Origin of the sequence: Staphylococcus canis (genome assembly GCF_016238445.1) — a bacterium.
Taxonomy (GTDB): domain Bacteria; phylum Bacillota; class Bacilli; order Staphylococcales; family Staphylococcaceae; genus Staphylococcus; species Staphylococcus canis.
In genome coordinates this window covers 1-51603 of sequence record NZ_JABANU010000018.1, presented here as the reverse complement: position 1 = coordinate 51603, position 51603 = coordinate 1, and the positions used below count along the sequence as shown (strand labels likewise).

General features: G+C 35.2%; 55 protein-coding genes, 2 tRNA genes, 1 rRNA gene, 1 pseudogene and 1 riboswitch. Of the genes and pseudogenes, 55 read left to right on the top strand and 4 right to left on the bottom strand.

The genetic code is table 11. The features are described from left to right. Positions 1-354 precede the first annotated feature (354 nt). The 26 genes from murA (HHH54_RS07935) (at position 355) to fabZ (ending at position 23416) form a co-directional block, all read left to right on the top strand. Entirely contained in the window at positions 355-1620 is a 1266-nt protein-coding gene (gene murA, locus HHH54_RS07935) for a UDP-N-acetylglucosamine 1-carboxyvinyltransferase (RefSeq protein ID WP_198618312.1), read from the top strand. A gap of 47 nt (positions 1621-1667) precedes the next feature. Beyond that, positions 1668-2003 carry a winged helix-turn-helix transcriptional regulator gene (locus HHH54_RS07930; RefSeq protein WP_198618311.1) on the top strand — a complete coding sequence of 112 codons (336 nt, stop codon included), beginning with the start codon at positions 1668-1670 and terminating at the stop codon, positions 2001-2003. A 235-nt stretch (positions 2004-2238) separates the two neighbouring features. Next, the gene (locus HHH54_RS07925) at positions 2239-3666 is read left to right on the top strand and encodes an aldehyde dehydrogenase family protein (protein ID WP_198618310.1); all 1428 of its coding nucleotides are present in this window, start codon (positions 2239-2241) and stop codon (positions 3664-3666) included. A 260-nt stretch (positions 3667-3926) separates the two neighbouring features. After that, positions 3927-5243, top strand: a complete 1317-nt coding sequence (rho, locus tag HHH54_RS07920; protein WP_198618309.1) for a transcription termination factor Rho — start codon at positions 3927-3929, stop codon at positions 5241-5243. A gap of 122 nt (positions 5244-5365) precedes the next feature. After that, on the top strand, positions 5366-5620 hold the full coding sequence (locus HHH54_RS07915; protein ID WP_198618308.1) for a type B 50S ribosomal protein L31: 255 nt from the start codon (positions 5366-5368) through the stop codon (positions 5618-5620). 158 nt (positions 5621-5778) lie between these two features. After that, positions 5779-6381: a thymidine kinase gene (locus tag HHH54_RS07910; protein ID WP_198618307.1), complete on the top strand. Its 603-nt coding sequence runs from the start codon at positions 5779-5781 to the stop codon at positions 6379-6381. Continuing rightward, complete coding sequence (gene prfA / locus HHH54_RS07905) at positions 6381-7457, top strand: peptide chain release factor 1 (protein WP_198618306.1); 1077 nt, start codon at positions 6381-6383, stop codon at positions 7455-7457. The genes HHH54_RS07910 and prfA overlap by 1 nt, the downstream gene beginning before the upstream one ends. Further along, complete coding sequence (gene prmC, locus HHH54_RS07900) at positions 7447-8289, top strand: peptide chain release factor N(5)-glutamine methyltransferase (RefSeq protein WP_198618305.1); 843 nt, start codon at positions 7447-7449, stop codon at positions 8287-8289. The genes prfA and prmC overlap by 11 nt, the downstream gene beginning before the upstream one ends. Positions 8290-8361: 72 nt before the next feature. Beyond that, on the top strand, positions 8362-9411 hold the full coding sequence (locus HHH54_RS07895) for an L-threonylcarbamoyladenylate synthase (RefSeq protein ID WP_198618304.1): 1050 nt from the start codon (positions 8362-8364) through the stop codon (positions 9409-9411). After that, positions 9411-9836, top strand: coding sequence for a low molecular weight protein arginine phosphatase (locus tag HHH54_RS07890; RefSeq protein WP_198618303.1), 426 nt, complete (start codon positions 9411-9413; stop codon positions 9834-9836). The genes HHH54_RS07895 and HHH54_RS07890 overlap by 1 nt, the downstream gene beginning before the upstream one ends. Before the next feature lie 262 nt (positions 9837-10098). Then, on the top strand, positions 10099-10626 hold the full coding sequence (locus HHH54_RS07885; RefSeq protein WP_198618302.1) for a TIGR01440 family protein: 528 nt from the start codon (positions 10099-10101) through the stop codon (positions 10624-10626). Between the two features lie 17 nt (positions 10627-10643). Then, a complete protein-coding gene (glyA, locus tag HHH54_RS07880; RefSeq protein ID WP_198618301.1) occupies positions 10644-11882 on the top strand; it encodes a serine hydroxymethyltransferase in 1239 nt (412 codons plus the stop codon). A gap of 22 nt (positions 11883-11904) precedes the next feature. Next, complete coding sequence (gene upp, locus HHH54_RS07875; protein WP_198618300.1) at positions 11905-12534, top strand: uracil phosphoribosyltransferase; 630 nt, start codon at positions 11905-11907, stop codon at positions 12532-12534. Positions 12535-12559: 25 nt separating this feature from the next. Next, positions 12560-13693, top strand: coding sequence for a non-hydrolyzing UDP-N-acetylglucosamine 2-epimerase (gene wecB, locus HHH54_RS07870; protein WP_198618299.1), 1134 nt, complete (start codon positions 12560-12562; stop codon positions 13691-13693). Positions 13694-13855: 162 nt separating this feature from the next. After that, complete coding sequence (locus HHH54_RS07865; RefSeq protein WP_198618298.1) at positions 13856-14206, top strand: ATP synthase subunit I; 351 nt, start codon at positions 13856-13858, stop codon at positions 14204-14206. Positions 14207-14255: 49 nt separating this feature from the next. After that, positions 14256-14972 carry a F0F1 ATP synthase subunit A gene (gene atpB / locus HHH54_RS07860; RefSeq protein ID WP_198618297.1) on the top strand — a complete coding sequence of 239 codons (717 nt, stop codon included), beginning with the start codon at positions 14256-14258 and terminating at the stop codon, positions 14970-14972. Positions 14973-15011: 39 nt separating this feature from the next. Next, on the top strand, positions 15012-15224 hold the full coding sequence (atpE, locus tag HHH54_RS07855) for a F0F1 ATP synthase subunit C (RefSeq protein ID WP_103207316.1): 213 nt from the start codon (positions 15012-15014) through the stop codon (positions 15222-15224). A 291-nt stretch (positions 15225-15515) separates the two neighbouring features. After that, positions 15516-16031 carry a F0F1 ATP synthase subunit B gene (locus HHH54_RS07850; protein ID WP_198618296.1) on the top strand — a complete coding sequence of 172 codons (516 nt, stop codon included), beginning with the start codon at positions 15516-15518 and terminating at the stop codon, positions 16029-16031. Then, complete coding sequence (locus HHH54_RS07845) at positions 16031-16570, top strand: F0F1 ATP synthase subunit delta (RefSeq protein ID WP_198618295.1); 540 nt, start codon at positions 16031-16033, stop codon at positions 16568-16570. Before HHH54_RS07850 ends, HHH54_RS07845 begins: the two co-directional genes overlap by 1 nt. A gap of 26 nt (positions 16571-16596) precedes the next feature. Next, a complete protein-coding gene (gene atpA, locus HHH54_RS07840; protein ID WP_198618294.1) occupies positions 16597-18105 on the top strand; it encodes a F0F1 ATP synthase subunit alpha in 1509 nt (502 codons plus the stop codon). A 32-nt stretch (positions 18106-18137) separates the two neighbouring features. Beyond that, positions 18138-19004: an ATP synthase F1 subunit gamma gene (atpG, locus tag HHH54_RS07835; protein WP_198618293.1), complete on the top strand. Its 867-nt coding sequence runs from the start codon at positions 18138-18140 to the stop codon at positions 19002-19004. A gap of 23 nt (positions 19005-19027) precedes the next feature. Next, positions 19028-20440, top strand: a complete 1413-nt coding sequence (gene atpD, locus HHH54_RS07830; RefSeq protein WP_198618292.1) for a F0F1 ATP synthase subunit beta — start codon at positions 19028-19030, stop codon at positions 20438-20440. 22 nt (positions 20441-20462) lie between these two features. Further along, complete coding sequence (locus HHH54_RS07825; RefSeq protein WP_198618291.1) at positions 20463-20867, top strand: F0F1 ATP synthase subunit epsilon; 405 nt, start codon at positions 20463-20465, stop codon at positions 20865-20867. 233 nt (positions 20868-21100) lie between these two features. After that, entirely contained in the window at positions 21101-21334 is a 234-nt protein-coding gene (locus HHH54_RS07820) for a DUF1146 family protein (protein WP_198618290.1), read from the top strand. Between the two features lie 182 nt (positions 21335-21516). After that, on the top strand, positions 21517-22800 hold the full coding sequence (murA, locus tag HHH54_RS07815; RefSeq protein ID WP_198618289.1) for a UDP-N-acetylglucosamine 1-carboxyvinyltransferase: 1284 nt from the start codon (positions 21517-21519) through the stop codon (positions 22798-22800). A 172-nt stretch (positions 22801-22972) separates the two neighbouring features. Beyond that, on the top strand, positions 22973-23416 hold the full coding sequence (fabZ, locus tag HHH54_RS07810) for a 3-hydroxyacyl-ACP dehydratase FabZ (RefSeq protein ID WP_198618288.1): 444 nt from the start codon (positions 22973-22975) through the stop codon (positions 23414-23416). A 94-nt stretch (positions 23417-23510) separates the two neighbouring features. Here fabZ and HHH54_RS07805 read toward each other — a convergent pair whose 3' ends face one another. Next, positions 23511-23966: a YwpF-like family protein gene (locus tag HHH54_RS07805; RefSeq protein WP_198618287.1), complete on the bottom strand. Its 456-nt coding sequence runs from the start codon at positions 23964-23966 to the stop codon at positions 23511-23513. An 839-nt stretch (positions 23967-24805) separates the two neighbouring features. Next, a riboswitch (TPP riboswitch) is annotated at positions 24806-24909 on the top strand. A gap of 71 nt (positions 24910-24980) precedes the next feature. Here HHH54_RS07805 and tenA point away from each other — a divergent pair. From tenA to yidC, 5 genes are all read left to right on the top strand, one after another. After that, positions 24981-25670: a thiaminase II gene (gene tenA, locus HHH54_RS07800; RefSeq protein WP_198618286.1), complete on the top strand. Its 690-nt coding sequence runs from the start codon at positions 24981-24983 to the stop codon at positions 25668-25670. Next, positions 25663-26469, top strand: coding sequence for a bifunctional hydroxymethylpyrimidine kinase/phosphomethylpyrimidine kinase (gene thiD, locus HHH54_RS07795; RefSeq protein WP_198618285.1), 807 nt, complete (start codon positions 25663-25665; stop codon positions 26467-26469). Before tenA ends, thiD begins: the two co-directional genes overlap by 8 nt. 1 nt (position 26470) lies before the next feature. Next, on the top strand, positions 26471-27262 hold the full coding sequence (thiM, locus tag HHH54_RS07790; RefSeq protein WP_198618284.1) for a hydroxyethylthiazole kinase: 792 nt from the start codon (positions 26471-26473) through the stop codon (positions 27260-27262). 2 nt (positions 27263-27264) lie between these two features. Continuing rightward, entirely contained in the window at positions 27265-27915 is a 651-nt protein-coding gene (gene thiE / locus HHH54_RS07785; protein WP_198618283.1) for a thiamine phosphate synthase, read from the top strand. A gap of 74 nt (positions 27916-27989) precedes the next feature. Continuing rightward, the gene (yidC, locus tag HHH54_RS07780) at positions 27990-28850 is read left to right on the top strand and encodes a membrane protein insertase YidC (RefSeq protein ID WP_198618282.1); all 861 of its coding nucleotides are present in this window, start codon (positions 27990-27992) and stop codon (positions 28848-28850) included. Between the two features lie 96 nt (positions 28851-28946). Here yidC and HHH54_RS07775 read toward each other — a convergent pair whose 3' ends face one another. Further along, positions 28947-29585 (bottom strand): HD domain-containing protein, encoded by a 639-nt coding sequence (locus HHH54_RS07775; RefSeq protein WP_198618281.1) that lies wholly within the window; start codon positions 29583-29585, stop codon positions 28947-28949. A 16-nt stretch (positions 29586-29601) separates the two neighbouring features. Beyond that, on the bottom strand, positions 29602-31092 hold the full coding sequence (gene cls / locus HHH54_RS07770) for a cardiolipin synthase (protein ID WP_198618280.1): 1491 nt from the start codon (positions 31090-31092) through the stop codon (positions 29602-29604). A gap of 137 nt (positions 31093-31229) precedes the next feature. On the opposite strand from cls, the gene csoR reads away from it, so the two are divergent. From csoR to HHH54_RS07745, 5 genes are all read left to right on the top strand, one after another. Then, positions 31230-31514, top strand: a complete 285-nt coding sequence (csoR, locus tag HHH54_RS07765) for a copper-sensing transcriptional repressor CsoR (RefSeq protein ID WP_198618279.1) — start codon at positions 31230-31232, stop codon at positions 31512-31514. 16 nt (positions 31515-31530) lie between these two features. After that, the gene (gene csoZ / locus HHH54_RS07760) at positions 31531-31755 is read left to right on the top strand and encodes a putative copper chaperone CsoZ (RefSeq protein WP_198618278.1); all 225 of its coding nucleotides are present in this window, start codon (positions 31531-31533) and stop codon (positions 31753-31755) included. 1 nt (position 31756) lies between these two features. Next, on the top strand, positions 31757-31963 hold the full coding sequence (locus tag HHH54_RS07755; RefSeq protein ID WP_198618277.1) for a cation transporter: 207 nt from the start codon (positions 31757-31759) through the stop codon (positions 31961-31963). Between the two features lie 103 nt (positions 31964-32066). Next, on the top strand, positions 32067-34250 hold the full coding sequence (locus tag HHH54_RS07750; protein WP_198618276.1) for a heavy metal translocating P-type ATPase: 2184 nt from the start codon (positions 32067-32069) through the stop codon (positions 34248-34250). Between the two features lie 87 nt (positions 34251-34337). Further along, positions 34338-34478, top strand: coding sequence for an Lmo0850 family protein (locus HHH54_RS07745; RefSeq protein ID WP_198618275.1), 141 nt, complete (start codon positions 34338-34340; stop codon positions 34476-34478). Positions 34479-34696: 218 nt separating this feature from the next. Here HHH54_RS07745 and HHH54_RS07740 read toward each other — a convergent pair whose 3' ends face one another. Further along, a complete protein-coding gene (locus HHH54_RS07740) occupies positions 34697-35890 on the bottom strand; it encodes an FtsW/RodA/SpoVE family cell cycle protein (RefSeq protein WP_198618274.1) in 1194 nt (397 codons plus the stop codon). Positions 35891-36042: 152 nt separating this feature from the next. On the opposite strand from HHH54_RS07740, the gene HHH54_RS07735 reads away from it, so the two are divergent. The 19 genes and pseudogenes from HHH54_RS07735 to HHH54_RS07645 form a co-directional block, all read left to right on the top strand. Then, on the top strand, positions 36043-37113 hold the full coding sequence (locus HHH54_RS07735) for a D-alanine--D-alanine ligase (RefSeq protein ID WP_198618273.1): 1071 nt from the start codon (positions 36043-36045) through the stop codon (positions 37111-37113). Positions 37114-37133: 20 nt separating this feature from the next. Next, complete coding sequence (locus HHH54_RS07730) at positions 37134-38495, top strand: UDP-N-acetylmuramoyl-tripeptide--D-alanyl-D-alanine ligase (RefSeq protein ID WP_198618272.1); 1362 nt, start codon at positions 37134-37136, stop codon at positions 38493-38495. A 283-nt stretch (positions 38496-38778) separates the two neighbouring features. Further along, entirely contained in the window at positions 38779-40263 is a 1485-nt protein-coding gene (cshA, locus tag HHH54_RS07725) for a degradosome RNA helicase CshA (protein ID WP_198618271.1), read from the top strand. Between the two features lie 182 nt (positions 40264-40445). Next, a complete protein-coding gene (locus HHH54_RS11320; RefSeq protein ID WP_198618270.1) occupies positions 40446-40922 on the top strand; it encodes a PH domain-containing protein in 477 nt (158 codons plus the stop codon). Next, entirely contained in the window at positions 40915-42420 is a 1506-nt protein-coding gene (locus tag HHH54_RS07715; RefSeq protein WP_198618269.1) for a PH domain-containing protein, read from the top strand. Before HHH54_RS11320 ends, HHH54_RS07715 begins: the two co-directional genes overlap by 8 nt. After that, entirely contained in the window at positions 42413-42922 is a 510-nt protein-coding gene (locus HHH54_RS07710) for a PH domain-containing protein (protein WP_198618268.1), read from the top strand. The genes HHH54_RS07715 and HHH54_RS07710 overlap by 8 nt, the downstream gene beginning before the upstream one ends. A gap of 24 nt (positions 42923-42946) precedes the next feature. After that, a complete protein-coding gene (acpS, locus tag HHH54_RS07705; protein WP_198618267.1) occupies positions 42947-43306 on the top strand; it encodes a holo-ACP synthase in 360 nt (119 codons plus the stop codon). 4 nt (positions 43307-43310) lie between these two features. Then, positions 43311-44459: an alanine racemase gene (gene alr, locus HHH54_RS07700; RefSeq protein WP_198618266.1), complete on the top strand. Its 1149-nt coding sequence runs from the start codon at positions 43311-43313 to the stop codon at positions 44457-44459. 81 nt (positions 44460-44540) lie between these two features. Continuing rightward, positions 44541-44708: a type II toxin-antitoxin system antitoxin MazE gene (mazE, locus tag HHH54_RS07695; protein ID WP_198618265.1), complete on the top strand. Its 168-nt coding sequence runs from the start codon at positions 44541-44543 to the stop codon at positions 44706-44708. Beyond that, on the top strand, positions 44709-45068 hold the full coding sequence (locus HHH54_RS07690; RefSeq protein WP_198618264.1) for a type II toxin-antitoxin system PemK/MazF family toxin: 360 nt from the start codon (positions 44709-44711) through the stop codon (positions 45066-45068). A 602-nt stretch (positions 45069-45670) separates the two neighbouring features. Next, positions 45671-46438: pseudogene (locus tag HHH54_RS07685) on the top strand (PP2C family protein-serine/threonine phosphatase); the annotation flags it as partial. 76 nt (positions 46439-46514) lie between these two features. Further along, complete coding sequence (locus tag HHH54_RS07680; protein ID WP_198618262.1) at positions 46515-46841, top strand: anti-sigma factor antagonist; 327 nt, start codon at positions 46515-46517, stop codon at positions 46839-46841. A gap of 2 nt (positions 46842-46843) precedes the next feature. Further along, positions 46844-47323, top strand: a complete 480-nt coding sequence (gene rsbW, locus HHH54_RS07675; protein ID WP_198618261.1) for an anti-sigma B factor RsbW — start codon at positions 46844-46846, stop codon at positions 47321-47323. Beyond that, positions 47298-48068, top strand: a complete 771-nt coding sequence (gene sigB / locus HHH54_RS07670) for an RNA polymerase sigma factor SigB (protein ID WP_198618260.1) — start codon at positions 47298-47300, stop codon at positions 48066-48068. The genes rsbW and sigB overlap by 26 nt, the downstream gene beginning before the upstream one ends. 125 nt (positions 48069-48193) lie before the next feature. Continuing rightward, positions 48194-50344, top strand: a complete 2151-nt coding sequence (locus HHH54_RS07665; protein ID WP_198618259.1) for a Tex family protein — start codon at positions 48194-48196, stop codon at positions 50342-50344. Further along, positions 50337-50780, top strand: coding sequence for a SprT family protein (locus HHH54_RS07660; protein ID WP_198618258.1), 444 nt, complete (start codon positions 50337-50339; stop codon positions 50778-50780). Before HHH54_RS07665 ends, HHH54_RS07660 begins: the two co-directional genes overlap by 8 nt. A gap of 311 nt (positions 50781-51091) precedes the next feature. Further along, positions 51092-51174, top strand: a tRNA-Leu gene (locus HHH54_RS07655). Positions 51175-51201: 27 nt separating this feature from the next. Continuing rightward, positions 51202-51275: transfer RNA gene (locus HHH54_RS07650), tRNA-Gly, on the top strand. A 126-nt stretch (positions 51276-51401) separates the two neighbouring features. Further along, positions 51402-51603 (top strand): 16S ribosomal RNA (locus HHH54_RS07645); the annotation flags it as partial.

The window sequence follows — 51603 nt, the reverse complement described above, 5'->3', positions numbered from 1 at the left end:
AGCGTGTGTCTTACGGTTATAGAAACTTTTATAATTTCAGAAATAGAATATTAGTTATTTCTAGGATGTTTGTAAGTGAACATAAAAAACGTACCAAGTCACTAAAAATAGCAACTTAGTACGTTTTATCTTCACCAACCGACGTTGACAAAGAGCCTCTGTTTTTCATTTATTTTGATTAAACTGATTAAACCATTTTATTTTACGTTGATCGTACTTCAATATTTATTTATATTCCTCTTTATATGTACAGTAGTTTAAGACTGTAGCTTTGCAATTTTCCAATTTTTACTTTATAATGCCTTTAATATAGTACTTTAATGAGATACTCAAGTGGAAAAGGAGTTCAAGCACATGATGCAAGAAGTGATCAAAATAAAAGGCGGCCGCACTTTAAAAGGCGAGGTTGAAATAAGCGGTGCTAAAAATAGCTCAGTGGCAATTATTCCGGCTTCATTAATGGCAACGGATACTGTTAAATTAGAAGGATTACCTAAAATATCCGATGTGGAAACGCTAGTGAGTTTACTTGAAGATTTAAATATTTCAACGCAATTAGAAGATACACACCTTACAGTAGACCCATCTCAAATTAAAAATGCGGTATTACCGAATCATAAGGTTGAGTCTTTACGTGCATCTTATTATATGATGGGGGCATTACTTGGTCGCTTTAAAAAGTGTGTGATTGGACTACCAGGAGGTTGCCCACTCGGACCTAGACCTATCGATCAACATATTAAAGGATTTAAAGCTTTAGGTGCAGAAGTAGATGAATCTGATGGCCGTACAATGAAACTTGAAGCTAAACAATTAAAGGGCGCAAACATTTACTTAGATATCGTCAGTGTTGGAGCTACGATTAATATTATGTTGGCGGCAAGTTTAGCTAAAGGTCAAACTGTAATTGAAAATGCAGCTAAAGAACCTGAAGTTGTTGATGTTGCAAACTTTTTAAATAGTATGGGTGCTAAAATTACGGGTGCCGGTACGAGTACTATAAAAATTAATGGTGTAGAAAGCTTACACGGAACAACACATACAATTATTCCAGATCGTATCGAAGCGGGCACATACATGTGTATTGCTGCAGCAAGTGGTGAACGTATAAAGATACACAACATCATTCCAAAACATGTTGAACCGCTAACGGTAAAATTAAAAGAACTGGGTGTTGATATAGAGCTTGGCGATGACTTCATGATTGTAAGTGCGCGTGATAATTATCATAGTGTAGACATTAAAACATTAGTGTATCCAGGATTTGCGACAGATTTACAGCAACCTGTCACGCCATTATTGTTTTTAGCAGATGGACCAAGTTTTGTAACTGATACAATTTATCCAGAACGATTTAGACATGTTAAGGAGTTACAAAACATGAATGGTGCAATTGATTCAGATAGGGGAACAGCAACGATTAAGCCTTCAAAATTACAGGGTGCAGATGTTTATGCAAGTGATTTAAGAGCGGGAGCTTGTTTAATTGTAGCTGGGTTAATTGCAAAAGATGTGACAACAATATTTAATGTGAGACATATCTATAGAGGGTATACAGATATTGTCCAAACATTAAAACGATTAGGCGCAGACATCTGGACTGAGAAAGTAGAAGTCTAATCAAATCAATTGTTATCACATTAAATCATAATTGAGAGGTGATAACTATGGAAGTATGCCCATATTTAGAAGAAACTTTTAAAATCTTAGGGCGAAGTTGGAATGGGTTAATTATGCATTACCTATCCACTTGTCCAGAACATAAAGCACATTTTTCTGAAATGAAAAGAGATTTAAAACCGATTACAAACCGTGCGCTTTCACTTAAAGTGGCAGAACTTGCTGAAGCAGGATTATTAACAAAAGAAGTGATTTCTCAAAATCCACCTTCAGTATGTTATCATTTAACAAATAAAGGTAAAGATTTAGCACTTGCTTTAAAGCCACTTGAAGATTGGGCACATGAACACGTTGAACTAAGTGAAACACCAAAATCAAGCTAAATTGAGATAAACTGATTTCATAAGATAACAAATGAACAAACCTTCTTAACATGTCAGTCATGTTGAAGGTTTGTTTTTGTTTTTAGATGACTTTTTAATTTGGTATGAGTTAAACTGTTTTAAAATTATTAAAATATATAAGTTCAATGAATTGAGTTTATTGGCTATAAGGTTTATTCTATTTTCCTAGCGGTTATTAAGAGTATAGAGATTATTATACGAGGAGTGTTAGTTCATGAGAGATCAGATCAAACAATATATTAATGGCGAATGGGTTGATAGTGCTAGTGGAGAAACATTAGACGTTATTAATCCGGCAACAGAAGAAGTGATTGGTCGTATTGCAAAAGGTAACGAAGCAGATGTAGATAAAGCTGTAAAAGCAGCCAAAGATGTTTATTTAGAATTTCGCCATACGCCAGTTAAAGAACGTCAAGCCCTTTTAGGACGTATCGTTGAAGAATATAAAAATCGTAAAGAAGATTTGATTGAAGTCATGACTTTAGAACTTGGAGCACCTGTACAAAAATCTGAAGATGTTCATTATCAAATGGGATTGAATCATTTTCAAGCGGCTTATGAAGCATTAAATGATTTTCAATTTGAAGAACGTCGTGGCGATAATTTAATTGTGAAAGAAGCAATTGGTGTTGCAGGTTTAATCACACCTTGGAACTTCCCAACGAACCAAACATCATTAAAATTAGCTGCGGCATTTGCGGCGGGTAGCCCGGTTGTTTTAAAACCTTCTGAAATGACACCGTACGCTGCGATTATCTTAGCTGAAATCTTCGATAAAGCAGGTGTGCCTAAAGGTGCATTTAACCTGGTAAATGGTGATGGAGAAGGTGTAGGTAATCCACTTACAGCGCATCCAGATGTACGCATGGTATCATTTACGGGATCTGGTGGTACTGGTTCAAAAATTATGGAAAAAGCAAGTAAAGATTTCAAAAAAGTATCTCTTGAATTAGGTGGAAAATCACCATATATTATTTTAGATGATGCGGATGTAAAAGAAGCAGCGAAAGCAGCTGTGGGTAAAGTTGTTAATAATACTGGACAAGTTTGCTCAGCAGGAACACGTACAATTATTCCTGAATCAATGAAAGACGCATTTTTAGATGAAGTAAAACATGTCTTACAAGATGTTAAAGTAGGAGATCCTCAGAAGAAAGATACTGAAATGGGTCCTATTGTAAGCGAAAAACAATATAATCAAGTTCAAGATTATATTCAAAAAGGTATCGATGAAGGTGCTGAATTATATTATGGTGGTTTAGGCAAACCTGAAGGCCTTGAAAAAGGTTACTTTGCTAAACCAACAGTATTTACAAACGTGGATAACAAAATGACAATCGCCCAAGAAGAAATCTTCGGACCTGTAATGTCTGTTATTACGTATAAAGATTTAGATGAAGCAATTGAAATTGCAAATGAAACAAAATACGGTCTTGCAGGTTATGTATTCGGTAAAGATCGTGACAAATTAGCAAAAGTCGCACGTTCAATCGAGGCAGGTACTATTGAAATTAATGAAGCAGGTAGAACGCCTAATCTACCATTCGGAGGTTATAAACAATCTGGATTGGGTAGAGAATGGGGCGACTATGGAATTGAAGAGTTTTTAGAAGTCAAATCAATTGCAGGTTATTTTAAATAAAATGAAACCTTTAAGAGTGAGACGATATTACAAGGTCTCACTCTTTTCTTCAGTTAAATGTCATCATCTACATCAAATTTACAATCGAAATTCATTTTTAATATATTGTAATACAAAAGTAACTGGTTAATGATTGAGATTTAATATGAAAATTACTGTTCACACTTTGTCAATAACAGTAAATTTTGCTATAGTATTCTTATTATCGTATAGCTAAGAGCTTTATGATGTAGAAAATAATACGAAAAGAGTGTTTAACAATGGCTACACGAGAAAGAACTTCTCCTCAATATGAGTCTTTCCATGAATTGTACAAAAACTATACAACAAAAGCGTTAACTCAAAAAGCTAAAGATTTAAAAGTTGTCAATTATAGTAAATTGAACAAAAAAGAACTTGTACTTGCCATTATGGAAGCGCAAATGGAAAAAGATGGCAATTATTATATGGAAGGCATTCTAGATGATATCCAACAAGACGGTTACGGTTTTTTACGAACGGTTAACTTTTCAAAAGGTGAAAAAGATATTTATATTTCAGCAAGCCAAATTCGTCGCTTCGAAATCAAATTAGGCGATAAGGTAACTGGGAAAGTAAGGAAACCGAAAGAGAATGAGAAATATTATGGTTTATTACAAGTTGATTTTGTGAATGACCATAATGCAGAAGAAGTTAAAAAACGCCCACACTTTCAGGCGTTAACACCACTATATCCAGACGAGCGCATAAAACTTGAAACAGAACCTCATCATTATTCGACGCGTGTAATGGATTTAATTACCCCAATTGGTCTAGGCCAACGTGGATTAATCGTAGCACCACCTAAAGCCGGAAAGACCACTTTACTTAAAGAAATCGCAAACGCAATTGTTAAAAACAAACCCAATGCTAAGCTGTTCATCTTACTAGTTGGCGAAAGGCCAGAAGAAGTTACTGATTTAGAGCGTTCCGTTGAAGAAGCGGAAATTGTACATTCAACATTTGATGAGCATCCAAAACATCACGTTAAGGTATCAGAATTACTACTCGAACGTGCAAAACGTCTTGTTGAAATCGGTGAAGATGTTATTATTTTAATGGATTCGATTACACGATTAGCAAGAGCTTATAATTTAGTCATTCCACCAAGTGGTCGTACGTTATCAGGAGGTTTAGATCCAGCGTCACTACATGGACCTAAGCGTTTCTTTGGTGCGGCTCGTAATATTGAAGCAGGGGGAAGTCTCACAATTTTAGCGACAGCACTTGTAGATACAGGATCACGTATGGATGACATGATCTATGAAGAGTTTAAAGGTACAGGAAATATGGAGCTTCATTTAGATCGTCGTTTATCTGAACGACGTATTTTCCCAGCTATTGATATTAATCGTAGTTCAACACGTAAAGAAGAAATGTTAATTTCAAAACAAGAATTAGATAGCTTATGGCAATTACGTAATATGTTTTCAAACTCTCCTGACTTTGCTGAACGATTTATTCGTGCAATTAAAAGAACAAAGTCGAATGCAGACTTTTTTGCTGAACTTCAAAAACGTGCGGCGGATAGTACGAAATCTGGCAAGCCTATCATTTAATTAGGATAATTCTAAAAGCAGGGTTGCTTTTTAAAGTATCAACATATATAATGTTTAAGTATTGGGTAAAAACTCACAAATAACTCTGTTCCAGATGGTTCAGGGCAAAGGAGCTGAAAATAATGAAACAAGGAATTCATCCAGAATACCGTAAAGTAATCTTCTTAGATACAACTACAAACTACAAATTTTTAAGCGGTTCTACTAAACAATCAAATGAAACTATGGAATGGGAAGATGGCAACGAATATCCAGTTATTCGTTTAGATATTTCTTCTGATTCACATCCATTCTACACTGGACGTCAAAAGTTCGCAGCAGCAGACGGACGTGTGGAACGTTTCAACAAAAAGTTTGGTCTCAAATCAAACAACTAATGATATTTCAAGCATTCCCATCAATTTGGGAATGCTTTTTTATGTTTTATACGGTATGAATTATAAAATTCAATGCTTTTTAGGATTAGGTACGCTAACGTTATAAAAAATATGATATAATGAATTGATTTTGTTTTAGGAAAAAGGTGGAAAAAGTTATGTATGAAGCGTACCATTCTGGTTGGATAGAATGTATCACTGGCAGTATGTTTAGTGGAAAGTCAGAAGAATTAATTCGACGACTTCGTAGAGGGATTTATGCTAAACAGAAAGTGATCGTTTTTAAACCCATCATAGATGATCGATATCAAAGAGAAAAAGTAGTTTCTCATAATGGGAATGCCATCGAAGCGGTGACGATACAGTCAGCGCATGAAATTTTAGAACATGATTTAACAGATGTAGATATTATTGGAATTGATGAAATTCAATTTTTTGAAAAAGAGATTGTTGATATTGCTGAGCAGCTTGCAGAAAAAGGATATCGTGTCATTACAGCTGGTTTAGATATGGATTTTAGAGGTGAACCATTTCATCCAGTTCCCGAAATGCTTGCTGTAAGTGAACATATTACAAAGCTTCAAGCGGTCTGTGCAGTGTGTGGGGCGTCATCAAGTCGAACACAACGTTTAATTGATGGTAAGCCTGCAAAGTTTGATGACCCTACTATTTTAGTCGGAGCGAATGAAAGCTATGAACCAAGGTGTCGTGCACATCATGTTGTCGCACCATCTGAATCAAAAGAGGAGGATTTAGATTAATGTTTGATCAATTAGATATTGTAGAAGAAAGATATGAACAACTTAATGAATTATTGAGTGATCCTGATGTTGTAAGCGATACGGATAAACTTAGAAAATACTCTAAAGAACAGGCAGAGCTTCAAAAAACAGTAGAAGTTTATCGCCATTATAAACAAGTGAAAGAAGATGCAGCGGAAATTGATGTCATGTTAGAAGAAACATCAGATCAAGATGAAGTGGACATGTTAAAAGAAGAGTCAAGTGCGCTCAAATCAGAAATTCCTGAACTTGAAGAACAACTTAAATTCTTACTCATACCTAAAGATCCGAATGATGAAAAAGACGTTATCGTAGAAATTCGAGCAGCAGCTGGTGGTGATGAAGCGGCTATTTTTGCAGGTGACTTATTCCGCATGTACTCTAAATTTGCTGAATCACACAACTTTAAGACAGAGATTGTAGAAGTGGCTGAAAGTGATCATGGCGGTTATAAGGAAATTAGTTTTTCAGTTTCTGGTGATGGCGCATACAGTAAACTTAAATTCGAAAATGGTGCTCACCGTGTACAACGTGTTCCTGAGACTGAATCAGGAGGGCGAATTCATACTTCAACAGCCACAGTAGCAGTTTTGCCAGAAGTTGAAGATGTTGAAATTGAAATTCGAAATGAAGATTTAAAAATTGATACGTATCGTTCAAGTGGTGCGGGGGGCCAACACGTCAATACAACTGACTCTGCTGTTCGTATTACCCACTTACCAACAGGTGTGATTGCAACATCATCTGAAAAATCACAAATTCAGAACCGTGAAAAAGCAATGAAAGTGTTAAAAGCACGTTTATATGATATGAAACTTCAAGAAGAACAACAAAAATATGCTGCGCAACGTAAATCGGCGGTTGGGTCAGGTGACCGTTCTGAACGTATTCGTACTTATAACTATCCACAAAGTCGCGTAACTGATCACCGCATTGGTCTAACACTGCAAAAGTTAGATCAAATTATTGAGGGTAAGTTAGATGAAGTGATTGACGCTTTGACAATGCACGAACAAACAGAAAAACTGAAAGAACTCAATAACGGTGAATTATAAAAGTTGGATAGAACATGCCAAATCACAAGTAGCTCAACAAGCAGGCGATGTTCAGAGTGTACAATGGTTGGTAATGGATGTATTAGGTTGGAGTCGAATGGATTTGATTCTCAATGAATCTACCACCATTCCTACCCATATTGAAGAAAAGCTTAATATTGGCCTCAATCAATTAATGAACCACGTGCCAGTACAATATATAGTAGGACATGCTGCCTTTTATGGTAGGTCATTTAAAGTGAATGAAAACGTGTTGATTCCTAGACCAGAAACAGAAGAAGTCGTTGCACATTTTTTAAAGGAGGTACCGACTTCTGGAACTGTGGCTGATATTGGTACTGGGAGTGGTGTGTTAGCTGTAACAATTAAAGCGGAAAAGCCACAACTTCAAGTCTACGCATCAGACATATCAACTAAAGCAATAGACGTTGCAAAAGACAATGCAAAAAGTCATCATACAGCTATTCAATTTATAGTAGGTGAAGGTTTAAAGCCTTATATAGAAGCAGGAATTATGCTGGATGGATTGATTTCAAATCCACCGTATATTAGTGATAATGAACGTGATGTGATGGATACTAGTGTCATTCAATATGAGCCGCATATCGCATTATTTGCAGAAAATAATGGTTATGCAGTGTATGAGCAGATATTTCAAGATTTACCAAAAGTTATGCGTCACGGAGCACCTGTTGTTTTAGAGATTGGCTATCAACAAGGCGATGATTTGAAACAATTGTTGTTTACGTATCATCCACATATTACAGCACATGTTCATCAAGATATAAATAAAAACGAACGAATTTTAAGTTTTACATGGTTCAAACAATAAAGTTATGTACGGTATATCTGTGCGTAACTTTTTACTTTAAAGTAAACTACAACATGAAGAGAGGTGACAGTTTTGAAAGAAACTCAAATTTGGGACGTTCGAGACTTTACGACTACCCTTGAATCTTATCCAAAATTAGATGAAATCATCGAGACCTATCAACAAGGAGGTTTAGTCGTTTTACCAACTGAAACTGTATATGGCTTAGGCGCAGATGCTCGTAACAGTCAAGCCATACAGTCCATCTATCAAGCAAAAGGAAGACCTTCTGATAATCCACTCATTGTACACATATATGAAACTGAACAGTTAGAAGCGTTTGTGAGTGATATTACGCCTTCTACGATTAAATTAATGGAAGCATTTTGGCCTGGGCCTATCACGTTCATTTTACCTGTGAAACATGGGTATTTATCTGACAAAGTTACAGGTGGGCTTGATACTGTAGCAGTTAGAATGCCAAGTCATCCTATTGCACGGACGTTATTGAAGGTTTTAAATATGCCAATCGCGGCACCGAGTGCTAATTTAAGTGGAAGACCTTCTCCTACAACATTTGAACATGTGTATCATGATTTGAATGGGCGAGTAGACGGTATCATTCATTCCACGCAAAGTGAGGCTGGCCTGGAGAGTACGGTTTTAGATTGTACTTCTTTCCCCTTTAAAATTGCACGACCAGGAACAATTACACGTTCTATGCTCAATGAGATACTTCCCAATTCTGTAGATGAAAGCGCAGTAACGTTAACAGAAAAACCAATTGCACCAGGAATGAAGTATAAACATTACGCTCCTGAAACACCACTTAAAATGATTCAACATATTGCTGGGCCGATTCGTCAAAATGCCCATGAAGATTGGTCTGAAGTAGCGTTTATTGTACCCAAAAGTTTACAAAAGTTTATTCCATCATCTGCACATATCATTACTTTAAGTGAAGATACTACAGACGTTTCAAATGCAAATCGCAATTTATACGATACATTACATCAGTTAGACAAATTATCAAATATAAATATGGCGTATATTTATGGGTATCCTGATTCCAATGAAACTGAGGCACTCAACAATAGAATGTTAAAAGCAGTCAATCATCAAATTATAAAGGATGAGTTATAATGAAAATCACTTTTGTGTGTACAGGTAACACTTGTCGTAGTCCAATGGCTGAAGGTATTGCTCGAGCATTACTGCCAGAACATGAAATTGCATCACGAGGCATCACGAGTATAGCAGGAGACCCTATCGCTAAACATACTAAAACTTTGCTCGAGGCAGATGGTTATCCAGTCAAATCTACTGCTGATATTTTAAAATCAGAAGACCTTGAGGCTGATTTGATTCTCACGATGACACATGATCATGCTGAATTAATTCGATTGTTGTATGGAGCGCACGAAAACGTAATGACTTTAACAGAATTTGTAGGTGAAGCGGGCGATGTTAAAGATCCATTTGGTTCAAACTTTGAAGTGTATGAAGCAACATACAATGAACTTAAAGCATTGATTCATATGCTAAAGTCAAAAATTCCTGAAGCTTAAACTCATAATCAGTATATGAAAGTGAAAAAATACGTTATAATATAAACATCTAGCATGTTTTAAGTGTTGAACCATCAACTAGAAACAATGTTGAGCTGGTATGAGCCGTCGTCAAAGTAATGTTTTATCATTTGTGTAATGCGATTTGGTTTCATATCTAAGCCATTTGTTTCAGGTGTAAGTCACACGTATTGTTAAACCATGAGGCTATCAATGTATGGCTCATGAGTGAGGCAGTATTTTACTTATAAGGAGGGGTAACGTGGAAGGATTGCAAACGTTATTAGATGAATTAAAGTCTCAATCGTTTTTCAAAAAGGGAGAAATTTGTGTCGTAGGTTGTTCGACTTCTGAAGTGAATGGACAACGTATTGGTACGGAAGGATCACTTGAAACCGCTAGAGAGATATATGAAGCACTAAGCCAAATCGAAAACGAGACAGGCGTTCATTTTGCATTTCAAGGGTGTGAGCATATCAATCGTGCTATCACTATTGAACGTCAAGCTTTTAATCCTTATACAATGGAAGAAGTTTCGGTTGTACCAGATGTACATGCTGGGGGTTCGTTATCAACACATGCATACCGAAACATGAAAGATCCAATTGTTGTTGAGCATATCCAAGCTCAAAAAGGGATTGATATTGGTCAAACTTTAATTGGCATGCATTTGAAGCATGTGGCTGTACCGGTTCGTACATCAGTCAAAACAATTGGAGAGGCCATTGTAACTGTCGCAACATCACGTCCTAAAAAAATTGGTGGAGAACGTGCAAAATATAATCTTTAAGGAAAGAGGGTATGTCTATGTCTTATATCGAAAAGCAAGATCAAGCTGTCTTTGATGCAATTCAAAATGAATTTAAACGCCAAAATAATAATATTGAGTTAATCGCGTCTGAAAACTTTGTTTCTGAAGCTGTACTTGAAGCACAAGGTTCAGTAATGACGAACAAGTATGCAGAGGGATATCCTGGTCGCCGTTATTATGGTGGTTGTGAGTTTGTGGATCAAACTGAAACATTAGCGATTGAACGCGCAAAAGAAATTTTTAATGCAGATCATGCGAATGTTCAACCGCACTCAGGCTCTCAAGCCAATATGGCAGTATATCTTACAGTACTTGAACATGGTGACACAGTTCTTGGTATGAATTTAAGTCATGGCGGTCACTTAACACACGGTTCACCTGTTAACTTTAGTGGTAAATTCTATAACTTCGTAGAGTATGAAGTGACACGTGAAGAAGAGCGTATTGACTATGAAGAAGTAAGAAAGCTTGCTAAAGCACATCAACCCAAATTAATTGTTGCAGGTGCATCTGCATATTCAAGAGAAATCGATTTTAAGAAGTTTAAAGAGATTGCTGATGAAGTCGGAGCGAAACTCATGGTGGATATGGCACACATCGCAGGCCTAGTCGCAGCAGGTTTACATCAAAATCCAGTCGAATATGCTGATTTTGTAACAACAACAACGCATAAAACATTACGTGGCCCACGTGGTGGTATGATTTTATGTAAAGCTGAATATCAAAAAGACATTGATAAAACTATTTTTCCTGGCATTCAAGGGGGACCTTTAGAACATGTGATTGCTGCTAAAGCTGTTGCATTTGGTGAAGCATTACAACCAGAATTTAAAGCGTATCAACAACAAGTTGTAAAAAATGCTAAAGTACTCGCGACAACTTTACAAAAGAATGATTTTCGTATTGTATCTGGTGGTACGGACAACCATCTTGTTGCTGTAGATGTTAAAGGTTCAGTAGGCATCACAGGTAAAGTAGCAGAAGAAGTTTTAGATGAAATTGGTATTACATGTAATAAAAACACAATACCATTCGATCAAGAAAAACCTTTTGTTACAAGTGGAATCCGTTTAGGTACACCAGCTGCAACAACGCGTGGCTTTGACGAAAAAGCATTTGAAGAAGTCGCACAAATTATCAGTGACGTGCTTAAAAACCATAAAGATCAAAGCGTTATTGATGAAGCAAAATCACGCGTTCGTAAATTAACAGAACGTTATCCTTTATATCATTAATCGTACAAACGGAGGCAATATCATGGGAAATGTACACGTATTAGATCATCCCTTAATTCAACACAAACTCAGTTACATTCGTGACGTCAACACAGGTACGAAAGCTTTTCGTGAACTTGTAGATGAAGTCGGCATGCTTATGGCATATGAAGTAACACGAAACCTAGAGTTAAAAGATGTTGAAATTGAAACACCTGTCACAAAGGCAGTCGCAAAACGCTTATCAGGTAAAAAGTTAGCGTTTGTTCCCATTTTACGAGCAGGCTTGGGTATGACTACAGGTATTCTTAATTTAGTACCAGCTGCACGTATTGGTCACGTTGGCTTATATCGTGATCCAAAAACTTTAGAAGCGGTTGAATATTTTGTGAAGTTACCACAAGATATTGAAGAGCGTGAAATTATTGTAGTAGATCCAATGTTAGCGACAGGTTCATCTGCAATTGAAGCTATTAATTCGTTAAAAAAACGTGGTGCAAACCACATTCGCTTCATGTGTTTAATCGCTGCGCCTGAAGGTGTTGAAAAGCTTCAAAAAGCGCATGAAGATGTCGATATTTATATCGCTGCATTAGATGAACGCTTAGACGAAAATGCGTATATCATTCCAGGTCTTGGAGATGCTGGAGACCGATTATTTGGTACAAAATAATGTGCAAATAAGGAGTTCAATGAAAATGAAGAGAATTATGACAATATTTGGTACGAGACCTGAGGCGATTAAAATGGCCCCGCTTGTATTACAACTTAAAAAAGACGATCAACTTGAGCCGATTGTTGTCGTGACAGCACAACATCGTGAAATGTTAGATTCTGTCCTAGAGACGTTTGATATTAAACCTGATTATGATTTAAATATCATGAAACAAGGTCAAACGTTATCAGAAGTAACTTCAAGAGTATTACTAGGATTAGAAGACGTAATTCAAGAATCAAAACCAGATATGATATTAGTTCATGGTGATACGACAACAACATTCGCTGGTAGTTTAGCAGCGTTCTATAACGAAATTAGTATCGGTCACGTTGAAGCAGGGTTAAGAACATGGCAAAAATACTCACCATTTCCTGAAGAAATGAACCGTCAAATGACAGGTGTTATGGCAGATTTACATTTTGCGCCAACCATCCAAGCACAACGTAATCTACTCAACGAAAATAAAAATAAAGATGCGGTCGTTGTGACAGGTAATACTGCTATTGATGCGATGCGTACAACAGTGGATGAAAATTATGAATCGGAAATCATTCAACGTCATCAAGATAAACGTATTATTTTATTAACAGCGCACCGTCGTGAAAATATTGGACAACCGATGGAAAATATTTTTAAAGCGGCACGTCGTATTGTCGACGTATTTGAGGATGTTGTAATTGTTTATCCTATGCATAAAAATCCAAAAGTACGTGAAATTGCTTATAAACATTTAAGTAATCATGACCGTGTTGAATTAATCGAACCGCTTGAAGTTATGGATTTCCATAATTTTGCGGCACAATCACATCTCATATTGACTGATTCAGGTGGTGTGCAAGAAGAAGCACCATCACTTGGAAAACCTGTTCTAGTACTAAGAGATACAACAGAACGTCCAGAAGGTGTTGAAGCTAAAACATTGAAGTTAGTTGGTACAGAGGAAGAGGACGTTTATCAACATACTAAAACATTATTAACACACCAAGATGAGTATGATGAAATGAGCGTTGCACAAAACCCTTATGGAGATGGACATGCATCAGAGCGTATTTGCGAAAATATTAAATATTATTACGGACTGATCTCAGAAAAGCCAAAACCTTTTGAAGTTTAATTATAAAGCGGGAAAATGTGTCTAAAATGTGACAAATAGTGTGTGAAATCTTATGGCTTTTTAATGCATAATTGACACAATTTTCCCGCTATATTATCATGAAAGTTGTATGCATGGAACGGCTTTCACTAATGTGTATGACACAGAAATGAGGTTTCTATAATGAATCACTTTTATAGAATATTCCAGCCGTTTTTGACATATTATAGTATTGCTTTAATCGCGCTAATAATCCTATATTTATTTCATAAAAGTCCGATTATATTGGGGTTAATCATAGGTATCATCGGTTCATTTATCAATACATGTATATTTGAATATTACTTATGGCAATCTATCAATAAAACAAAAGGGCATATTAAAACGGGTAACATGTGGAGGTACTTGGTAGCCGTGATATGTTGTGTGCTTTGGTTATTGTTTCGTGACAATATACATATTATAGGCATACTTATAGGATTATTAATGTCGTATGTGTTTATCGTGTTTCGTCCTTTGATTAAACAGCGTTGACAGTTTAATTAAAGTCAAAGTATTAAACGAAAAGAGGTGAAATTGAAAGATGGATCATAAAGACCCCATTGTCACTTGGAATCTACTTGGAGTAGATATTAATTTCAACTTATCTACTATTATGATGGTGCTTATCACATCATTGATTGTATTTGTGATTGCTGTATTATGTACACGCAATCTCCAAAAAAGACCTAAAGGTGCTCAAAACTTTATCGAATGGGTATTTGACTTTGTTAGAGGTATTATCGAAAGTAATATGGCATGGTCAAAAGGTGGGCAATTTCACTTTTTAGCAGTTACATTGATATTATTTATCTTTGTAGCGAACATGTTAGGGTTACCATTACAATTCGTTAATAATGAATACTTATGGTGGAAATCGCCAACAGCAGACGCACATGTTACATTAACGTTAGCGACATTAATGATACTGTTAACTCATTATTACGGTATTAAAATGCGCGGTGGTAAAAACTATATGAAAGGCTTTGCACAGCCATATGTTGCATTACTACCAATTAATATATTTGAAGAGTTTGCCTCAACATTAACATTAGGTTTACGTCTTTACGGTAACATTTATGCAGGGGAAATTTTAATTGGTTTACTTGCAGGTGTTACGTTAACATCATTTGGATGGATTATAGGTATTCCTGGTTTAATTATTTGGCAAGGTTTCTCAATCTTTGTAGGCTCTATCCAAGCTTACATTTTCATTATGTTAACAATGGTTTACATGTCACATAAAGTGTCTGACCATTAATTTATATCATTAATTTTAAAAATTTAGGAGGATTTATAAATGAATTTAATCGCAGCAGCAATCGCAATTGGTTTATCAGCTCTTGGGGCAGGTATTGGTAACGGTTTAATCGTTTCTAGAACAGTAGAAGGTGTAGCACGTCAACCAGAAGCACGTACACAATTAATGTCAATTATGTTTATTGGTATTGGTTTAGTTGAGGCACTTCCTATCATCGGTGTAGTTATCACATTCATCGTACTATTCATGTAACGCTAAAGCTTAAGGATAACGAAGAGCGACATAAGACATTTGTTAGGTGTTCTGAATATTTACATAGAACGTACAATTGTCAGAGGGGCTGGGATTAGTTTATACCCTGTCCCTCTATAAAAAAACATTTTTAAGAATGTATATTGGATAACTGAATTTTTATAAAGCAGAGGCTTTTCAATCTTTAGTTATCTTTAATGATGAGGGTGTAGTATTCATTTTAAAACTTAATGACCATCCTCAAATGATTGAGTGACAAAGATGAGATGATTGAAAGGAGTGTACAACGTAGTGACTGCTAACTTATTTACCTTTGCAGCTGGTAGCGGTGTGAATATTGGTGATATTATCGTAACGATGGTAACTTTCATCATTTTACTCGCATTACTGAAAAAGTTTGCATGGGGTCCACTTAAAAAAGTCATGGATGATCGTGAGCATTCAATTAATCAAGATATTGATGATGCTGAAAGAGCAAAATTAAATGCCCAACGATTAGAAGAAGAAAATAGACAAAAATTAAAAGAAACACAAGAAGAAGTTCATAAAATAATTGAAGATGCGAAAGTTCAAGCGCGTCGCCAACAAGAAGAAATCATTCATGAAGCAAATCAACGTGCTAATGGTATGATTGAAACGGCTCAAAGTGAAATTAAAAGTGAAAAAGAGCGTGCATTGGCTGAAATTAACAATCAAGTTTCTGAACTCTCAGTACTGATCGCATCTAAAGTATTACGCAAAGAAATTTCTGAACAAGATCAAAAAGCATTAGTAGAGAAGTACATTAAAGAGGTAGGGGATAAGTAATGGCTAATGTTGCTCGTAAATATGCCCAAGCGCTTTTTGAAGTCTCTATCAAACATAATGTGGTAGAAGAAGTATATCAAGACTTTACAGAAATCTATACGGCTCTTGAAGATAAAATGAATTATTTCAAACAAATTGATCACGAACCTAAAGTAACGATTAATGATCGTCGTAAATTAGTAGATCGTGTTTTCAAAGGAATTAATCCATTTCTATTTAATACATTAAAAGTAGTAGCCGGACATCGCAATTTCCGACTTATTGATGAGATTTATGAATCATTTAAAGATCATTATTATCAACACCATGGTTTAGCTGAAGCACATTTAGAGTCAGCACAACCACTATCAGATGACGAAATCATTCAGGTTAAAGAAGCCTTAATTAATCGTATCGGATTAAATGATTTAATTTTACATGCTGATGTAAATGAGTCTCTTATCGGAGGAATACGCGTAAAAATTGGCACAAAAGTATACGATGGTAGTATCCAAAATGATTTGAATCAGCTCGTTAGAAACTTTAATCGAGCACATTAATACGATGATAAAGAGGAGTGACATAGATGGCCATAAAAGCTGAAGAAATTAGTGCATTACTTCGCTCACAAATCGAAAACTATGAGTCTGAAATGTCTGTGACGGATGTTGGTACTGTTATTCAAATTGGTGACGGTATTGCATTAGTTCACGGATTAAATGATGTAATGGCTGGAGAATTATTAGAATTCCATAATGGTGTTCTTGGATTGGCACAAAACTTAGAAGAAACAAGTGTAGGTGTCGTTATCTTAGGGCCTTTCGATGACATTAAAGAAGGCGATGAAGTGAAACGTACTGGACGTATTATGGAGGTGCCAGTAGGTGAAGCTTTAATTGGTCGTGTTGTGAATCCATTAGGACAACCTATTGATGGTCAAGGTCCAATTCATACAACTAAAACACGTCCAATCGAGAAAAAAGCAACAGGTGTTATGGCTCGTAAATCTGTTGATGAACCACTTCAAACAGGAATTAAAGCGATTGACGCTTTAGTACCAATTGGTCGTGGTCAACGTGAGTTAATTATCGGTGACCGTCAAACAGGTAAAACAACTGTTGCAATTGATACAATTTTAAATCAAAAAGATCAAGATATGATTTGTGTTTACGTTGCAATTGGTCAAAAGGAATCAACAGTACGTGCACAAGTTGAAAAGTTACGTCAAGCTGGCGCATTAGATTACACAATTGTTGTATCTGCATCAGCAGCACAACCTGCACCAATGCTTTATATCGCACCATATGCGGGTGTATCAATGGCAGAAGAATTCATGTTCAATGGTAAACATGTTCTTGTAGTATATGATGATTTAACAAAGCAAGCTGCAGCTTATCGTGAGTTATCATTATTATTACGTCGTCCACCAGGTCGTGAGGCTTACCCAGGTGATGTGTTCTATCTACATAGTCGTTTATTAGAACGTGCAGCGAAGTTAAATGATGATTTAGGCGGCGGTTCAATTACTGCATTGCCATTCGTTGAAACACAAGCCGGTGACATCTCTGCATATGTCCCTACAAACGTAATTTCAATTACAGATGGTCAAATTTTCTTACAATCTGACTTATTCTTCTCTGGTATTCGCCCAGCGATTAATGCTGGTTTATCAGTATCTCGTGTTGGGGGATCTGCTCAAATTAAAGCAATGAAAAAAGTAGCAGGTACATTACGTTTAGACTTAGCGTCATATCGTGAGTTAGAATCATTCGCACAGTTCGGTTCTGATTTAGACGAAGCGACTTCACGTAAATTAGAACGTGGTAAACGTACAGTAGAAGTATTAAAACAAGATCAAAACAAGCCATTACCTGTTGAACATCAAGTTCTAATTATCTACGCATTAACTCGTGGTTATTTAGACGATATTCCTGTTGAGGATATCACAAGATTTGAAGCGGAAATTATTGAATGGGTTAAAATAAATGCAAACGACATTTTCACTGAAATTCGTGAAACTGGTGGTTTACCAGCTGACGAAAAATTTGAATCTGCAATTAATGAATTCAAAAAAAGCTTCAAAGTATCGGAGTAAAGAATCATGAACATAGATAAGGTGGTGAGATAATGGCTTCACTAAAGGAAATAGATTCTCGTATTAATTCAACTAAAAAAATGAAACAAATTACGAGTGCCATGAACATGGTATCTAACTCTAAATTACGTAAAGCAGAACGTAATAATAAAACATTTAGACCCTATATGGAAAAAATGGAAGATGTGATTACAGCTATTGCTGGTTCAAATACAACGTCTTCTCATCCAATGCTTGTTGAGCGCCCGGTTAAACGTGTTGGATATATGGTCATGACAAGTGACCGTGGACTTGCAGGCGCATATAGTGCAAATGTATTGAAAAAGATGATTAGAGATATTGAAGAAAGACACCAAAATCCAGATGAATATCGCATCATCGTTTTAGGACAAATTGGTGCATCATTCTTAAAAGCGCGTGGTTATGAGGTTGTAAACTCATTAACCGACATCCCAGATCAACCTTCATTTAAAGCAGTACAAGCGATTGGAAAACGCGCAATTGATTTATACGCAGATGAAGAGATCGATGAATTGAATATTTACTATAGTCATTATGTCAGTGTCATTGAAAATAAACCAATGCGAAAAAAACTTTTACCATTATCACCTGAAGACTCAAGTTTAGGACATAGTGCTATGTCTTCTTATGAGTTTGAACCTGATAAAGAATCAATACTTAAAATACTATTACCTCAATATATTGAAAGTTTGATTTACGGTATTATTTTAGATGCAAAAACAAGTGAGCATGCTTCAAGAATGAACGCTATGAAGAATGCTTCTGATAATGCGACAGAAATGATTGACGATTTATCATTAGAATATAACCGTGCGCGTCAAGCAGCCATTACACAACAAATTACTGAAATTGTTGGTGGTTCAGCAGCATTAGAATAATTTGATTATAAGGAGGAAATGATATGGGATTAGGCCGTGTAACTCAGGTCATGGGTCCGGTAATTGATGTGCGTTTTGATGAACATGATATTCCAAATATTAATAACGCACTTACAATTGATGTGCCAAGAGATGGCGAAACTGAAAGCTTAACTTTAGAAGTAGCACTCCATTTAGGTGACGATTTAGTACGTACAATCGCAATGGATTCAACAGATGGGATTCAACGTGGAGCAGAAGTAAAAGATACAGGTGCTCCAATCAGTGTACCAGTTGGTGATGCAACATTAGGTCGTGTATTTAACGTACTAGGAGATCATATCGATTTAGATGGTCCAATTGATGCATCTGTACGTCGTGACCCTATTCATAGACAAGCACCACAGTTTGATGAACTATCAACTGAGGTTGAAATTTTAGAAACAGGTATTAAGGTTGTAGACTTACTTGCACCATACATCAAAGGTGGTAAAATCGGTCTTTTCGGTGGTGCCGGTGTAGGTAAAACAGTATTAATTCAAGAGTTAATCAATAACATCGCACAAGAACACGGTGGTATTTCTGTATTCGCTGGTGTAGGTGAAAGAACTCGTGAAGGTAACGACTTATACTACGAAATGAAAGACAGTGGCGTTATTGCGAAAACTGCAATGGTATTTGGTCAAATGAACGAGCCACCTGGTGCACGTATGCGTGTTGCACTTTCAGGTTTAACAATGGCAGAATACTTCCGTGATGAACAAGGACAAGACGTGTTGTTATTTATTGATAACATTTTCCGTTTCACTCAAGCGGGTTCTGAGGTATCAGCATTATTAGGCCGTATGCCTTCTGCCGTTGGTTACCAACCAACATTAGCTACTGAAATGGGTCAATTACAAGAACGTATTACATCAACAACTAAAGGTTCGGTTACATCTATTCAAGCAGTATTCGTACCTGCCGATGACTATACTGACCCAGCACCAGCGACAGCATTTGCTCACTTAGATGCGACTACTAACTTAGAGCGTAAATTAAGTGAGATGGGTATCTATCCAGCGGTAGACCCATTAGCTTCAACTTCTCGTGCACTTGAACCAACAATTGTAGGTCAAGAACACTATGATGTGGCACGTCAAGTTCAATCAACATTACAAAAATATCGTGAATTACAAGACATCATCGCAATTTTAGGTATGGATGAGTTATCTGATGAAGATAAGAAAACAGTTGAACGTGCACGCCGCATTCAATTTTTCTTATCACAAAACTTCCACGTTGCAGAACAATTCACAGGTCAAAAAGGGTCATACGTACCTGTTAAACAAACGGTACAAGACTTCAAAGCGATTTTAGATGGCAAATATGACCATATACCTGAAGATGCTTTCCGTCTTGTTGGTGGCATTGATGATGTTATCGAAAAAGCCAAAGACATGGGTGTTGAAGTTTAAAACAAATTAGGAGGCTTGGATAATGAAAACATTAACCTTAGATATCGTCACTCCTAATGGTTCTGTTTATAGAGAAAGCGATGCTGAAATCGTTGTCTTACAAACTACAGCAGGCGAAATGGGTGTGATGTACGGTCACATTCCGACGGTTACACCATTAAAAATCGGTCATGTTAAAGTGACACGAAATGGTCAATCGGATTATATAGCTGTTACTGAAGGATTTGCCGAAGTACGTCGAGAAAAAGTAAATATTCTTGTACAAGCAGCTGAATCTGCTGATGATATTGATTTAGAACGTGCAAAATCAGCAAAAGAGCGTGCGACTTTCTATTTAGATGGTGATCAAGACGATACCGATCTGAAACGTGCAGAACGTGCACTTAAACGTGCAGAAAATCGTATTGAAGTTGCGAAGTATAAATAATAGAAAAAGGTTCGATGGGTTAGCTCATCGAACCTTTTTGTATTATATGAAATTTTCATAAATTATAACTATACATATGCTATTGAAAAAGGTATCATGTAAATTGTGTGACTTTTGAGTAAGATGCTTCAGAAGTATGGAAACATCGATACTAAAACCACTATTATTAGGATTTGCATGTAAAATCATGTAAAATTAAAGAAAGATAGTTAAGTGAAAGGACAATAAATGTCATGGATTATTTAGGACAATTTGCAATCGTACACCTCATTTTACATGTGATATGTATTTGTATTGCATATTGGTCGCTTCATGCGATTCGTTTAGATCAATTTTTTAAAAAAGGTTATACAGCACAGCTTCAAATCTTAATGATTTTTATTGCTGTATTAATTGGTACAGCTGTGAGTAATTTTTTAGTTGATTTATTATATTTTTCAACTCAAATTAAGTATTTATTCAGTTGATTTAAATTTTACACTCGATTGAAGCATATGACGCATGACATACTTAATTTCTAGCTTTAACTACATATGAAATTTTGAAAATGAAAAAGATATACATGAAAAGATTCAATAGTTAGTTTATAAAAGATGCAAAGCGTTGTTATCTTAAACTATTGAATGGTATCAAAGTGGAGGATTAAAAAATGGACAAAATCGTAGTACAAGGCGGACATAAATTAACAGGAGAAGTTCAAGTAGAAGGTGCAAAAAATGCGGTACTACCTATTATCACAGCTTCTTTATTAGCAAGTGAAAATCAAAGTGAACTCATTAATGTACCAGCACTGAGCGATGTTGAAACCATTAACAATGTGTTACGTGTTTTAAATGCTAAAATTAAATATAACGAAAAAAAGCAATCAGTAACAGTGGATGCGACAGCTGAATTAAATGAAGAAGCGCCTTATGAATATGTGAGCAAAATGCGTGCGAGTATTTTAGTAATGGGACCACTTCTTGCGAGACTAGGTCGTGCTAAGGTTGCGTTACCAGGAGGCTGTGCAATTGGTTCAAGACCGATTGAACAACATTTAAAAGGTTTTGAAGCACTGGGTGCAGAAATCCACCAAGAAGCTGGATTTATTTTCGCTGAGGCTCCTCAAGGTCTAGTGGGTAATGAAATTCATCTTGATTTTCCAAGTGTAGGTGCTACACAAAATATTATGATGGCCGCTGCTCTTGCTAAAGGGCGTACAGTAATGGAAAACGTTGCACGCGAACCGGAAATCGTCGACTTAGCGAATTACATCAATGAAATGGGTGGAGACGTTAAAGGTGCAGGCACTGACACAATCATTATTAATGGTGTAGATACATTAAAAGGTGTACAACACGCGATTATTCCAGACCGTATTGAAGCAGGCACATTGATGATTGCTGCAGCGATTACAAGAGGAGATGTACTTGTTAAAGGTGCGATTAAAGAACATATGACAAGTCTTGTTTATAAACTTGAAGAAATGGGCGTAGAGCTTACATTTAATGAAGAAGGTGTGCGTGTAACTGCTCCTGAAAAGTTAGAGCCAGTTGATATTAAAACATTACCGCATCCTGGATTTCCGACTGATATGCAATCTCAAATGATGGCTTTATTATTAACAGCAGAAGGGCATAAAGTCATTACAGAAACTGTTTTTGAAAATCGATTTATGCATGTTGGAGAATTTAATAGAATGAACGCGCACATTTCTGTAGAAGGTCGAAGTGCAAAAATTGAAGGACGTAGTGCGTTACAAGGTGCAGAGGTTAAAGCAACTGACTTAAGAGCAGCAGCAGCACTTATATTAGCAGGACTTGTTGCTGAAGGTGAAACAACTGTAACAGAACTTAAACATCTTGATCGTGGTTACGTGAATTTCCATGGAAAGTTAAAATCACTCGGTGCACATATCGAAAGAGTTAACGCTGATGAAAAGCAAAAAGCTTAACTCAGTTTTTGAATTTTTTGGTATTAAAGTCCTAATGTTTTTTCTACTTTGTATAATTGTCATGTTTATTGGAGTAATTACAGGATTTATTATTAATTATGATAGTGTACTCAAAGTAGTTGATTTCAAGCTATGGCAATACATTTTTGAGATTATTGGAGGCACGTAATTTATGGAAACGATTTTTGATTATAATGAAATTAAAAAGATAATCCCACATCGCCAACCATTTTTATTAATTGATAAAGTGATTGAATATGAAGCAGGCCAAAGATGTGTGGCAATTAAACAAGTATCAGGAAATGAACCTTTCTTCCAAGGACATTTTCCAGAATATGCAGTGATGCCTGGCGTACTAATTACAGAGGCGCTAGCTCAAACAGGTGCTGTTGCTCTACTCAATAGCGAAGATAATAAAGGAAAATTAGCACTGTTTGCAGGTATTGATAAATGTAGATTTAAAAGACAAGTGACACCTGGAGATACTCTAAGATTAGAAGTTGAGATTACTAAAATGAAAGGCCCGATAGGAAAAGGTACAGCAAAAGCTACTGTAGACGGCCAAGTAGCATGTTCATGCGAATTAACATTCGCGTTACAAGATCCTAATGGGTAAAAATAAGAACGGAAATTTCAAGTATGAAGTTTCCGTTCTTTATTTATGTAGACAGTGACTACGATATATCATGATTATTTTTAATTTAATAAAACTAATCGTTTTCCTCATTTTGTGACTGACGCTCGTCTTTTAAGCGTGGTTTAGATTGCATCATACGATTGAAAGTTGTAATTAATTCCTCCCCTTCTAAGCCTTCATGAACAAGCTGTTCTAGTAAGCTTTCAGCGTATACTTGTCTTAATGTGTAAATATGACATTCAAATACTACTGAAATTGTATCTTTTAAAGGAGTAATGTGTTTAATCGTTGCATCAAATAAAGCAGGGTCATTAGATGGGCGTGTAATGACAACACGAATATCTAATAATGTTTCGTCTTGAAGATATTGCTCCATTTGCTCTTTATGCATATCTGAAATGACAATTTCTAAAAGCCATCCTGTACCACTATTTTCTTTATTGATAATAACACCATCATATAATTCATATTCTGTAACACTTTGATTATCAGAGACAATTTGAAAACGAACTGCTTTAAAAGTTTTCATGGAGTCACCACCTTAAAAATTTTTGAAATTCTACGAAAAATCAAATTCTAGACCTATTATACATCAGAATTTAAAAAAATACTTCCAACCCCTTAATTTCTGAGGGTATTTTACCTTTAGAAATTCATCTTCTGAACTTTGTCAGATCAGTTTTCTTTGAGGTATGATAAACACAGCAAAGGAGGTTAGAAAAAATGAGTACCGATACTGACATTATTGTTGAAGCACTTTAAGTATGTCAAATTACGATTACATTTTATTCTAATCAAACCGTTAGTGTGATTAAACGATAGGCGACGGTGATTGGAAAGTAACATGCTATAAATTATTAGCATAAATATTTGAATCGTTAAAATATTTAAATTGAGGTTAGTAAGATAATCATGACAATAATGTTAAATATAATAACGGTAGTTCAAAAAGTTACAAGGATATATTGGGATAAGCATGAATGTTTTAAATAGTCGCTATGGCAAAGAAAATAAGAGCAAAAATATATCATGTGTTGATATAGTAACAAGTCCGTTCTGTTAAATTCATAAAGAATTCTATGTAACAAGTCACTTGAATCACAAAGAATTATAATAAAATATTGTTTCTGCATTGTTATTTGAGGATGACTCCGAGTACGACGATGGATGTAATTTTTATTACTCACCTATTAAGCAATTTAACATGGTTATGAGTGTAGAGTAGGAGGATTTAAGCGCGCAAAATATAATGGAGTTCACTGGATAATGAATCTTCTTGACGTAATCTCCTTCGCTCTACCATACATATTTCGAATATTTGATATTTTAACTACTTTTTGATAAATTTAATTTAAATTAAATTGAATATGAGACTACTAGGGGAGCCGATTGAGGCTGAGATGCATAATAATGTAAGACTCTTTGAACCTGATATGGATGGTACCATCGTAGGGAAGTAGTTACGCATAACTTTTACTATAAGTATGCCGTAAAGACTGCGATGGATAGCGTAGTCTTTTTTTATAGTAAAGGAGATAGAAAAATGGATTTTGTGAATACACTCAAAAAAGAAGCAGCACCGATTATTGATGCAATATATCATGATAATTTCATTCAGAGTTTGCTTAAAGGAGATGTATCGAAGGCAGCAATCAAACACTATTTACGAGCGGATTCACGTTATTTGAATGAATTCGCTAAAATATATGCTTTATTAATTCTAAAAATAGACTCAAAAGAAGAAATCCAATTTTTAACTGAGCAAATTCAATTTGCGTCGTCTGGCGAAGTTGAGGCACATCATACATTAGCTCAATACGTTGGAGAAGACTACAATCAAATTATTAAAGATGGTGAGTGGTATCCAACTGCAGATCATTATATTAAACATATGTACTATAATGCTTTTGCATATGATCATATTGCCTATACACTAGCAGCAATGGCACCATGTCCATATGTATATCAACAAATTGGAAAGCGTGCAATTAAAGAAAATGCAGTTTCAGAGGATAATCCACTAAAGCCTTGGTTTGAATTTTATGCAACTGAAATGGATACATTAATGGATTATATTGATCAATGGTTCAATCAATATGCAGAACAATTTGATACAAAACATCAAGATATTTTAAAACGAAATTTCTTACAAAGTACAGTACATGAACGTAACTTTTTCAATATGGCTTACAATCAAGAAAAATGGGATTTTGGAGGAGAGTTAAATGAATAAACCGAAAATAGCTTTAACAATTGCAGGTACTGATCCAAGCGGTGGCGCTGGAGCAATGGCCGATTTAAAATCTTTTCATGCATGTGGTGTCTATGGTATGGCAGCTATCACAAGTATTGTGGCGCAAAACTCATTAGGTGTACAACATATTCATAATTTAGATCCAGAATGGTTAGAAGAGCAATTAGAAAGTGTATTTAATGATGAAATGCCACAAGCTATGAAAACAGGTATGGTTCCAACGCCTGAAATGATGACGCTCATTGAGACATATTTAAAGAAAATTAATATTCCTTATGTGATTGACCCAGTGATGGTTGCGAAAAGTGGTGACTCATTAATGGATCAGCAAGTGAGAGATCGTTTGAAAACGACGTTACTACCGTATGCGGATGTTGCGACGCCGAATGTTCCAGAAGCTGAAGAAATCGTTCAATTTAAATTAGATAGTGTAGATCGCATACATGAAGCGGGTCGATTCTTTATTAATGAAATAGGTTCTAAAGGCGTTGTGATTAAAGGGGGTCACTTAGAAGGTGACGCGGTTGATTATTTATTTACTAAAGAAGGTCATTATGAATTCCAAAATGATCGCTATCCAACAAAACATACACACGGTACAGGATGTACATTTTCAGCTGTAATTACTGCTGAATTAGCTAAAGGAAAGTCAATCTATGATGCGGTGCATAAAGCTAAGAAATTTATTTCATTAGCAATTAAACACACACCTGAAATAGGTAAAGGCCGTGGCCCTGTTAATCACTTTGCTTACCAACAAGAGAATGGGTGGGATTAATATGCACTTTTTATCACAAGTACGTGACGCACATCCATTAGTTGTATGTTATACCAACGATGTAGTAAAAAACTTTACAGCGAATGGCTTACTCAGTTTAGGCGCAAGTCCTGCGATGAGTGAAGCACCTGAAGAAGCGGATGACTTTTTTAAAGTTACTAGTGCTTTACTCATTAATATTGGAACGCTTACAAATGATCGTGGAGAAGATATGTTAAAAATAGCAAAATCAGCAAATACAGCAGGTGTTCCAGTTGTTTTTGACCCTGTAGCAGTAGGCGCATCTCAATATCGTAAAAATTATTGCAAACAATTTTTAAACGAAATAGATGTTTCTGTGATTAAAGGTAATGCATCTGAAATGCTTGCGCTCATTGATGATAACGCAACGATGAAGGGGACGGACAGTCAAGACAATCTTGATGTGGTAGAGATTGCACAAAAGGCACACGAAATTTTTCAAACGGCTATAGTTATTTCAGGAGAAAAAGATATCATAGCTCAAAATGGACATGTTGTAGAATTATCAAATGGTACACCTATGTTTACTAAAATTACAGGAGCGGGTTGCTTATTAGGAGCAGTTGTCGCAAGCTTTTTATTAGGTGAAACGCAACCTTCTATTACGCAATTAGAAGAAGCAGTTTCATATTATAATATTGCAGCAGAGCATGCTTTATTAACTGAAGGTGCGGACTTACCTGGTACGTTTTTAGTACGCTTTATTGATGAACTCAATCAAGTAACTGCACAATCTTATCAAAGTGAGATTAAAAAAAGAGAAGTGAGTTAATTATGAAATTTAATCGTGAATTTTTAAAAGTATATTTTATTGCTGGAACTCAAGATATTAAAAAAGGTACATTGGAAGATATTTTAGAGGAAGCTTTAAAATCTGGTATTACAATGTATCAATTCAGAGAAAAGGGACCTTCCGCTTTAACTGGAGAGGCTAAAAAAGAAAAAGCAATTCAATTAAAAGCGTTATGTCATCAGTATAATGTTCCTTTTATTGTTAATGATGATGTATCTCTTGCGATTGAAATAGATGCTGATGGCGTACATGTAGGTCAAGATGACTTGAAAGTTGAACAATTTTATTCGAAACTGGCAAATAAAATTATTGGGTTAAGTGTAGGAAGTTTTGAGGAATATGATCAGTCAGACCTGACACATGTAGATTATATCGGTGTTGGACCGGTTTATGCAACAAGTTCTAAAGACGATGCGAAAACGCCTGGCGGTGTCGCATTAATTCGTCGTATGCGTGAATATGATCCAGAGATTCCGATTGTAGCAATTGGAGGCATTACAGAAGAAAATGTAACTTCAATTATTAAAAATGGCGCAGATGGCATTGCAACGATTTCTTCGATTACGCATAGTCAAAATATTGAAGACTCTGTGTCACGATACCTAGAAAATTTTAATTCGTATCATAAATAGCCGAATAATGTTTCCCCATCATACATTTATATGATAAAATGTCACTTATGTGAATAATATTTTGAGGTGGGAAAATGAAGAACAAAGCGCTATTAGCGACGTTACTTGGTGTCGTTTTATTACTAGCCGGTTGTGATTATAGTAAACCAGAAAATCGTAATGGTTTTTTCTATAATACGTTCGTTCAACCGATGGACCATTTAATTCATTGGTTAGGGCAAAATTTAAATAATAATTATGGTCTTGCGATCATCATTATCGTGTTAGTTGTACGTATTGTATTGTTACCATTCATGTTGTCAAACTATAAAAACATGCACAATATGCGCGAAAAAATGAAAATTGCTAAGCCTGATATTACTGAAGCGCAAGAAAAGGTTAAACGTGCACGTACACCAGAAGATAAGATGGCAGCAAACCAAGAGATGATGCAGGTATACAAAAAGTATAATCTTAATCCAGCAGCTACAATGCTTGGGTGTTTACCTCTAATCATCCAAATGCCTATCATTATGGGCTTATACTTTGTCCTTAGATATCCATCTGGTGGCGGAATTACTAAGTACTCTGACTTTTTATGGTTCCAACTTGATAAACCAGATATTTGGATTACGATTATTGCCGGTGTTTTATATTTCTTCCAAGCTTATGTATCACTATCTAACATGCCTCAAGAGCAACGTCAGATGGGTTATATGATGATGATTATATCACCAATTATGATCATCTGGATTTCATTTAGCTCAGCAGCGGCATTAGGACTTTACTGGTCAGTATCTGCAGCATTCCTTGTTGTACAAACATACGTTGCTAATAAAGTCTATAGTAAAAAGGCGAAGGAAGAGGTTGCACCTTTACTTGCGAAACTCGAAGCAGAGAAAAATCCTAAAACAGGAAAAAATACGCAAGTGGTGTCTAAGAAAAAGAAAAAATAAATTACGAGTTACTATAAAAAAAAGAGATTGTAACAGCTTTCTTTAATTTTCGAAAGCAATGTTCAATCTCTTTTTTATTTGTAGTATATAAATGGTTTAAGACCATTCATTAAAAAACTGTTTTAAAAAGTTTTCAACGAAGTGGTGCCGTTCTTCAGCAATGCGTTGACCTTTAGGCGTATTCATGAGATTTTTCAGTTTAAGTAGTTTTTCAAAAGCATGTTTAACAGCTGAAGCTGGCATGTCACTGTAATCTTCTTTTTCTTTCATTTCTTCATAAGTTAAATGACCGGTCCACATCGGTTCTTTGAAATATCCACCAAATTGAAAAGTACGTGCAATACCTATTGCGCCAATTGCATCAAGTCTGTCTGCATCTTGTACGATTTTAGCTTCGATTGACTTAAGGGATGAGACTTCGTGTCTTTTTCTAAAGCTGATATGTGAAATAATATAAATAATAGCGTCTTGGTCTTGTTGCGTTACATGAATTGAACTTAAAAAGCTTTTTAATGCTTCCAAGGTAATTGCATGTTCCTTCAATTTATCATCTACAGTATCATGTAGTAATGCCGCCATTTCAATAATAAATAGATTAGCTTCTGGATAATCTTTTGCAATATGGACTGCAAGTGTTTGAACACGATGGATGTGTGCCATATCGTGTCCTGTAGCGTCATGGTTATGAACCTTTTCAACAAAACGTCGTGTTGCATTAATTTGATCTGTATGCATAGTAGGATGTCCTTTCTCATAAAATAGGTGATAACAATTGACTTATTGCTTCTTTAAACTTTATCCAAAGTCCTCGAGATTGATATTTGTGCTGCGTGAGTTCTGTACAGTAATTTAAATCCGCTTCAAAACTCTCACGTACTTCTTTAGCGAGTTGTTCATTATACACAAAGGCATTAACTTCAAAGTTAAGCGTGAAACTACGATTGTCCATATTTGTCGTCCCGACACTTGTAATTTCGTCATCAATTGTTAAAGTCTTTGCGTGTAAAAAACCATTTTGATATAAATAGACTTTTGCACCAGCTTCTAATAAACTTGCTACATTTTTATAGGTAGCCCAATATACAAATGGGTGATCTGGTTTGCACGGAATCATAATATGAACATCAATGCCGCCTAGTGCTGCGATTTTAACAGCATCCATGAATGCATCATCTGGAACAAAATAAGGTGTTTGTATATAAATTGCTTTTTGAGCCATTGAAATCATTTTAAGATAGCCATATTTAATTTGTTCCCATGATTCATCTGGTCCACTTGATGCAATTTGAACGCCAATATTACCAGGTTTATTAGAGGTATTATCAGGAAAGTATTTACTTTCATAAGCAATGTTGTCACGACGTGCATGTGAATTCCAATCTAAGATAAAGCGCAATTGTAATGCATTAACCGCTTCTCCTGTAATACGTAAATGTGTATCTCGCCAATAACCAAAACGTCGTGATAGCCCTAAATATTCTTTTCCTACGTTAAAGCCACCTACGTATCCAATCACACCATCAATTACTACAATTTTACGATGATTACGATTATTCATTCGTAAGTTGATTAATGGGAGCTTCGAAGGGAAAAAAGCTTCAACCTTACCACCCTTTGCTGTGAAGGATTTAAAGTCACGCAAAGTTAATGAACGGGACCCCATATCGTCATACAGCATTTTCACCTCAAGTCCTTCTTCTAACTTCTCTTCTAGTAGCGTTAAAATACTTTCACCTAATTCATCATTTCTGAATATATAGTATTGAATATGTACATAATGTTTTGCCTTTCGAATATCCGCTTTCAATTGATTAAATTTAGCATATCCATCGGTGAGAAGTTGTATCTCATTGTTATTCGTATAGAATGCAGCATTATTATAAAGCAACATTTGAATCATATTGTTGTATTTTTGAATATGAGGATTATCATGGTCAAATTCACCTTTTTTAAGTAGATCTAATTGTTGGTTCACAATACGTTCTAATCCTTTACGGTCTCGTCGATCTAATTTAAAAATCGATTTGCGCTGAATTTGTCGTCCAAAAAGTAAATAGATCATAAATCCTAATAATGGCATTAGTCCTAAAACGAGTATCCAAGCCCAAATCGATCCTGCACTACGACGCTCCATAAATATAATGGTAAAAACAAATACTAAATTTAACAAAAAAGCACCGATAAAAATATAATTCATCACTTTATTTATATCGAGCTGATATGAAAGTAATACATCTACCATGAGAGTCCTCCCCATTTGTTTCTTGGTCATATTGTATCACTTTTACCTCAATGAAGATATGGCGTCATTTGACACATACCTATATAGGGTATATCATAGTAGATGAATACAAAACAGTAATGAGGAGTTTTGTGATTATGGAACATGCACATCATTCTGATGACATTAAACGAAATCTCAAATCACGTTTAAATCGTATAGAAGGACAAGTACGTGCGATTAATCGTATGATTGATGAAGATGTTTATTGTGACGATGTTTTAACTCAAATCAGAGCAACACGTTCTGCATTAAATAGCGTTGCTACTAAATTGTTAGACCACCATATGAAAGGGTGTATTATGCACAAGATTGAAAGTGGTTCCGAACAAGAAGCAATGGAAGAATTACTAGTAACATTTCAAAAGTTAATGAAAGATTAAAAGGAGTTCATCTAAGATGCATGAAAGTCAAATTAAAGTGAGTGACCTCAATACAATTGAAGACAAAGAAAAAATCATTTCACGTTTATCTGAGATGATAGGTGTCATCGATGTACAAGTTGATGAAAGTGCGCAATTAATTTCTCTTCGTTACGATACACCGATGAATTTAAACACACTTGAAAAAGAAGTATATGACGCAGGATTTCCTGTAATTGATTCATTTGAAGGAGGACATTAAAATGGAAAATCACACTATTTTAGTTGAAGGTATGAGTTGTAGTCATTGCAAAGCAGCTGTAGAAGAAGCAGTGAGTGGCAATCAGGATGTAGTTTCTGTAGAAGCATTTCCAAATGAAAACAAAGTTGATGTTGCGATTCGTGATAAACAAGCATTAGATGATGTAAAACAACGTATATACGACGCAGGATACGATGTGAAATCATAATAAATACAAGCGGGATTGAGCTTAAACGATTGTAACACTTGTTTATCTCTTCCCGCTTTATTTTAAAGAAAATATACCCCGTATTGGTATAGGAGCGATAGATATGGCTAAAGAAACATTTAAAATTTCAGGTATGACATGTGCTGCGTGTTCAGCGCGCATTGAACGTGTATTAAATCGAGAATCAGGCGTAGACGATATTAGTGTTAACTTAGTAATGGAGAAGGGGACAATTAGTTATAATCCTAATGCAATTACGCGAGAAGAAATTTTTGAGCGTATCCATAAAATTGGATTTGAAGCTCATCCTTTAGAAACGGATCAAGAGACAAAACAACGTCAATCTCATGAATTGAAGGTTCAAAAATATAAGTTTATCGTTTCTTTAATTCTCGCATTACCATTGTTATATACGATGTTTGCTCACTTTTCATTTTTAAGTTTTGTCCCTGTACCAAAATTATTCATGAATCCGTGGTTTCAACTCATATTAGCGACACCGATTCAATTTATTTTAGGTGCACAGTTTTATGTGGGAGCGTATCGTTCACTAGTTAATAAAAGTGCAAATATGGACGTGTTGGTGGCTATGGGAACATCAACTGCTTATTTCTATAGCATTTATCTTATGTTTACACATATGAACCAATCTGGCCATATGATACCTTTATATTTCGAAACGAGTGCAGTTTTAATTACACTTATCCTATTAGGAAAATATTTCGAAAAGCGTGCGAAAGGACATGCCAGTGATGCGATAGAGAAACTTGCGGCTTTACAAGTAAAAGACGCTGAAGTTGAACGTGATGGTGAAGTTCATCGTATTTCTATTGATGATGTTCGAGTAGGAGATATTGTCTTAATTCGAAGCGGACAACAAATACCACTTGACGGCGAAATTATCGAAGGACATACGACAATTGATGAATCATTGATTACAGGTGAAAGTTTACCTGTTGAAAAAGGTATGGGTAACTCTGTAATTGGAAGTACATTCAATCAAACGAATTTTATTAAAATCCGTGTGACGCATGTCGGTGAAGATTTGGTATTAAATCAAATTATTAAAGTTGTTGAAGAAGCTCAAAATGAAAAACCACATATTCAACGACTGGCTGACAAAATTTCAAATATTTTCGTACCATCAGTCATTACCTTGGCTTTAATAGCATTTTTAATTTGGTATTTTATGGTTACTCCACAGCACTTAAGCCAAGCACTTGAGATTTTTATTGCAGTTATTGTCATTGCTTGTCCATGTGCGTTGGGATTAGCGACGCCAACATCTATTATGGTTGGCTCAGGTCGCGCAGCTAAGTCAGGTATTTTATTTAAAACAGCAGAATCGTTAGAACAAACGAAACAGATTGATACGATTGTATTCGATAAAACTGGAACACTTACAAACGGACGTCCGAAAGTGATGGATACTTTTGTGATTCAAGATAATGATAATGTACCGGCTTATATTAAAAGTCTTGAACAACAGTCTGAGCATCCGTTATCACATGCACTCACAGAGCATTATAGCAATGCTAAAAGTGTATCTATTGAACAGTATGATACTCATACAGGAAGTGGTATATCAGGACGTATTGATGGTCATGATATTCAAATTGGTTCGATGTCGTTTCTTGAACCTTTTATTCAAAACACACCATCGATTAATGAACGTGTAAGTCAAATTGAACAACAAGGAGCGACAGTTGTTGGCGTTGTAGTTGATCAAGCATTAACAACACTTATCGGTATACGTGATGAGCCTAAATCAGATGCATTAAAAACGATTGATCAATTAAAAGATAAGTATCAATTAATTTTATTAAGTGGTGATAGTAAAAATACAGCACGAGCGATTGCACAAGAACTTGGAATTCATCATGTGATTGCAGGTGTGAAACCTGATGAAAAGGCGTCTGAAATCAAACAATTACAAAGTAAAGGTCATAAAGTGATGATGGTTGGTGATGGCGTCAATGATGCACCCGCATTGATGCAAAGTGATATCGGTATTGCGATGGGATCTGGTTCTGATATTGCATTAGAATCAGCAGATGTTGCGTTAGTAAAAAATGAATTAAAATTTATTCCTGAAGCATTAAAAGTGAGTCGACTCACTATCCGAAACATTAAACAAAACTTATTTTTTGCATTTGTATATAATTTGATCGGCATACCTATTGCAGCAAGTGGCTTTTTAGCGCCTTGGCTTGCGGGTACTGCAATGGCATTCAGTTCGGTTTCCGTTGTATTAAATGCCTTACGTTTAAATACAATAGAAAAATAATTTGAAAAAGTTTTTGATTTGGTGTAGTAAAGCACCAAAATTTGGGGTAAGATAAAAGAAGTAGACTGACATACACGAGGTGATCATATGGCTAAACAAAATGATAAGCTTCAGAATGTGGTTCAAATGTTATCATCGATCGGTGTAAAAGTTAAAAAAACGAAATCTCGATTGGATATTATGCGGTCACTTCCGAACACGGAACCTGTAACAGAAAGACTTAAATAATGATTAGTAGCATTGAATGAGATTAGGGAGTACTGGAGCATAGTACATTGAATGAGATAGACTTTCTCTAGTCAGATTGATTCATAACATTGAATCCACTTGTCTTAACTTCTTTATGATGCATTCAAATCAACTACAATTTCATCATCATACTAAAAAAGAGAATCCGATTTTAACGTGTATCATACGTACATTAAAATCAGATTCTCTTTTTTGTGTTATTTTTTCGAATTGAGTATTGATTGGCGTTGGGATTGATGATAGTAAATACTCAAAATAACGCCAATTCCCATCATTAAACTCCAAATTGAACTTCCACCATAACTGATGAAAGGTAAAGGAATTCCAGTTATTGGTAATAATTGAATAGTCATTCCGATATTTTGTAAAATATGGAATAATAACAAACTTATATAACCAACAATAAATGTTTTACTAAATAAATCATCTTGTAATTGTGCCAATCTCATCAGATGTAAGAGCAATAGTAAGAAGACGATAAGTAGAACAACAGCTCCGATGAATCCAAATTCTTCTCCAATAACTGAAAAGATAAAGTCCGTATGATTTTCTGGAATATACACTTCTCCATTATTAAATCCTTTACCTGATAATTGTCCAGAACCAATCGCTTTCAGAGACTCAGTTAAGTGAAAACCATCTCCTGAACTGTAAGTATAAGGATCGAGCCAAGAATTGACACGTCCAAGTTGGTATGTTTTGATACCCGATATATTTTCGAGCAATTCAGGTTTAAATATGATTGATAAAATCAAGCTTGTCCCAATAAAAATTGCCCCTCCAAATAAAGGTGCTAGAATTTTCCAAGTCACACCACTGACAATCAATACACCAGCGATAATCGCAAGAAAGACGAGTGTTGTTCCTAAATCATTTTGAAGTAAAATGAGCGCCATTGGAATAAGTGAAACACCCATTACTTTTAAAATTAATTTAAAATCGGTCTCTAATGACTTATTAAACGTGAAACGATTATGCCGTGCTACAACATTGGCTAATGCAAGTATCATGACGATTTTCATAAATTCAGAAGGCTGAATGCTGATAGGTCCAAGTCGGTACCAACTCTTTGCTCCATTGATAATAGGCGTGATGGTAGACTCAGGGAGTATTAACAACCCGATTAACAATAGTACAACAATGATATAAACGATATATGTATATTTACGTATTTGCTTAGGTGAAAAAATCATAATCATCAATGCGAGGAATGCACCGAGTGCATAATAAAATCCTTGTCGGATGCTGAAATCTGCACTGTATTGACCGCCACTCATTGCGGAGTGAATCGTTAAAATACTAATGAAACATAATACACCAATGAGTAAAATTAACCGCCAATCTAAACGGCGAAAAAAAGGTCTTTGCGTATTTTGACGTGAAGAAGCCATATGATTCTCCTTTTTAAAATTAATATCTATTTCATTATATATCGATTTTACAGAAGTTGTAATGATTTTGCTAATATCATTATAAAAATAAATGCATTACATTTCACTATCATGGTAAAATAAAGATTAGAAAAAAATTTGGAGGCGGACTTATGTCAAAAGAAGGATTATGCATCATTTATGGTGGTAAGAGCGCCGAGCATGATGTATCGATATTAACTGCTCAAAATGTATTAAATGCGATCGATAAAGATAAATACAATGTAGATATCATTTATATTACTAATGATGGTGATTGGAAAAAGAAAAATAATATTACAGAAACAATTACAGATATTGAATCATTAAGATTACCAGATGTAGCGGCAGGTGAAATCTCTGCAATGCTAACTACTTCAAGTTTAGGTGGAAAATATGATGCTGTATTTCCATTACTTCATGGCCCAAATGGTGAAGATGGAACGATTCAAGGGCTGTTTGAAGTATTAGATATTCCATATGTTGGTAATGGTGTTTTAGCTGCTTCAAGCTCTATGGATAAACTTGTGATGAAACAATTGTTTGCACATCGTGGCCTACCACAATTACCTTATGTAAGCTTTTTAAGAAGTGAATATGAAAAATATCAACATAATATTTTAAAACTGGTTAATGATAAATTAGAGTTCCCAGTTTTTGTGAAACCTGCAAATCTTGGTTCAAGTGTTGGTATTAGTAAATGTGAAGACGAAGCGTCATTAATCAAAGGGATTGAAGAAGCGTTTCAATTCGACCGTAAATTAGTAATTGAGCAAGGTGTAAACGCTCGTGAAATTGAAGTAGCCGTGTTAGGTAATGATTACCCTGAAACAACTTGGCCGGGTGAAGTTATTAAAGATGTTGCATTTTATGATTACAAATCTAAATATAAAGACGGTAAAGTTAAATTATCAATTCCGGCTGATTTAGATAAAAATGTTCAAATGACATTGAGAGATATGGCAGTTGAGGCATTTAAAGCAACAGATTGTTCTGGATTATTACGTGCTGACTTTTTTGTAACGGACGATCAACAAATTTACATCAACGAAACTAATGCGATGCCAGGATTCACAGAATTTAGCATGTATCCTAAATTATGGGAAAATATGGGAGTATCTTATGCTGAATTAATCACAAAACTTATTGAACTTGCTAAAGCGCGTCACGCTGATAAACAAAAGAACAAATACAAAATCGATTAAATTTGAGAGGGAGTATTTCAATGATTGATATCACATTAAAACAACTCTCACAATGGATTGAACCGTGTCAGATTGATGAAAACTACCTAGAGCATTGTATTTTAGGAGCAACCATCGATTCACGTCAAATCCAAAAAGGACAATTGTTTATACCTTTTAAAGGTGAGAATGTCGATGGCCATCGTTTTTGTGAACAAGCTTTAGAGGACGGAGCAGGCGCAGTATTATTTCAAGAAGATAGTGAGATTAACCCACCACAAAATGGTCCTGTTATTTTTGTTAAAGATACATTAACTGCTTTACAACAATTAGCCAAACATTATCTCGAGTATGTTGCACCTACTGTTATTGCCGTTACAGGTTCTAACGGGAAAACAACAACGAAAGATATGATTGAAAATGTGTTGTCTGGGAAGTATCAAGTACAAAAAACACAAGGGAACTATAATAATGAAATTGGTATGCCGCTAACGATTTTAGAGCTAGATACTCGGACAGAAGTATCTATTCTAGAAATGGGAATGTCAGGTTTTCATGAAATAGAGTTACTTTCAAAAATCGCAAAACCCGATTTTGCTGTGATTACAAATATTGGGGAGTCACATATGCAAGATTTAGGATCGCGTGAGGGGATTGCACAAGCGAAATTTGAAATTGTGAAAGGACTCAAACCTGAAGGTACATTACTATATGATGGTGATGAGCCGCTTCTAGAGCCTCATGTTGCTACGATGACATCACGTACAATCAGTATTGGCTTAAATCGAAAAAATGATATCGTTTGCCAAATGCTTGAACAAGACGAAAATGGAATTACATTTGAACTTAACCACAAATCACGCTATACGCTTCCTGTAATGGGTGAACATAATATGCGTAATGCAGCGATTGCTATTACCATTGCGCAACGTTTAGATGTGCCTGAAGATATGATTCATGAACGTTTACAACATTTAAAATTGACAGGCATGCGCATGGAGAAACTTGTTTCTCAAAATGGTGCGATTATCATCAATGATGCATATAATGCAAGTCCAACAAGTATGAAAGCCGCAATTGATACGTTATCAACAATGAATGGACGAAAATTATTAATACTTGGTGATGTTTTAGAATTAGGTGAACAATCAAAGCGTATGCATATTAGTGTAGGTAAATATTTAGCAGAGAAAAATATTGATTTCTTATATACTTTTGGGGAAGCGGCTATGGATATTCATGAAAAAGGTAAACATTTCGTTGAAGAAGCCATCCATTTTGATACAAAAGATAAAATGATACGCTATATTAGTTCCATTATACGACCTAAAGATACTGTGCTTGTTAAGGCATCTAGAGGTATGAAAATGGAAGAAGTTGTCGATGCCTTATTAGCCTATTAAATGTGAGAGAATAGCGCTTAGATTGTTATAAAAAGGGAGTGAGATAGACATGAAGTTTCATGTGCTATCAAACTCCCTTTACAATTTGTATCACAGATAATCATCGATACTATTACTTTTAAAAATGTACGTAGTTCTAAATCTTAGTTTTTTTCTAGGAATAATAAACGATGTCTATTTCGTTTATTGCGATATTGGTGTTTAGGTGGTAATATGTAGAAGTTAGATTAAACTTATTTGACATAAAATGGTATAGAATTACTTAAAATAAAGGAGAATTACTTTGCAAAATTTTATTGATTTAGGTGTTTCAGAAGCAACAGCAGAAACACTAGAAGCAATGGGATTTACTGAACCAACACCCATTCAAAAAGACAGTATTCCCTATGCGCTTAATAATGTAGATATACTTGGACAAGCACAAACTGGGACAGGAAAAACAGGTGCGTTTGGTATTCCATTAATCGAAAAAGTAAAAGGAAAATATGGTACGCGTGCTTTGATTTTAGCACCTACACGTGAATTAGCGATGCAAGTGGCAGAGCAATTACGTGAATTTGGACGTGGTCAAAAAGTTCAAATCGTGACAGTATTTGGTGGGATGCCAATTGACCGTCAAATTAAATCTTTAAAACGAGGACCACAAATTGTAGTTGGAACACCTGGACGTGTAATTGACCATATTAACCGACGTACGTTAAAGACACAAGATATTGAAACATTGATTCTTGATGAAGCGGACGAAATGATGAATATGGGCTTTATTGATGATATGCGCTTTATCATGAGTAAACTCCCTTCAGAGAATCGTCATACGATGCTATTTTCAGCTACAATGCCAAACGCGATTCAAGAACTTGTTCAAAAGTTCATGAAGTCACCTAAAATTATTAAAACAATGAATAATGAAATCTCAGATCCGCAAATTGATGAATATTATACGATCGTTAAAGAATTAGAAAAGTTTGAGACATTTACAAACTTCTTAGATGTTCATCAACCAGAACTTGCGATTGTGTTTGGGCGTACGAAACGTCGAGTAGACGAACTCACTAGTGCGTTATTATCAAAAGGATATAAAGCTGAAGGGTTACATGGAGATATTACACAAGCAAAACGTTTAGAAGTATTAAAGAAATTTAAAAATGACCAACTAGATATTTTAGTGGCGACTGATGTTGCAGCACGTGGATTAGATATTTCTGGCGTGAGTCATGTTTATAACTTTGATATTCCACAAGATACAGAGAGTTATACCCACCGTATTGGACGTACAGGTCGAGCAGGGAAACATGGAATTGCCGTAACATTTGTTAATCCGATTGAAATGGATTATATCAGACAAATCGAACAAACAAATCGAAGACAAATGCGTTCTTTACGTCCTCCATATCGTAAAGAAGTATTAAAAGCACGCGAAAATGAAATCAAAAATCAAGTTGAAAATTGGGTTAAAGCAGATAAAGAACCACGTATACAAAATATTGCAAAACAACTTCTAGAAACATATGAACAAGAAGAACTCGTGACAGCATTGTTACAAGAACTGATTGAATCTAATGATGATGTAGAAGTACAATTAACATTTGAAAAACCACTTGCACGTAAATCACGTACACCAAAAGGTGGTCGTAAAGGTAGTGGACATAAACGTCACTCAAAATCATCTCGAAATCATAAACAATCTTTTAATAAAAAAGGTAATACTAAAGGTAAACGTGATGTTAAAGTTAAAAAAGGACGTACATTTGCAGATCATCAAAAATAATGGGTGTTTGATTCATTGAAAGAGAGCTAAGAGGAGATAGTACACCTCTTGGCTTTTTTGCTTCTAAAGACAATTAAAGCGATGGCGTTAAATGAAGTAGGTCAAAATAAACCATTAGCGCTTATTTGTTTAGAATTTATCTATGGTATAATACGTATAACTTTATAAAGGAGATTGATAAAGTGGAAGCGGAGTCGTTTATAAGAAGTCCCAAACGGACACATACATATTTATATCAAAGTTATATCATTAAATTGTTTCTATTTTTGTTAATTATCGGCGGTCTCACCTTTTTGTGGTTTTATTTAGAGTGGCGTAAAGAAGTGATTTACGTTTTGGCACTCATAACGCTATTCACTACTATTAGCTACTTAGTTTACCCTCACTTTTTCTATTTATATACGCAATATCAAGTCAGACATCGTCAAATTATGATTAAACGTCATGTATGGTTTCAGAAGACAGAAGTCATTAAACTTGAAAGAATTCAATTTGTAAAACGTTCTTCAGGACCGTTACTACGTCATCATAATCTCTGTATACTGACTTTGACAACTGCGGCTCATGAGGTGAAATTTCCTTATCTTTCAGTAGATGAAGCAAAAAGACTAGAATCATATTGCTTAAATCACATCAAGCGTGGTGATGACGATGTATAAACCTCAGAAGTTACATCCCATTTCATATATTATGGGGATTGTGGATGTCATTAAAAGAAACTTTTTTATCATTGTGGTTTTTTTGTTCTTTCAACTGAAATCGTTTGATTTTACAAATTTAAAGCAACTTATTGTACCAGGAATCATTGGAGTATTTTTATTATTCGGTTTCATTATGAATAGTATTAAGGTTTATAGAACACGTTTTTGGATAGAAGGAGAACACTTTATTGTAACAAGTGGTCTGCTTAATCATGAGCGTAGAGAACTTAATATTCGGCGGATACAGTCTATTGATACAACGGAGAATATCGTTCAACAATTAATGAAAGGTGTTAAACTCATCGTTAAAACGCCAAGTGACGGTATTGAGCTTGAAACAATCACACGTACACAAAGTGAAGCAATTCGGCGAGAGCTAGAGTATGTGAAGCATCAAATTTTAGAAGAAACACGTGAAGAAAGTATTGATGATGGCGTAAGTGAAACAGACCAACCATTAGTGCGTCAACAATCTAGTGCTAATGATATACATCTATTTCATCTTTCTAAACGTTATTTATTGTTTATGGCTATGACAAGTAACGCGCTACTCGTTGCACTTGCTGCTATAGGTCCAATTATAGGCGCAATCGACGACTTAATTCCGTGGGGAAGTTTGACACGTCATATTGATAGTGTTTTTCACATGATGATAGATACGACAATTATCCTAATTATAATTGGATTGATATTAAGTTATGGCCTTGGTGTAGTGATTAATTTTATACGTTATTTTGGCTTTTCATTGACACGCAATGGCGATTTACTTCATGTCCGGTACGGTTTATTTAATGTGAAACAAATGACTGTACCACTTTCAAGAATTCAAGCAGTATTCGAAAAACAATCAGTGATACAACGTCTATTCGGGTTTACATCTTTTCACTTAATGATTACCAGTGATATGCAAGTCAAATTAGACGATGAAACGATTGAAGGTAATGTGATGATTTTGCCATTTATTAAGCGAAAAGAGGCGTTATCTATTTTAAAAACACTTGTCCCTTCAACCAGTTTTGATACCGTTAATGAAGGATTACCATGGAGAGGATTTCATCGTCGTTTCTGGGTACACAGTTTGGTTTTATTGGGAGTAGGGGCGATTTTTCACTATTATAGTTTGAAATGGTTTTGGATTCCGATTGGGATTTTGATTGTTCTATTAATCCTTCGCAGTCTACTCTCAGTATTAAAAGATGGTATTAAACTTAAATCAGATGAAATTATCGTACGTCAATTAAAGATGATGACTTTTGAAACAACTTATGTACATCGAAATAAAATACTTGGTTTTGAAAAAATCAATCATCCGTTAATGAAGCGTGCACATCTATCGCATTTTAACTACATTATCGCAAGCGGTGCCTCAGAGCATAGATTTGGACTTAAATTTGTGGAAAGTAGCGAGGTACAGCAGTGTTTTGACTGGTATATAGGGGGTGAGGATCATGTATAAAATGAGTAAAAAAGGCATAAAAGTTCAACGTATTGTATCTGGTATCAATGCGGGTATATTAGCGTTAATCATTTTAGGGGTGTATCTTTTACGTTTTTTAGTTCATGATCCTATACGTCAGTGGATGCTTTATAGTATCTTTATATTACTAGCCTTTTTAATTTTATATTGTGTCATATCGATATGGTTGAAACCTAAGTATCAATATTATATTTTTGGTTATCAATTTAATGATGACTATATTACTATTCGCAAAGGTTTCATTTGGCAGAGTCAAGTTCAAATTCCTTTTTTTCGCATACAAAATGTGGAACTTAATGAAGGTTTTTTTATGAGAAAATATAATTTAGTTAGCCTTACATTATCTACTGCTGGTGGGAATCATGATTTATTTTTATTAGACAAAGAGAACGGGCAAAGCGTGAATCAAATGATTAAACAGAGAAGTATAAATATTGAGGATACGTATCAAACTAACGATACGCACGAAGATATCGAATGAACAACTTTGTGGAAGAGGGATGAGATGATTGTTGGAATAGGGATAGATTTAGTAGAGATACCAAGGATAAGAAAGATATTAAAGCGACAACCTCGATTGCCACATCGTATTTTATCGGAAGGTGAACTTGAAAGGTATCAAAGTATATCAAATGAAGTAAGAAAAATAGAGTTTTTAGCAGGGCGCTTTGCGGTGAAAGAAGCTTTCAGTAAAGCATTAGGCACAGGTATAGGGGAAGAGGTATCATTCCAGTCCATTCATTGTGAGAATGATGCTAATGGTAAGCCTTATATTCAATTTGATGGATATTACGTACATGTGTCGATTTCTCACACAGAACATTATGCAGTGAGTCAAGTAATTTTAGAAAAAGTTGGAGCGTGACAGTATGTCAGATAAATATTATCGTTCAACCGTTATGAACGTTGATTTAGAAGCAATTACACATAATTATCAATCACTAGACCGTCAACACCCTGACAAGATAATAATGCCGGTGGTAAAGGCGAACTCATATGGTTTAGGCAGTATTGCGATTGCTAATCATTTAAAAACATTAGGTGCAACATTTTTTTGTGTTGCAACATTAGATGAAGCTATTGAATTAAGAATGCATGGCATTAGAGAAAAAATATTGATTTTATCAAGTATACCGCCCTATACAATTAATAAAGCAATACAACATCGGGTCGCCATTGCGGTTCCTTCAAAAGAGTGGCTTATCGAAACAATATCACATGTTGATGATTCACTTGAGAAAAAAGTATGGTTACATATTAAACTCGATACAGGAATGAATCGTTTGGGTGTGAAGGACGCTCAAACTTACCAAGAAATTATTGAAATGATTCATGAACATCCAAATTTTGAATTTGAAGGTGCCTTTTCTCATTTTGCTTCTGCTGATGAAGACAATCAATCATCACAACAACAATATGAACGTTTTGAAGCTTTAATTGAAAGTGCTGAACGTCCAGCCTATATTCATGTTCAAAATTCAGCCGGTACTTTACGTTTTGATACAGGAATATGTACGGCATTTAGACCTGGTATTGCTTTGTATGGCTATTATCCAACGCCTTTTATAGAAGCTGAAACAGATGTTTCATTAAAGCCGGCTGTTAGACTTGTCACTGAAGTGACTCAAGTTAAAGCAGTTCAGGCCGGTGAAACGATAGGATATGGCGAGACTTACACAGCGCAATCGGATATGCATATTGCATTACTACCAATTGGATATGCAGATGGGTTTTTAAGAAATATGCAAGGTGCGTTTGTAAGTATCAATGGTCAGCAATGTGAAGTTGTTGGACGAGTGAGTATGGATCAAACTGCTGTTCATGTACCAGAAGAGACAAAAATAGGGGATGAAGTTGTGATTTTAGAGCAACAAGCGCACCATCCTCAATCACTTGAAACCATTGCAGAACAGCAACATACCATCAATTATGAAGTGCTATGTAATTTTGGTCGACGTATCCCAAGAATTTATCAATACCAACAAAATTATGAAATATCGAACGAATTGTTAAAATAGTATGGTGTAATAACATTATTTTTGTTATTATAATTGGTAATTAGACTAATTAAGTGTTGTATTGATTTGGAGGTCCTATTTATGTCAACATTCAATCAAACAAGATCCAAAAACTTAGAGCAATCTTTAAAAGAAGGTTATGTTCAAATGGCTGATTTAAATCTCTCCCTAGCGACTGAAGCATATTCTGTAGAATGTGAAGCGTGTGATTGTAACGAATCTCATCTAACAAATAGCAAGGATGAATAGATGAAGCGAGGAGATGTTTATTTAGCTGATCTTTCTCCAGTACAAGGGTCTGAACAAGGGGGAGTAAGACCCGTCGTTATTATTCAAAACGATACTGGAAATAAGTATAGTCCTACTGTAATAGTCGCGGCTATTACAGGTAGGATTAACAAAGCTAAAATACCTACACATGTTGAAATTGAGAAGCACAAATATAAACTAGATAAAGATTCAGTTATATTGTTAGAACAAATCAGAACTGTGGATAAAAAAAGATTGAAAGAAAAACTTACATATCTTTCGGAAAATAAAATGAAAGAAGTTAATAATGCACTTGGTATTAGCTTAGGACTACATATGCATCAACATAAAAAAGGTTAAAAGATTTAGCGATTAAAGGATGGTTTGTGATTGGGCTATCAATAGTAAGAGCTTGTTTTATACAGGTCACTTTTGTTATTGAAACATCAACCATTCTTTTTCTTTTTGTAGTGGAAAACAATTCAAATTTATGAATGGTTTATGATTTAAACTATTATTTTTATATGGGATAGATTGAAATGCTTTGTTAACGTTTCTAATATGCCTCTTACATATTTCATTACTTACGCTTTAGTATGTTAAAGTGATTGCGAGCTAAAGTGAATTGAATACGTAGTTAAAAGAAAATATTGTTTTAATCATATACTCGGAAGATTCTCTGAGTTTGCCACGTCATCCTCGTGACTAAAAAGGAGGTTTGTGAGATGTCACAAGATATAGAGTCGGTTTATTTCCAAATGTTAGAAAAGTTGCTTTATGAAAGCGAACAATACAGTATATCTGAGCTGCAAGCTTCTTTTCCAACTATTAATGACACAGAAACTTTGCCACCTAAGGAGCTTGTGCATATACATAAAAAATATTTAAAAGCGCACTCATTAACACCTGAGCAAGTTCAACTGAGTATGGACTGGTTAGAAGCGGTGATCCAACAATTTGATTACAATCACTCTGACTATCAGCAACTTGTAGATCGTATGGAAGTCCATGAAAAAGAAATGGACGTTGCATCACAATTACAACAGACGATGCTTAAAGCTGATATTCCTCAGTTTGATAGTATCCAAATCGGTGTTATTTCAGTTGCTGCTCATCAAGTTAGTGGTGATTACTTTAACTTAATTGATCATAAAGATGGGACGATGAGTTTCGCGGTAGCTGATGTTATCGGTAAAGGTATTCCAGCAGCTCTCGCGATGAGTATGATTAAATTTGGAATGGACTCTTATGGATATTCACAATTACCAAATGATGGCTTAAAACGTTTGAATCGTGTTGTTGAAAAAAATATTAATCAAAATATGTTTGTAACGATGTTTTATGGATTATATGAAGAATTAAATCATATTTTATACTGTAGTTCGGCTGGGCATGAGCCTGGGTATATATTCCGAGCGGAAACTAACGAATTTGAGGAAATAGAAGTGAGAGGACGTGTACTAGGGGTGAGCCCTCATATGCGTTATGAACAACAAGAAATTCAAATTCATGTTAATGACTTAATCATAATTTTAACTGATGGTGTCACTGAAATACGTGATGAAAATGGTAAATTTATTACTAAAGAATATTTATTTCAATTTATTCAAACATATAAACATTTACATCCACAAGATATCGTTCAATTATTATATGAGGAATTAATACGACTTCAAAGAAAATGTAAACGTGACGATTTAACAATTTTAATAATAAAACGGGTGCATTAGACTAAAATATGGATTAAACTCAATTAAAAAGGGTAAGTTTATTTAGTAGATACTAAATGTAGGAGTGGTACCAATTATGAATCTTAATATAGATACCAAAGAATTAGAGTCACGTTATGAAGTAAAAGTTGAGGGAGAGTTGGATGTTGCAACGGTTCCTGAACTTGAAAGTGTACTCGTACCAATGCGCCAAGAAGGACAACATGATATTTACGTTGATTTAACAAATTTAAACTATATGGATTCTACTGGACTTGGGTTATTTGTAGGGACATTAAAAGCTTTAAATCAACATGATAAAGAATTATATATTCATGGTGCCAATGGTCGTATTAAACGTTTATTTGAAATTACAGGACTTAGTGATTTAATGCACGTGAATGAAGGAACGGAGGCTGAATAACAATGGGACAAGCTAATGATTTTATAGAAATGAAAGTTCCGGCATCAGCTGAATATGTAAGTTTAATACGTTTGACATTATCCGGTGTATTTACACAATCTAATGCAACATATGATGATATTGAAGATGCAAAAATTGCTGTGAGTGAAGCAGTAACTAATGCAGTTAAACATGCATATAAAAATAAAGAAGAAAAAGGGTTTATAAATATCGTATTCGAAATTTTTAACGAATACATAAAAATTACCGTATCTGATCAAGGAGAAAGCTTTGACTATCAAGCTACGAAATCACAATTAGGACCTTATCAAGAAAATGAAAACGTTGACTTTTTAAGAGAAGGTGGTTTAGGATTATTCTTGATAGAGTCGCTCATGGATGAAGTGACTGTGGACAAAGACACTGGTGTAACGATTAGTATGATTAAGTATATCAGAAAAGAGCAGGTGCCAAACAATGACGAAAGAGCAGAAATCAGTTAAGACCGTTTCACCTGAACAAATCAATGAATGGATACAACAACATCAGAAAAATCATGATGAACATGCACAAGAACAACTGGTTAAACATTATGAAAAATTAATCGAATCGTTAGCATACAAGTACTCTAAAGGACAATCCCACCATGAAGATTTAGTTCAGGTGGGTATGGTTGGTTTGATTGGTGCAATTAACCGCTTCGATTTATCGTTTGACCGGAAGTTTGAAGCATTTTTAGTACCAACTGTGATTGGTGAAATTAAACGGTATTTACGTGATAAAACGTGGAGTGTTCATGTCCCAAGACGAATTAAGGAAATTGGACCGCGAATTAAAAAAGTGAGCGACGAACTTACACATGAACTCGAGCGTTCGCCATCTATACATGAAATTGCTGAACGACTAGAAGTTTCTGACGAAGACGTGCTTGAAGCAATGGAAATGGGACAAAGTTATAACGCTTTAAGTGTGGATCATTCGATTGAAGCTGATAAAGATGGCTCAACTGTAACATTGTTAGATATTATGGGAAATCAAGATGATAACTATGAACTTACTGAAAAACGTATGATTCTTGAACGTATATTACCAATATTATCTGACCGAGAACGTGAAATCATTCAATGTACATTTATTGAAGGTTTAAGTCAGAAAGAAACAGGTGAGCGCATTGGTTTGAGCCAAATGCATGTTTCGAGATTACAACGTACTGCAATTAAAAAATTACAAGAAGCAGCTAAAGAATAAAAAGTAGTCTTATTCAACTTGAGTAGTTTGAATAAGGCTATTTATTTTGATTAAAAATAGTGATTAGGCTGAACATCTAAAAAATGTTAAAATGAAGAAGATTGATTTATGAAAGGATGGCTCATATGGATTCTTCAATGATTCAAGCAATACAACAAAAGTATCAATTTACCCAAAAACAAATTGAAGCAGTTTTAAAGTTATTAGAAGAAAAAAATACAGTACCATTTATTGCGAGATATCGAAAAGAAATGACAGGTGGACTCGATGAGGTTGAAATCAAAGCGATATCAGATTCATATCAGTATATGGTCAATCTACAAAAACGTAAAGATGAAGTCATACATAGCATTGAACAACAAGGACTTTTAACACAAGATTTAAAATCAGAAATTTTAAAGCAAACAAAACTACAACGTGTTGAAGATTTATATCGACCGTACAAACAAAAGAAAAAAACAAGAGCAACAGAAGCTAAACGAAAAGGTTTGGAAGACTTTGCAACATGGATTTATAAGCAAGAACCTACAACAACTTTAGAAGACAAAGTGCAATCTTTTTTAAATGAAGAAGTACCTACAGCTAATGATGCAATACAAGGGGCGCAAGATATCATTGCTGAGCATATTGCAGATTACCCGGTTTATCGAAAAAGAATATTGGAATTGACACAAAGACAGGGAATCATTGTGACTCAAAAGAAAAAGAAAGCGGAAGATGAAAAGCAAATTTTTGAAATGTATTATGATTATGAAGAGCCGATTCGAAAAGTTGCGAACCATCGTATTCTCGCGATGAATCGAGGAGAAAAGGAGAAAGTCATTACTGTTAAAATAACAATGGATCAAAATCAGCTTGCACAAGCTATTCTAAAACAAGAAGTGAAATCAAATCATGAGTTATCACAAATTGTTGAATCAGCAGTAGTAGATGCGATGAAACGTTTAATATTCCCGTCAATTGAGCGAGAGATTCGTCATGATTTAACTGAAAGAGCAGAAACTCAAGCGATTGACATTTTTAGTGAAAATTTAAAAAGTCTTTTACTACAAGCACCTTTAAAAAATCAAAAAGTACTCGGTGTTGATCCGGCATATCGTACGGGATGTAAGCTTGCAGCTATTACAGAGACTGGGGCATTTATTGCAAAGTCAGTGATGTATCCTCATCCTCCACATTCTAAGCATAAAGAAGCGGAGCAAATTTTTATTGATATGGTAAAAGCGCATGACATAGATTTAATTGCAATTGGAAACGGTACAGCAAGTCGAGAGACAGAACAGTTTGTAGCGGATATGATTCGAACACACCAATTAGATATGAAATATTTAATCGTAAACGAAGCAGGGGCATCCGTATATTCTGCATCTGATATTGCAAGAGAAGAATTTCCGGATTTTCAAGTTGAAGAAAGAAGTGCTGTTTCAATAGGAAGACGTGTTCAAGATCCATTGAGCGAGCTTGTTAAAATTGATCCAAAGTCAATTGGGGTTGGGCAATATCAACATGACGTCAATCAAAAGGCGCTTAACGAAACATTGAAATTTGTTGTTGAAACGGCAGTAAACAAAGTTGGGGTAAATGTGAATACAGCTTCAAGTACTTTACTTCAACATGTTTCAGGGTTAACAAAACAAATTGCAGATAACATTGTACAGTACCGTGAAGAAAACGGTTTATTTAAACATCACTCAGCTATTAAAAAAGTGAAACGTTTAGGAGAGAAAACTTTTGAACAAAGTATCGGATTTATGAGAATCATTGATGGTGATGAACCGTTAGATAATACTTCCATTCACCCAGAAAGTTATAATGCAACATATGAATTATTAGAAGACTTAAACATTGATATTCAGAGCATAGGAAATGAGTCTTCAAATGAGGTGCTTAAGTCCGTAGATAAGGTAAGTTGCGCTGACCGTTTAAATATAGGTGTACCAACCTTAGAAGATATTATTAAAGCGCTTATGGCACCTAATAGAGATCCGCGTGATGATTATCCAACACCTGAACTCAAATCAGATGTGCTTTCAATTGAGGATTTAAAAGAGGGAATGAAACTCAATGGAACCGTTAGAAATGTCGTGGATTTTGGTGCGTTTGTTGATATTGGTGTAAAAAATGATGGACTCGTACATATATCAAAATTATCAACTCAATTTGTCAAACATCCTTTAGATATTGTGAGTGTAGGAGATATTGTTGAAGTGTGGATTGATCAAATAGATACACAAAAAGGTAAGGTTGCTTTGACAATGATTGCGCCACATGAATGATAATGAACTCCAATATTTAGTAGAATATATAGCGTTACGTTATTTTGATGACACATTTGAGCATCGTGCTTATTTCAACAAACGACTTCGTACCACAGGCGGAAGATATATGCTAGAATCACATCATATCGAAATTAATCCTAAGCAATATGAATTATTTGGAGAAGAAGCGGTAAGAGATATCATAAAACATGAATTGTGTCATTACTTTTTACATCTTCAAGGAAAAGGATATCAGCATAAAGATACTGACTTCAAAAAGTTATGTCAAAAAGTAGGAGCTCCGAGATTCTGTCAACCAACGATGACCTACAATGAACGTGTAAATCACCATTATCGTTGTAGAAACTGTGGACAAGATTACTATAGAATACGACGGGTGAATTTAGTTAAAATGAGATGTGGTCAGTGTGGTTCTAAGTTAAAAGAATTATAAATTTAAAGTGTAGTATCAAGATCTAATCTTCATAGATACTACACTTTTAGATTATTAGAAAAAATTTGAAGTTAAGTGTTGACTTCTATTGAAAATGAGTCTATAATTCTAAAAGTCGTCTCAAGAATAGAGAGTTCTGAGTGACTTTATTAAATCTATTGACAAGATTTAGTAAATGTAGTATTCTTAAATACGTCGCAAAAATAGATATTAATAGTTCATTAAGAACATTAAAAAAATATTAATTTAATGTTGACAAGACTTTTTAAACATTATATAATATTTATTGTTGTAATGAGTTGCGCATCCAAGCGGTCGTGGCGGAATGGCAGACGCGCTAGGTTGAGGGCCTAGTGGGAGAGATCCCGTGGAGGTTCAAGTCCTCTCGGCCGCATCAACTGACTTATTATTTTAATACTACGCGGGTGTAGTTTAATGGCAAAACCTCAGCCTTCCAAGCTGATGTTGTGGGTTCGATTCCCATTACCCGCTCCATCCATAATTAATGAACATTGAAAACTGAATGACAATATGTCAACGTTAATTCCGATAAAACACAGTACAACGTACTGATAGACTGATTGACTGAATCAATCGAAAGAGCTATATCAAGCTTACTCTAATATGGAGAGTTTGATCCTGGCTCAGGATGAACGCTGGCGGCGTGCCTAATACATGCAAGTCGAGCGAACTGACGAGGAGCTTGCTCCTTTGACGTTAGCGGCGGACGGGTGAGTAACACGTGGGTAACCTACCTATAAGACTGGAATAACTCCGGGAAACCGGGGCTAATGCCGGATAACATGTTGAACCGCATGGTTCA

What these genes read in the sequence shown, in the direction of transcription:
- murA (WP_198618312.1), top strand. Translation starts at nt 355, where the DNA reads ATGATGCAAGAAGTGATCAAAATAAAAGGCGGCCGCACTTTAAAAGGC.
- HHH54_RS07930 (WP_198618311.1), top strand. Translation starts at nt 1,668, where the DNA reads ATGGAAGTATGCCCATATTTAGAAGAAACTTTTAAAATCTTAGGGCGA.
- HHH54_RS07925 (WP_198618310.1), top strand. Translation starts at nt 2,239, where the DNA reads ATGAGAGATCAGATCAAACAATATATTAATGGCGAATGGGTTGATAGT.
- rho (WP_198618309.1), top strand. Translation starts at nt 3,927, where the DNA reads ATGGCTACACGAGAAAGAACTTCTCCTCAATATGAGTCTTTCCATGAA.
- HHH54_RS07915 (WP_198618308.1), top strand. Translation starts at nt 5,366, where the DNA reads ATGAAACAAGGAATTCATCCAGAATACCGTAAAGTAATCTTCTTAGAT.
- HHH54_RS07910 (WP_198618307.1), top strand. Translation starts at nt 5,779, where the DNA reads ATGTATGAAGCGTACCATTCTGGTTGGATAGAATGTATCACTGGCAGT.
- prfA (WP_198618306.1), top strand. Translation starts at nt 6,381, where the DNA reads ATGTTTGATCAATTAGATATTGTAGAAGAAAGATATGAACAACTTAAT.
- HHH54_RS07890 (WP_198618303.1), top strand. Translation starts at nt 9,411, where the DNA reads ATGAAAATCACTTTTGTGTGTACAGGTAACACTTGTCGTAGTCCAATG.
- glyA (WP_198618301.1), top strand. Translation starts at nt 10,644, where the DNA reads ATGTCTTATATCGAAAAGCAAGATCAAGCTGTCTTTGATGCAATTCAA.
- upp (WP_198618300.1), top strand. Translation starts at nt 11,905, where the DNA reads ATGGGAAATGTACACGTATTAGATCATCCCTTAATTCAACACAAACTC.
- wecB (WP_198618299.1), top strand. Translation starts at nt 12,560, where the DNA reads ATGAAGAGAATTATGACAATATTTGGTACGAGACCTGAGGCGATTAAA.
- HHH54_RS07865 (WP_198618298.1), top strand. Translation starts at nt 13,856, where the DNA reads ATGAATCACTTTTATAGAATATTCCAGCCGTTTTTGACATATTATAGT.
- atpB (WP_198618297.1), top strand. Translation starts at nt 14,256, where the DNA reads ATGGATCATAAAGACCCCATTGTCACTTGGAATCTACTTGGAGTAGAT.
- atpE (WP_103207316.1), top strand. Translation starts at nt 15,012, where the DNA reads ATGAATTTAATCGCAGCAGCAATCGCAATTGGTTTATCAGCTCTTGGG.
- HHH54_RS07845 (WP_198618295.1), top strand. Translation starts at nt 16,031, where the DNA reads ATGGCTAATGTTGCTCGTAAATATGCCCAAGCGCTTTTTGAAGTCTCT.
- atpA (WP_198618294.1), top strand. Translation starts at nt 16,597, where the DNA reads ATGGCCATAAAAGCTGAAGAAATTAGTGCATTACTTCGCTCACAAATC.
- atpG (WP_198618293.1), top strand. Translation starts at nt 18,138, where the DNA reads ATGGCTTCACTAAAGGAAATAGATTCTCGTATTAATTCAACTAAAAAA.
- atpD (WP_198618292.1), top strand. Translation starts at nt 19,028, where the DNA reads ATGGGATTAGGCCGTGTAACTCAGGTCATGGGTCCGGTAATTGATGTG.
- HHH54_RS07825 (WP_198618291.1), top strand. Translation starts at nt 20,463, where the DNA reads ATGAAAACATTAACCTTAGATATCGTCACTCCTAATGGTTCTGTTTAT.
- HHH54_RS07820 (WP_198618290.1), top strand. Translation starts at nt 21,101, where the DNA reads ATGGATTATTTAGGACAATTTGCAATCGTACACCTCATTTTACATGTG.
- murA (WP_198618289.1), top strand. Translation starts at nt 21,517, where the DNA reads ATGGACAAAATCGTAGTACAAGGCGGACATAAATTAACAGGAGAAGTT.
- fabZ (WP_198618288.1), top strand. Translation starts at nt 22,973, where the DNA reads ATGGAAACGATTTTTGATTATAATGAAATTAAAAAGATAATCCCACAT.
- HHH54_RS07805 (WP_198618287.1), bottom strand. Translation starts at nt 23,966, where the DNA reads ATGAAAACTTTTAAAGCAGTTCGTTTTCAAATTGTCTCTGATAATCAA.
- tenA (WP_198618286.1), top strand. Translation starts at nt 24,981, where the DNA reads ATGGATTTTGTGAATACACTCAAAAAAGAAGCAGCACCGATTATTGAT.
- thiD (WP_198618285.1), top strand. Translation starts at nt 25,663, where the DNA reads ATGAATAAACCGAAAATAGCTTTAACAATTGCAGGTACTGATCCAAGC.
- thiM (WP_198618284.1), top strand. Translation starts at nt 26,471, where the DNA reads ATGCACTTTTTATCACAAGTACGTGACGCACATCCATTAGTTGTATGT.
- thiE (WP_198618283.1), top strand. Translation starts at nt 27,265, where the DNA reads ATGAAATTTAATCGTGAATTTTTAAAAGTATATTTTATTGCTGGAACT.
- yidC (WP_198618282.1), top strand. Translation starts at nt 27,990, where the DNA reads ATGAAGAACAAAGCGCTATTAGCGACGTTACTTGGTGTCGTTTTATTA.
- HHH54_RS07775 (WP_198618281.1), bottom strand. Translation starts at nt 29,585, where the DNA reads ATGCATACAGATCAAATTAATGCAACACGACGTTTTGTTGAAAAGGTT.
- cls (WP_198618280.1), bottom strand. Translation starts at nt 31,092, where the DNA reads ATGGTAGATGTATTACTTTCATATCAGCTCGATATAAATAAAGTGATG.
- csoR (WP_198618279.1), top strand. Translation starts at nt 31,230, where the DNA reads ATGGAACATGCACATCATTCTGATGACATTAAACGAAATCTCAAATCA.
- csoZ (WP_198618278.1), top strand. Translation starts at nt 31,531, where the DNA reads ATGCATGAAAGTCAAATTAAAGTGAGTGACCTCAATACAATTGAAGAC.
- HHH54_RS07755 (WP_198618277.1), top strand. Translation starts at nt 31,757, where the DNA reads ATGGAAAATCACACTATTTTAGTTGAAGGTATGAGTTGTAGTCATTGC.
- HHH54_RS07750 (WP_198618276.1), top strand. Translation starts at nt 32,067, where the DNA reads ATGGCTAAAGAAACATTTAAAATTTCAGGTATGACATGTGCTGCGTGT.
- HHH54_RS07745 (WP_198618275.1), top strand. Translation starts at nt 34,338, where the DNA reads ATGGCTAAACAAAATGATAAGCTTCAGAATGTGGTTCAAATGTTATCA.
- HHH54_RS07740 (WP_198618274.1), bottom strand. Translation starts at nt 35,890, where the DNA reads ATGGCTTCTTCACGTCAAAATACGCAAAGACCTTTTTTTCGCCGTTTA.
- HHH54_RS07735 (WP_198618273.1), top strand. Translation starts at nt 36,043, where the DNA reads ATGTCAAAAGAAGGATTATGCATCATTTATGGTGGTAAGAGCGCCGAG.
- HHH54_RS07730 (WP_198618272.1), top strand. Translation starts at nt 37,134, where the DNA reads ATGATTGATATCACATTAAAACAACTCTCACAATGGATTGAACCGTGT.
- HHH54_RS07715 (WP_198618269.1), top strand. Translation starts at nt 40,915, where the DNA reads ATGTATAAACCTCAGAAGTTACATCCCATTTCATATATTATGGGGATT.
- HHH54_RS07710 (WP_198618268.1), top strand. Translation starts at nt 42,413, where the DNA reads ATGTATAAAATGAGTAAAAAAGGCATAAAAGTTCAACGTATTGTATCT.
- acpS (WP_198618267.1), top strand. Translation starts at nt 42,947, where the DNA reads ATGATTGTTGGAATAGGGATAGATTTAGTAGAGATACCAAGGATAAGA.
- alr (WP_198618266.1), top strand. Translation starts at nt 43,311, where the DNA reads ATGTCAGATAAATATTATCGTTCAACCGTTATGAACGTTGATTTAGAA.
- mazE (WP_198618265.1), top strand. Translation starts at nt 44,541, where the DNA reads ATGTCAACATTCAATCAAACAAGATCCAAAAACTTAGAGCAATCTTTA.
- HHH54_RS07690 (WP_198618264.1), top strand. Translation starts at nt 44,709, where the DNA reads ATGAAGCGAGGAGATGTTTATTTAGCTGATCTTTCTCCAGTACAAGGG.
- HHH54_RS07680 (WP_198618262.1), top strand. Translation starts at nt 46,515, where the DNA reads ATGAATCTTAATATAGATACCAAAGAATTAGAGTCACGTTATGAAGTA.
- rsbW (WP_198618261.1), top strand. Translation starts at nt 46,844, where the DNA reads ATGGGACAAGCTAATGATTTTATAGAAATGAAAGTTCCGGCATCAGCT.
- sigB (WP_198618260.1), top strand. Translation starts at nt 47,298, where the DNA reads ATGACGAAAGAGCAGAAATCAGTTAAGACCGTTTCACCTGAACAAATC.
- HHH54_RS07665 (WP_198618259.1), top strand. Translation starts at nt 48,194, where the DNA reads ATGGATTCTTCAATGATTCAAGCAATACAACAAAAGTATCAATTTACC.
- HHH54_RS07660 (WP_198618258.1), top strand. Translation starts at nt 50,337, where the DNA reads ATGAATGATAATGAACTCCAATATTTAGTAGAATATATAGCGTTACGT.